We start from the raw sequence: 49,216 nt of genomic DNA, 5'->3' as shown, positions 1-49,216 counted from the left end.
CATGGGACGAAGGATGTGCAGGCTCCCGAGCCGACGCTGGGCTCCTACGCCCCGGCCGACCGGTTCCAGGCCGCGGTGCAGGAAGCCAAGATCGGTCCCGACAACGACATCGCCCACGTATCTTCTTCGGTGATCGTCAAGTACGTCACCGACTTGCAACTGCTCGGAATGCTCTAGGCGGTCGCTCGTAACGGCTGTGCAGAAGGGGCACCGATGATCACGCACCTTTCCGATTCGCCCATGGGGCAGCAGACGATGACGAAGGTCACCCGCCGCCTGATCCCGTTCCTGATCCTCCTGTACTTCATCAACTACCTCGACCGCGTGAACATCAGCTTCGCCGGGCCGAACGGTATGAACGAAGATCTCGCGATGAGCGCCAAGATGTTCGGCTTCGCGTCGGGCATCTTCTTCATCGGATACTTCCTGCTGGAGGTGCCGAGCAACATTGCGCTCCACAAGTTCGGCGGTCGACGCTGGCTCGCACGGATCATGCTGACGTGGGGCATCATCAGCACTGCGATCGCCTTCGTGCCCAATGCGGAAACGCTGATCGTCCTGCGCTTCCTGCTCGGCGTGGCGGAGGCCGGCTTCTTTCCGGGAGTGATTCTCTACCTGACCTTCTGGTTCCCCGAAAAGCAACGCTCGAAGGCGATCTCGCTGTTCATGGTGGCGGTACCGGTGTCCACCGCGATCGGGTCCACTCTGTCGTCACTGATCATCGATTGGGGTCACGGCTTCTTCGGGCTCGAAGGCTGGCGTGTCATGTTCCTCATCGAGGGCCTGCCCGCGGTCGCCCTGGCGTTTGTCTGCTGGTTCTACCTGACAGATCGTCCAGCCCAGGCGTCCTGGCTCAAAGACGACGAAAAGGACTGGCTGGAAACGGTATTGGATTATGAGCGGTCGATGGCCGAGACGGGCCGGCACTGGCCGCTCAAGAAGGCCCTGAGCCACCCGAGGATTCTGCTGCTCGCATTCATCTACTTCGGAATCACCTACGGCCTGTACGCGGTCGGTTTCTTTCTTCCGACCATCGTCGCCGGATTCCAGGAGCAGTACGGCACGCATCTGAGCATCATCGAGCGCGGCCTCGTCACATCGGTTCCCTACGCCGTTGCCGCAATCGTGATGGTGCCGTGGGCGCGCCATTCCGACCGAACCGGCGAACGGGTATGGCACGTCGCGATCCCCGCGATCGTCGGGGGTGTGTCTATCCCGATCGCGCTCTACATGACCAATCCCTATCTGGCGATGGTCGCGGTCACCCTGTCCACCTGCTCGGTCATGTGTGCCATGCCCGTTTTCTGGTCGCTGCCTTCGACATTCCTCACCGGACTGGCCGCGGCCGGCGGCATCGCCTTGATCAACTCGATCGGAAATCTCAGCGGATTCAGCGGCCCCTACATCACCGGATGGCTGACCGGTCTGACCGGCGACGCCAAGCTGGCGCTGTGGGTGGTCGGAGCGCTGTCCCTGGCCGCCGCCGCCGTGGTGGTCTACTTGGGCGCCAATCCCAGACCGGATCAGGATGCACCGCTGGAGAAACAGCAGGGCTAATGATCCTCGCTGTGCATTAGCATCACTAATGTGCAGATCGACGGTCAACAGTTAGCGGCATTCGCGGCGGTGATCGAACACGGGTCCTTCGATGCTGCCGCGGCCCGGCTCCATGTCACTCCCTCTGCGATCAGCCAGCGCATCAAAGCGCTCGAGCAGCGGGTCGGGCAGGTGGTCGTGGTGCGGGAGAAACCGTGCACCGCCACGGCGGCAGGCATCCCGCTGTTGCGGTTGGCGGCGCAGACGGCGCTGTTGGAGGCCGAGGCGCTTTCAGAGATGGCAGGCGGTGACGGGTCCTCACCGCGTATTGCGATGGCTGTCAACGCCGATTCGATGGCGACGTGGTTCACCGGTGTATTCGGCGCGCTGGACGGCGTCTCGTTCGACATCCGGATCGAGGACCAGGACCACTCGGCGCGACTGCTGCGCGAGGGTGTGGTGATGGGGGTGGTGACGACCGAACGCGCACCGGTAGGAGGGTGCCGGGTTCGGCCGCTGGGGGTGATGAGGTACGTGCCGGTGGCCGGCCCGTCCTACTTCGAGCGGTATCTGTCCGAAGGCTTCACGGCGCATGCGGTGGCCACCGCGCCGTCGTTGGCGTGGAATCGCGATGACGCGCTACAGGACATGTTGGTGCGCAAGGTGTTCCGTCGTGACATCGCGAGGCCGCAACACTTCGTACCGACAGCTGAAGGCTTCGCCTGCGCGGTGCGTGCGGGCCTGGGGTGGGGCATGTTCCCCGAGACCTCGGCGGGCCCTGCGCTGGCGGACGGCTCGTTCGTTCGCGTGTCCGACGCACACCTCGACGTGCCGTTGTTCTGGCAGTGCTGGAGGCTCGACAGTCCGTTGGTCGAGGCCATCACCGATGCGGTGCAGTCGGCCGCCACCGAACTGCGTCAGCTGGTGCGTTGAGCCTTCAGAGGCGAAACAGCCGCTGCGCGTTGCGATAAGCGATCTTGCCCCGGTCGGCGGGGCTGATCGGCGCCTCGGCCAGAAACCGTGAATGGACCATCGGATCGCCGAAGGGATAGTCGCTGGCGAACATGAGGCGGTCGGCGCCGAACACCGCGATGGCGCACAGCAGCGGCGGAGTCGTGGTGTAGCCGCTGATGGTGATGTGCACGTGGCCGCGGATGACGTCTGCCACCGACGGCGCGGCCGGGTCGGCCTGACTGAGCACCGAGTTCGCCCGCATGAGCGAGAACGGCAGATTCTCGCCCATGTGGCCGACGACGATCTGCAGTTCGGGATGCCGGGTGAAGACACCCGCTGCCGCGAGCCGCAGCACATGCAGGCCCGTTTCGGCGTGCCAACCCCATGCCGCGGTGGCCAGGGCCCGGCCCGTCGGCCCCGGTAAGCCGCCGAAGTACACCTCGGCGACCTGCTGCGGGGGATAGGTGGGATGCAAATAGATGGGAACGTCGAGTTCCTCTATGGCGCTGAGAAATTCATCGAAATCAGGCGCATCAAGGAACCTCCCGTCGGTGTGACCGTTGATCACGACACCGCAGAATCCCAGCTCGCTGATCGCCCGCTTGGCCTCGAGGATCGCCGCGTTCGGGTCCTGGGTGGGCAGCGTGGCCAAGGCGTTGAACCGATCGGGATGCGCTGCGATTGTCTCGGCACAGCGATCGTTGAGGGCTCTGCTCAGCTCGACGGCAGCTTCCGCGGGCACCTGCTGCGATCCCGGTGCGGTGACCGAGAGCACCTGCATGTCGATACCGGCGTCGTCCATCGCCGGCAGGCGATGCTCCTCTACGTCAACCAATTTCGCAGTCAGCGCTTCGCGCGCCAACGGTGCAGGCAACACCTGCTCGACGAGTTCGGCGGGGAGAATATGTTCCTCGAGGGCGATCAGTTTCACGGTGTGACCCCCATTTCGCAGAGAATTCGCCGCAACGTGCGGAGTGCGTAGTGCAGCCTCGACTTGACGGTGCCGTCGGCGATTCCGAGGTCGGCCGCGATTTCTCCAGTCGTCCAACCCAGGACGTACGAACGCGCAACGACCGCGCGGTGATCGGGGGTCAGCTGGGCAAGGGCCTCGTTGATCAGCATCCGGTCCAGTGCGGCATTCACGTCGTCCGGCCCGGCAGGCTCAGGCACGCCGGAACCGTCCGGTGCGCTCACTTCGCGGCGGAAACGCAGTGAGCGGCTCTCGTCGATGATCATGTGCCGGGCGACCGTGAAGAGCCACGACCGTGCCGACCGCTCGCGGTCATTGGCGACCTCGGGATGCTGCCATGCGCGCAGCAGCGTCTCCTGCACGACGTCCTGAGCGCGCGACGGATCGCCGGTCAACCGCCAGGCGTAATGCCACAAGGCGGTCGCATGCTCGTCGTAGAGTCCCTCGACCCCAGCGGAATCCACTGACGTGACTTCCATTTCGGTTATCGCCATGTCCCTGCTCATTCTGAAGTTCCCTACATCGACAATGTCACTGACACGGAGGGAAAGGCAGGTAGCTCCGCAACTAGTAGTGGCAGTACCACTGGCGATGTCCGAGGTCCCTGGCGAGGATTGCAGGTAGCGGGGTAGTCAGAATGGACGACAGCGGGGTCGTCAAGTTTGCGCCGGCGAGCCATTGTGGTTACAGGGACGGGAATCGATCGTTGGAGCGAGCGGACACTCGCTCCACCAAAACCGGTGAGGCGCAACAGTGAAGCACAACGCCGCGGTGATGGGCCAATTCCTAAGGGCGCGCAGGAGTCACCTCGTGCGCGCCGATCTCGGTGTGCCGCCCATCACTGGACGGACGGCGTGCGGGCTGCGCCGTGAGGAAGTGGCCTACCTGGCCGGCGTCAGCATCACTTGGTACACCTGGCTGGAGCAGGGACGCGATGTCACCCCGTCCCGCCAGGTCCTCGATTCGCTCGCAAGAACACTGAGGCTGTCGCACACCGAACACGTGTATCTGCTGGCGTTGGCCGGATACGGCGCGCCTCATCCCAGCGAGGATCCCAATCCCGGCACCGTCCCCGCCGGAATGCGGAGACTGCTCGACGCCCTCGAGAACTACCCGGCGTTGGCGATCGCACCCAACTGGACCGTATTGGCGTGGAACGAGGCCTATGCGGCGGTGTATCCGAACATGGCGACAGTCGAGGTCGCCGACCGCAACTTCCTGTGGCTGCTTTTCACCGATCCCTACCTGCGCGCGCTCATGCCGGACTGGGAACTCACCGGTGTCTACAACGTCGCGTCGTTCCGGGCGGAGGCCGGAACCCGGCTCGACGATCCGCCCTTCGCCGATCTCGTCAGCCGGCTTCAGGAGACCAGCGAAGCGTTCCGGTCCGCCTGGGAAAGCTTCGGCATCGAAACATTGCGCTCCCGCGTGCGACGTTTCCGCCATCCCGCCGTCGGCGACCTGCACATGGAACAACACATACTGGCACCGTCTGACCATCCGCAACTGCGCCTGGTGACCTTCATCCCGGTGCCCGCCAGCGGCACCGCCGCGCGGTTGCGCCGGCTTCTCGAGACGAAGGCCGCAGCAGGATAGGTCCTGTGTGACGTCGACCACTCCCGATGAACAGAACCTGTCTGCGGATCGTATTCACGGTGTAGCCGGTGTCTACGCCGGATCGAACGGGAGGCTACAGATGAACGCACTCCGGATACTCGTCGTCGGCGCCGGTGCGGGCGGGATTTCCATCGCCAGGGGACTACTGCGCGACGGACATGATGTCACCGTCTTCGAACAGCGGCCGGATATGCGGCCTGGCGGTGGCGCGGTGACCATCTGGCCGAACGGAGCAACGGTGCTGAGACAGCTGGGGGTCGACATGGAGGGAGCTGGTCAGTTGTTGTCGACGATGCGGATCGCGACGTCAACTGGTCGCCCGCTGGTCAGCATCGCTGTGAAGACGATCGCGGAGAAGCTGGGCGGCTATGTCCGGATGGTTCCGCGCCGCGTGTTGCTCGACCGCCTGCTGGAGGGCCTCGCTGCCGACCGCATCAAGTGCAATTCCCGTGTGGTCGCAGCGTTCAACACACCCGACGGGGTGCGGATCGAGTTCGAAGACGGCAGCTTTGCGGACGGGGACTTGCTGATCGGCGCGGACGGTCTGCACTCAAAGGTCCGGCTTCTCGCTGGGGCGAAACCGGCGAAGCCGACCGGCTGGTGTAGCTGGCAGGGTCTGATCACCGCGCCGCACATCGCGGAGACCGATGTCGCAGAACAGATCATCGGCCAGCATGGAAGCCTGGGCCTTTGGCCCGCCGGTGGCTGCGACCTCCAGTGGTGGTTCGACTTGAGGTGGTCGCCGGACTTCGTCAGACCCGAACGACCCATCGAGGTGATCCGGTCCAGCTTCGCCGGCTGGTCGGAAAGGGTCGATCAAGTACTCGCGACGTTGACCGATGATGATCTGGCGGCCTCGCCTTTCCCGCATTATCGGCATCCGATTCCCCGCGCGCCGCGACTGGCCGCGGTGACATTGCTCGGCGATGCTGCACACACGATGCCGCCCGTCCTCGCGCAGGGGACCAATCAGGCACTCCTCGACACAATGGTGTTGTGCAAGGCACTTATAGACTTACGCAAGAGATCCGACCGCGGCAAAGGGGACATCCCCAGCGCGCTGCGATGGTATGAGAAGACCCGCAGACGCAGGCTGGCGGCCGTGTCATGGCTGGCGTCGCGGCCGATGTCGCAGACAGAGTCGGTGCTGAGACCCGCGATGGTTTCAGACTCATTCGCCACGCATGCGATGACGGCGTTTCTCTACTCGACAAGCCATCGGCGGATATCCGTGGACGTCGAGCGGGACCTGATCGATAGAGACGCAGTTGGTGCGACACCCCGTGAGGCGAAGCCAGAATCGCTTGAGTTCAGTGCTTTTCGCCGTCGTGCTTCTTGCCGAAAGGCAGCACGTGCATGATCGCCACCACGATGGCCCCGACCACCAATCCGATGACGGCGGACGCCGCGGTGTTCACCAGCCAGGCCAATATGCCGCCGATACCCTCGGCGACCGCACGGTGCACCAGGTCTTCGAAGTGGTGCACGAAACCGTAGGGCGCATGCCAGCCCAGCGTGTCCGTCCCGAGCAGAAGGATGTGGCCGCCGACCCAGAGCATCGCGACGGTACCGATGGTCGACAGCGCCGACAGGAGTTTGGGCATCGCGGCGACCAGGCCGCGGCCGACCTTTTGCGCGAACTTCGACGAGCGCTGCGCGAGGTTCAGTCCGATGTCGTCCATCTTCACGATCAGCCCGACGACGCCGTACACGGCGATGGTGATGACGATCGCCACCACCACGAGAATGATGAACCGCGACCAGAAGGTCTCGCGCGCAACCTCGTTGAGCGCGATCACCATGATCTCGGCGGAGAGGATGAAGTCGGTGCGGATCGCTCCGGACGTCATCTGTTTCTCCGCGTCCTCGCCCGCGGTTGCGGTCGGTGCGGCGTGAGCTTCGTGCCCCGATATCCAGCCCCAGACCTTTTCGGCGCCCTCGTAGCAGAGGTAGGTGGCGCCAAGCATCAGGATCGGTGTCACCAGCCACGGCACGAACTGACTGAGCAACAGGATCGCGGGCAGGATGAAGATCAGCTTGTTGCGCAGCGAGCCGATCGCGATCCGCTTGATCATCGGTAGTTCGCGGTCGGCCGTGATGCCGTGCACGTATTGGGGTGTCACCGCGGTGTCGTCGATGACGACGCCTGCCGCCTTGGCGGTCGCCCGCCCGGTGGCGGCGCCGATGTCGTCGACCGATGCGGCAGCCAGCCGGGCCAGCGCGGCAATGTCGTCGAGTAGTCCGAACAGGCCCGCGCTCATCGCGTGTCCCTCATGGTGTGGAGGTTACCCTGAGCGAATGACCAGTGCTGATGGGGAGTTTCGCTTGGCACGGGTGCTTGCGGGTGCGCTGGAGGCGTTCGCAGGGCAGGTCTATTTCGCTCCCGAGGCCCACGCTGGGTACCGCACGCTCGGGTTCTCCGACAGCCCCGGACGCGTCAGGGGTGTCGCGATGCCCGACGGGCCCGCGTACTTCTGCAGCCGTGGTTCGCTGCTGGGTCAGGTGCCCGGTGAGGTCGTCTCGGCGGCGTTCGCCGTCTTCAATCCCGCGGTGGTCGTGCCCGCCGTCGAACATGGTTGGTCACTGACCGCAGCGGAGACGATCTGCCGCGCGAGGGACGAGGCGGCCACCGGTCAGCTTCGGCGGATTCTCGGGGACAATCCGGACGGCGCCTCGGCGCTCGCGAATCTCCTGGGACCTGTCAGCGGCTCGCTCGCGGTGGCGGGGCGCCCACTTTATGCGGGTCTGCTGAAGGCCGACGTGCCCGACGACCCGTTGGGCGCTGCGTGGCGCTACGCCGACCGGCTGCGCGAATTCCGGGGAGACGCACACACCGCGGCGTGGACCTCGGCGGGCTACAGCGCCGTCGAGATCGGGTTGCTGACCGAGTCGTACTGGGGACTGCGGCTGAAGACCTATGTCAGGTCCAGGGGCTGGTCGGACGCCGAACTCGACGCGGGAATCTCCGAACTGGAACGCCGCGGGCTCATCGCGGACGGCACGCTGACCGAACAAGGCAGGCGGGAACGCGAGGCGCTGGAGGTCAACACCGACAGGCTGTGTGCACCGGTCCTCGACGGTCTCGGCGACGGCGTGGGTGAGGCGGTCACTCTGCTTCGGCGGTACTCGGATGCCGTACGCGAGGAACACGGTTATCCCGCCGCGGGCCCGCACGATCTCGGTGGGTCACATTCCGAGAAGTGACTCGATCCAACCGCGTGCGAAGTAGACCAGGAAACCCGCGGCGACTACCCACATCAGCGGGCTGATCTCGCGGGCCTTTCCTGCAGCCGAGCGTGTCACCACCCACACGATGAAGCCCACACCGATGCCATTGGCGATCGAGTAGGAGAACGGCATGGTGGCGACGGTGAGCACGACCGGCAGCGCCACAGAGAAGTCGGAGATGTCGATGTGCCGCAGGTGAGCGGCCATCATCACGCCGACGACCACCAGCGCCGCCGCGGCCACCTCGGTCGGCACGATCGACGCCAGCGGCGTGATGAACATGGCCGCCAGAAAGAGCACTCCCGTAACGAGGTTCGCGAGACCGGTGCGCGCGCCCTCGGTGATACCCGCCCCGGACTCGACGAACACGGTGTTGGACGACGCCGACACCGCCCCGCCGACCACCGCGCCCGCGCCCTCGACGATCAGCGCCGAACGCACGCGCGGGAAGGTGCCCTGATCGTCGGCGAGGCCGGATTCACGTGCCAGCCCGGTGAAGCTGCCCATCGCGTCGAAGAAGTTCGCGAAGACCAGTGTGAAGACGAACATGACGACCGCGATCGTGCCGATGCGGCCGAGGCTGCCGAACAGGCTGAAGTCGCCGGCCAGCGACAGATCCGGCAGTGCGAACGGTGACCCCGAAAGCGCAGGCACCGACAGGCTCCACCCGCCGGGCTTATCGACCGCCGAGCCGAGGTGCCAGATCGCCTCGATGACGATAGCGACGACTGTTCCCGCGATGAGTCCGATGAGGATGGCGCCGCGAACCCCGCGCACGATGAGGATGCCCGTCACCAGAAGCGTGAACACGAACACGACGGTGGGGATCGTGCTGATGTCGCCGGAGCCGCCGAGGCCAAGGCCCACCGGTGGCGACGCCTCTCCCGTCGATCCGACGAAGCCGGCATCGATGAGCCCGATGAACAGGATGAACAGTCCGATACCGGCGGTGATCGCGATTTTCAGCTGCATCGGCACGGCGTCGAACACGAGTTTGCGCAGGCCGGTCGCCGCCAGCGTGACGATGACGAGCCCGTTGATGACCACCAGCCCCATCGCCTCCGGCCAGCTCAGCGAGCCGACCAGCGTGGTGGCGACGAACGAATTGAGGCCGAGGCCCGCGGCGAAGGCGAACGGCAACCGGCACATCACGCCGAACAGGATGGTCATGACACCCGCGGCCAGGGACGTGACGGCCGAGACCTGGTGGAATCCCAGCTCGTTGCCTGTGACGTCCTTGATGCCCGACAGAATGATCGGATTCAGCACGATGATGTAGGCCATCGCGATGAACGTGACGACGCCGCCACGAATCTCGTTGGTGACCGTCGATCCTCGCGCCGTGATCTCGAAGTAGCGATCGAGCCGATTCACTCTTCGACCTTAGGGTTATCGCGGATGCGCGTCATTTCCTGCAGTGCGCGCAGGAACCCCCGGCGTTCGTCAGCCGAAAGGACCGAAAGCCAACGTTCCTCGCCGCGCTGGATGCCCGCCTGTACCCGGTCCTTCACCTCTCGCCCCGAATCGGTGATGGCCAACAGGCGCACCCGCCGGTCGTCGGGGTCGGCGCGCCGCTCGATGTGCCCCTTCGACTGCAGTTCGTCGAGCGTCGGGATGATGCGTGTCTTGTCGGCGCCGATCGCCTCGGCGAGCGCGGCCTGGGTACGCACGGGCGACTCGTCGAGCGCCAGGAGCACGGCGTAGCCCCACATCGACAGGTCGTGCATCTCGAGTACCGGAAGTTCCGCGGCGATCAATCCACGAAGCAGGGGAGCCAGCATCGCCGCGAGGTCGGGACGCTTCGCCTTGGACGGCATGGACGAATATTAGACATTGACCGATTATCTACTTGCGCATATCGTAAGCATATGCCTACTAATGATGATCTTCGCAAGGTTCACCACCGCGCCGTCTGCGCCTCGGTCGATGTCGTCGCATCGGTGACGGTCGGCGACCTGGATCGCCCGACTCCGTGTGCCGGCTGGAACCTCGCCGACCTGCTGGCGCATATGACCGTGCAGCACAATGGATTTGCCGCATCCGCCCGCGGGCACGGTGCCGATCTCGCCGTCTGGCAGCCGGCCCGCGTAGCCGATGCGGTGGCCGCCGACCCCGTGGGCGTCTACACGGCCGCCGCCGACGATGTGCTCGAGGCGTTCAGTGCGGAGGGTGTGCTCGACGCGGCGTTCGCGCTGCCCGAATTCGGCCCCGACGCGGTGGTGCCGGGTGCGACGGCGATCGGGTTTCATTTCGTCGACTATGTCGTCCACGGCTGGGATGTCGCTCGCAGCATCGACATGCCCTTCTCGCTGCCTGCCGACGTGGTGAGCGCCGTGCTGCCCATCGCCCTCGGCGTGCCCGACGGCGATTTCCGGGCAGCCGAGGGCTCCCCGTTCGCCGTCGCCCTTCCTCCCGCGGACGGGGCGAGCGACCTCGATCGCGTACTTCGCCATCTCGGTCGCTCGCCCGCCTGGATTGCTGCTACGAAGCCTGCCCCGTCGGCATGATCGTGAGCTGTTGGATGTTGACGCGCGGCGGCTGCGCCGCCAGGAAATTGATCGCTTCGGCGACGTCCTCGGACGCCAGCACGTCGAACTGGCCCTTGGCGTCGGCGATCCATTCGGTTGCCCCGGCGTCGGTGACGTGGTTCGCCAGCTCGGTTTCGACGATGCCGGGCTCGATCGCCGAGACGCGGACTCCCTTGGCTCCGAGTTCCACGCGCAGGGTGCGCGACATGTGCGTCACGTAGGCCTTCGTACCCGCGTAAACCGCGAAGTGCGGGAAGATGTTCTGCGCCCCGATCGACGAGGTGTTGATGAGGTCGGCCACGCCTTTGTCGGCGGCCGACGCAATGAGCTGCGGAACGAACGCCCCGATGGCGTGCATCAACCCGCTGATGTTCAGGTCGATCTGTTGTTGCCACTGATCGAACGGCAGTTCTTCGACCGGGGCCGGGAGCATCACGCCTGCGTTGTTGAAGAGCAGGTCGACGGTGCCCAATTCGCTCGCCACCCGCTCGGCCGCCGCGCGCACGGCCACGGCGTCGGTGACATCGACCGCGCTGGCCAGCGCCGTTCCGCCGGCTTCCTCGATTTCGGCGACGAGCTTGTCCAGACGGTCGGCACGGCGCGCCAGCACAGCGACCTTGGCGCCGGATGCGGCCAGCCTCTTGGCCGTCGCCGCACCGATGCCCGAGGATGCGCCGGTGACGACAGCGACGCGTCCGGTGAGAGTGGTGTTGGAGTTTGTGTGAGTTGAATTGCCGGTTGAGTTGGTCATGCCCTCATCAACATCGCGACAGCGCGATGCTTACCGCGTCGTCGAGCCCTGCCCTGCCTAGGTCCAGCAGACCTATGTTGGCGTGGCTGCGGGTGCACACCGGCCTCACACTGGAGTCATGGACCACAACGCCGAGCTGCGGGACTTCCTGCGCACCCGCCGCGCGCGCCTGAGCGTCGACGACGTCGAGATCGGTGGCACGGGACGGGTGCGCCGGGTGCCCGGCTTGCGCCGCGAAGAGGTCGCCCAGCTCGCGGGCGTGAGCGTGGACTACTACAGCCGCTTGGAGCAGGGCCGCCATCTCAACGTCTCCGACGAGGTCCTCGATGCCGTCGCCCGTGCCCTTCAGCTCGATGACACCGAGCGGACATACCTCTTCCGGATCGCCAAGACGAATCCCCGCCGAGTTCGGAGGCGCGCACCCGCACCCCTTCAGCGGGTTCGGCCCGGCATACGCCGCATCCTCGAGATGCTCGACGACGTCGCGCCGGCATTCGTCTTCGGGCGGCGGATGGATGTGCTGGCCGCCAACAGACTCGCCCGTGCGTTGATGACGGATTTCGAGACGCTGCCACCGCGGGAGCGAAACCTGTTGCGGTACACCTTTCTTGACGAGTCGACCCGTGAACTCTTCGCGGACTGGGACGAGGTTGCGCGCGACAACGTCGCAACCCTGCGCCTCGACGCCGGGCGTCACCCCGACGATCCCCAGCTCGTCGAGCTGGTGGGAGAACTCTCGGTGAAGAGTCCGGAGTTCCGTCGCTGGTGGGCCGACCACAACGTGCGCGAACGCACCCACGGCACCAAGCGATACCACCATCCGCTGGTGGGCGATCTGACCATCGAATACGAAGGCGTCGCGGTTCTCGGTGATCCCGACCAGACATTGTGCATCTATACCGCCGCGGCGGGTTCGCCGTCGGAGTCGGCATTGAAGCTGCTGGCCAACTGGACCGGAGGGGACGTCAGGGCGGATCGATGAGCGTCCGGAGCCGCTGCGCCGGGTAGACCGACGCGCCTGCGGCGCGGACACGCTCGGACAGCGTGCGATCCGAGGTCGCAACCTGGATCTCGTCTGGGTCTTCGGCGGCCAGCACCAACGCGACGATCTCATCGTCGGCGGAGTTCGCCGCCGCCTTCGGCGCATGCGCGATGGTGATGACCGACGATTCGACCGGCGGCGACAACGGCTGTTCGAAGACCACGGTCACGTCTGCGCCCGCCGTGGAGGCCCAGCGCTCGAGGCGCTCGATCAAATCGGACATCGCGAGTCGGCGGTTACGCCACCAACCGTCGGGGCGGGACCCGATGACGTTCATGCCGTCAACGATCCAGCGCATACCCCTATTGTGCGGCGATGGCGCGGCGCGTGGTGCGAGTCGGATGCCTGCGGCCGAGCAGGAATGCGAGCCAGCGAATGTCGAGAAGCATGTGACGTCCTTCCTGCTAGGCGATCTGCTGAGTCATCAGCGGGAACATGTGACGACGTTCGTCGATGCTGTCCGCGAAGTGGTGGAGTGCGTCGGGTACCGAGTCGGCGACGGGAAAGTTCAGCCCGGAAGCCTCGTGGATCACCGGTCCGCTGGCGATCAGCGACCACTCCACATCGTTGCAGAAGCAGCGCTCGTCGACCGCGGACAGCAGCGAAAGTCCGTGTGCTGAAAAGGAATCCACACCGCTGAGGTCGAGCACGAAGGGCTTCTCCGCGATGATGAACCGCAGCGCCAGAGCGGTGACCTTCTCGATGTTGGAGTCGTCGACCTCGCCCTGGACCGTCACCACGGTGGCCAACTGACGGCACACCGTACGGAGCTGTGCACCACCACATTCGAATGCTGGATTGCCGTACATGTGTGCCTCCTCTCGATCACTTGTCCCTCAAGGTAGTGAGCCAAAGTAAGGCAACCGGGTGCCTACGCTAATACTTTCGTAAGAACATATTCCGATCGGAAAAGCAATACCGCTCAGCTGCCGCGCATCCATTGCGGTCCCGAGTAGTTCTCCCACGGGTTGTAATCGGCGAGTAACGGCTCCTGTGGGGGGCGTTGTTCCTCGGGGACATGCTGCAGGTTGATCCGGATGCGGTACCAGATCGAACTGGGGCCACGCATCCCGTCCACCAGAACATCTGGCGCTTCGAGCTTTTCAGCTACCGACGGGTAACGTCCGCGCCACGTGTCGAGCGCTGCCATCGCTTCGTCTTTGGTTTTGGTGCGCGCTATCTCGATCAACGGCATCACCGATTCACGCCGACCCGTCCCCTGCTTTGGTCCGATGTCGCCGCCGGGGCGGCTCCGTGCGCCGCGCGGCGCCCTCTCCGGCGGCCCGAGCTCCTCGGCGAGGCCGAGCAGGGCATCGAGCGTGCCCGCCGAGTCGTCGATTCCCTCCCATGGGTCGCCCCGATCCTCGAACCGGTCGCCGACCGTGGCGATGGTGAATTCCTCAGGACGGCAGTCGGCCACCTCGTCCCACAACAACGGCGTCGACACCCGCGCGTCGGGAGTGGCGCGCACCGAGTACGCCGACGCCACGGTGCGGTCGAAAGCGTTCTGGTTGAAGTCGACGAACACGCCTTCGCGCTCTTCCTTCCACCAGCGGCTGGTGGCAAGGTCGGGCGCCCGGCGTTCGACCTCGCGGGCGATCGTCTGAGCGGCCAGCCGCACCTGCTTGAACGGCCAGTGCCGTTCGATGCGCGCATAGATGTGAAAGCCGCGCGATCCAGACGTCTTCGGCCACGCCGTCAGCCCGTAGTCCTCGAGCACGCCGCGCGCGACCAGCGCCACCTCCACGATCTGGCGCCAATCCACGCCCGGCATGGGGTCGAGGTCGACACGCAACTCGTCGGGATGGGCCAGGTCGTCGGCGCGCACCGGGTGCGGATTGAGATCGACGCAGCCCAGGTTGACCGCCCAGACCAGACCGCCGGCGTCGCGGATCACCGCCTCTTTCGCCGACGTCCCCGATGCGTACTTCAGCTCGGCGACCTCGACGAAGTCGGGACGTTTCGCGGGGGCACGTTTCTGGAACACGGCCTCTTCGGTGATTCCCTTGACGAACCTCTTGAGGATCATCGGCCGGTCCGCCACCCCGCGCAGCGCTCCGTCGGCGACGCGCAGGTAGTAGCGCATCAGGTCCATCTTGGTGACACCCCCGTTGCCCTGGAAAGCGGGAAACACCACCTTGTCCGGGTTGGTGATGGGCACCTGCTGGCCGTCGACCTCCAAGTGGAGTGGGGCGGGCATAAGTCCATGTTAGGTTCCGAGCCGCCCTGCGACGCTCGTCACATATTGTGGGTTCATGCCCAAGCTAACTGATCTTCCGTTGCAGGCAGCGGCCAAAATTCAGCAGTATGCCGAGCGTGGGTCGGCCGAGCTGCACTACGCCCGCAAGATGTTCGAAGCCGGCGCGCTGAAGCTGGAGGCGCCGCAGAACATCGCGGCGTTCCTCGCCGACATCCGGCGCTGGGGTGAGTTCGGCATGATTCCCGCGCTGAATGCACGCCGTACCCCCGATCGCGTGGCCGTCGTGGATGACGACGGCGAGTTCACGTTCAAAGAGCTCGACGACGCGGCGCACGCCGTCGCCAACGGGCTGCGGGCGATGGGGGTGAAGGGCGGCGACGGGGTCGCGATCCTCGCGCGCAACCACCGGTGGTTCCTCGTATCGGTGTACGGGGCGGCCCGCGTCGGCGCCCGCATCATCCTGCTCAACAGCGAGTTCTCGGGGCCGCAGATCAAGGAGGTGTCCGAGCGCGAGGGCGCGAAGGTCATCATCTACGACGACGAGTACACCGAGGCCGTCTCACAAGCCGACCCCGACTTCGGCAAGCTGCGGGCCCTTGCGACCAACCCGGACTCCGACGAGCCGTCCGGCAGTACCGATGAGACCATCGCCGACCTGATTGCGCGCAGCAGCTCGGAGCTGGCGCCCAAGGCGACCAGGCATTCGTCGATCATCATCCTGACCAGCGGGACCACCGGCACACCCAAGGGCGCCAACCGCAGCACCCCGCCGTCGCTCGCGCCGATCGGCGGCGTGCTGTCGCACGTGCCGTTCAAGGCGGGCGAGGTGACCTCGCTTCCGGCGCCGATGTTCCACGCGCTGGGCTTCCTGCACGCCACGATCGCGATGATGCTGGGCTCCACGCTCGTGCTGCGCCGGCGCTTCAAGCCCGCGACCGTCCTTGCGGATATCGAGAAGAACCGGGCCACCGCGATCGTGGTCGTGCCGGTGATGCTGTCGCGCCTGCTCGACGAGCTCGAGAAGACTCAACCGAAACCCGACCTGTCCTCGCTGCGCATCGCTTTCGTATCGGGGTCACAGCTGGGCGCTGAACTGGCGTCACGGGCCCTCAAGGATCTCGGCCCCGTCATCTACAACCTCTACGGCTCGACGGAGATCGCGTTCGCGACCATCGCGCGGCCGAAGGATCTGTCGATCAACCCCGGCACGGTCGGTCCCGTCGTCAAGGGCGTCAAGGTCAAGATCCTCGACGACAACGGCAACGAGCTTCCCCAGGGCGAGGTGGGCCGCATCTTCGTGGGCAACACCTTCCCCTTCGAGGGTTACACCGGCGGCGGGCACAAGCAGATCATCGACGGGCTGATGTCCTCCGGCGACGTCGGCTACTTCGATGAGCACGATCTGCTGTACGTCAGCGGCCGTGACGACGAGATGATCGTGTCCGGCGGCGAGAACGTGTTCCCTGCCGAGATCGAAGATCTGGTGAGCGGCCATCCCGAGGTCGTCGAGGCCACCGCGCTAGGTGTCGAGGACAAGGAATGGGGACACCGGTTGCGCTGCTTCGTCGTCAAGGTCGACGGTGCCTCGATCGACGAGGACGCGATCAAGACGTACGTGCGCGAGAACCTGGCCCGCTACAAGGTGCCGCGTGAGGTCGTTTTCCTCGATGAGCTGCCACGAAATCCCACCGGCAAGATCCTCAAGCGCGAACTGCGCGAAATGGACGTCGACTAGGGGTTGTTGACGTACCAGGAGAGGCATCCCGGAATGCCGCGGCACGCGATGATCGCGTTGGCATCGGGCGCAGAACCGCGGATCTTGTGTTGTGGGCCGGGAATCGTGCAACTGCGACCGTAGGGGTTCGGGAACGTCGTGCCCATGTAGCAGGGCAGAGCGACAGATTGTGAATCGTCGGTGTCCTGCGCCGCCGTAAACACGGACGGTGTGACGAGGAATGCCAGTGCGGCGGCTCCGGAGAACACGAACGGAACCACTCGACTCTTGAGAACGCGCATACATACCACCAACTCGAATAGGCAGACGCCTATTTCGATAGTAGACCCCGAATTAGGGGTTTCCTACGGATCGCGGGGCAGCCCGAGTAGCCGCTCGGCGATGATGTTGAGCTGAACCTCCGACGTGCCGCCGTAGATCGTCGTTGCCCGGCTGGCCAACAGGAACTCGGCCCACTTGCCCTGCGGCGTCTCCGGATTGCCCACGACGCCGTCGGTGCCGAACGACGAAACCGCGAACTCGGCATACTTCTGACCGGTGCGCATCGACAGCAGTTTGGAGATGGCCGCCGCCGGCATCGGATCTCCGCCTGCCAACGTCAGCAGCGTCGACCGCATGTTGAGCACCTTCGCGGCGTGTCCTTCCGCGATCAGATGTCCGGCCTGGTGCTGCCCGACCTGATCGAACTGGCCATCGCGCATGTAGTTGACGAAGCCGTCGAGGGTGGGCAGGAATGGCGGCTCAGTGCTGCCGATCGACACGCGCTCAGCCGTCAGGGTGGTGCGGCTGACCTCCCAGCCACGGTCCACCTCACCGAGCACCATGTCGTCGGGGACGAAGACGTCGTCGATGAACACGGTGTTGAACATCGCGTTGCCGGTCAACTCACGTAGCGGCTTCACCTCGACGCCGTCACTGCTCATATCGAGCAGGAAGTAGGTGATGCCGTTGTGCTTCGGCGCGCTCGGATTCGTGCGCGCCAGCAGCATGCCCCACTGGGAGTACTGCGCCCCGGTGGTCCAGATCTTCTGGCCGGTGATTCGCCAGCCGCCGTCGACCTTGGTGGCCTTGGTGGTCAGGCTGGCGAGATCGGATCCGGCGCCGGGCTCGGAAAACAGCTGGCACCAGATCATCTCGCCGCGCAGTGTCGGTGGCAGGAAGCGCTGCTGCTGCTCCTCGGTCCCGAACGCCACCACCGAGGGGATCAGCCATGCCGCGATGCCCATGGCGGGACGACGGACCCGGCCGGTGCTGAACTCCTGGGCGATGATGATCTGTTCGATGGGATTGGCGGCGCGGCCCCATGGCTTGGGCAGGTGGGGGACCACCCACCCGCCCTCGGCGATCGCGGTGGTGCGCTCCTCGGCCGGAATCGCCTTGAGCCCTGCGACTTCCGCGCGAATCTCGTCGCGCAGCTTCTCCGTATCGGGGTCAAGATCGATATTGAGCTTGCGCGGTCCGGTGCTCGTCGCGATGTCGACGACATGCTGCGGGTAGTCACCCGTGCGGCCGAAACACGCGGCCAGCAGGAGCGCGCGGCGGTAGTACACGTTGGTGTCGTGCTCCCAGGTGAAGCCGATACCGCCGTGCACCTGAATGCAGTCCTGGGTGGTGTGCAGCACGGCTGCGGGTGCCAATGTCGCGGCGACGGCCGCGGCGAACTCGAAAGCCGTTTCATCCGTTGGGTTCTGGCTGTGCTCGTCGATGGCCCGCGCCGCGTCCCACACCGCGGCGGTCGCCCGCTCGGTGTCGGCGATCATCTGGGCGCACTTGTGCTTGATGGCCTGGAACTGGCCGATCGGGCGACCGAACTGCTCGCGAATCTTGGCGTACGCCGTTGCGGTGTCGGTCGCCCACCGCGCGACGCCGACGCACTCCGCGGAAAGCAGCGTCGAAATGACGGCCCGCGCGTGGTCACGGCTCAGGTTGCTCAGCACGCGGTCGTCGCCGACCTCGACGGCGTTGGCGCGCACATCGGCCACGGGGCGAAGGGGGTCCACGCTTGCGACGGCTTCGATCTCCAGCGCCTCGGCGTCGAGCACCACCCATTCCACTCCGCTGTCGATCGCCACGGGCAGCACCAGCATCGTCGCCTGGCCGGCCGCGGGCACGGCTCGCACCTCGCCGCGAATGACCAGGTCCTCGCCCTGTCTGGTGGCCGTCAGGCCGGAGTCGATCGCGTAGGTCGCGATCACCTCGCCGGACGCCAGGTCGTTGAGCACCTTGGCGTCGGGGTCGTTGGCGGCGATCAGGGCGCTGGCGATCGCAGAGGGCACGAAGGGCCCTGGTACCGCGCCGTAACCGAACTCCGCGAGCACGATCGCCAGCTCGAGCACGCCGAAGCCTTGTCCGCCAACGGATTCCGCCAGGTGCACACCCTGCAGGCCCTGTTCGGCGGCGGCCTTCCAATACGGCGGCGGGTTGGGAACCGGTGTCTCCAGAGCCTCGTGCAGCACCTCCGACGGCGCTACCCGCGCTACCAGGGACCGAACCGAATCGGCCAGGTCGTTGTGCTCAGTGGTGATAGCGATGGGCATAGCTGTTGCACCTCATTGTGGCGGCGGTGTTTCCCTATTAACCGGTCGGTTGGGAACCACGATACCGTTCACCACATTGGCGAGGTCCCGGCCGTCCCGGATGCGGCGGCAGTTGTCGACGGCCTCGGCCAGGTATCGCTGCATCGTGTCCCGGGTGTACCAACTCACGTGCGGTGTCAGCACTACGTTGGGCAGCGTGAGCAGCGCATTACCCGCCGGAATCGGTTCGGTGGCGAAGACGTCAAGACCCGCTGCCGCCACACCGCCCCCGCGCAGCGCGGCCACGAGAGCGTCCTCATCGACCACCGCGCCGCGTGAGGTGTTGACCAGCACTGCGTCGGGCTTCATCGAAGCCAGCGCGGCGCTGTCGAGCAAGCCCGCGGTCGCGTCGGTCAGCGGGATGTGCAACGAGACGATGTCGCTGGCGGGCAGCAGCTCGGACAGTGGTCGCCAGCCCGGGTGGCCGTCGTCGCGGGTGCTGGTGTGCAATACCCGGGAAGCGGGAGTGCCCATCGCCGTCACGATGGTTTCCACCCGTTTGGCGATGTTGCCGTAGCCCACCAGACCGACCGTGCACCCGCCGATGTCACGCACCGTCTCGCCCAGGCTCGGATCCGACGGCCAGCCCGCGCCTTCGCGGGTGGCGCGGTCGAGCTCGGTCAGTCGTCGCAGCGCCGCAAGCATCAGCAGCACGGTGCCTTCGGCGACAGAGGGAGCGTTGGCGCCGGGCATGTTCGCCACGGCGATGCCCAGCCGGGTCGCCGTCTCGACGTCGATGGTGTTCACGCCCGCGCCCAGCTTGTGTACGAGCATGCAACGCGGAGCCTTCGCGAGATCGTCCGCGGAGATCGGCCGCAGCACGTGCCAGATCACTTCGGCTTCGGTCAGCTCGCGGTAGAACGTGTCGTCGTCGTCCTCGGCGCAATAGCGGATGTCGAGCCAATCCGCTTCTGGCGCAACGAACTGCGTGACCTTGTCGCCGGGAACGTAGTGCGCCAGGACTCTTAGCGCCACCGCTTCGCGATCCACTTGGCGATGGTATCGGCCTTCTCGCTTCGCGCGCCCGGAGACATGAAGTAGTGGTCGGTGTCGACCGAGTACTGCGACTTGTCCTCGCTCGCGAGTGCGTCGTAGATGCGTTGCGCGTCGGATGGATATACGCCGGTGTCCTGCTCGGCGTTGATGACCAGCGCGGGACACGTCAGACGCGCCAGGTGCGGTTCGGCGCGGGTCTGGGCGTGCCGCAGGCTCCACATACCGATCCAGCTGCGTAGCGTGCAGGCCGCCGCTATGCCGTGTGCTGACCGGTTGGCCTTGACCGGGACCCCCGCGTAACACATGTTGGCAGGCCGCTTGGTGGGTTCCAGACTGGGATCGACCATGCGCGGATCGGCCCACGTCCGCATCACCGTGAACGGACGGTCGGAGAATCCGGCGGCGTGGACGCGCTTGAGTTCGGCCTCGGCCCAGTCGGTGATGGCGTTGTTGCGTTCGGTCTGCGCCGCCCGATAGCGCTCGACGAATTCAGCGGAGAACGGTGGTCCGTTCTGCGATCTGAACAGATCGAGATCGGGATCGCTGGTGAGAGCATCGTTTTCGTCGACGACGGAGGCGTCCATCCACGCGGTGAGCACTTCGGGCCGACCGGGATGGGCGGCGCTCGCGATGTAGGCATCCGCAGGCAGCAGGTCGTTGAGGCCCGCCGCGGGCCGCATGCCCTCCAGCGGTGTCACGTGCGGATCGACGGCTTGGGCCTGATAGGCGGCCATGAGTGAGCCGCCGCCTGAATTACCAAGCAGCACCACTGTTTCCACACCCTGAACCTCACGCAGCCACCGCACGCCTTCGCCGATGTCCACCAGGGCGTGATCGAGCAGGAAACTGCTCTCGAAGCCGCGATAGCGGGTGTTCCAGCCGAGGAACCCGATGCCACGGGTCGCCATGTAGTCGGCGAGATAGTGTTCGGAGAAGTCGATCTGATAGTGCGTGGCGATCATCGCCACCTTCGGCTTACGTCCCACGCCGCGGTAATAGAGCCCCTGACAAGGGTTTCCGCCCGCACCGGCCCGGCGTGCGGTCGGCGACTGCACTCCGACGAATTCACGGGTCACGCCCGGAGTTGCGCCGCTCGCCGGTGCCTTCGTCATACCGCCCCCTTGTGATAGATCGCCCGGTAGAAGACGTTCGCCAGAGCGGTGATGCATCCTTCGTCGTCGACGGATCCGGCCCTGTCTCCGGAAAGCTGTGTGTAGCAGAACTGGTTGAGCATCGACACGAGCGCCACCGCCATCAGATGAGGGTCGTCGCCGACACAGAAGCCATCTTGCTGAGCGTGTTTCACCATCCGAGTGATCAGGGCGATGGGCAGTGAGCAGATGTCGTTCCAGTACTCGGCGAAATCGTCGTTGACCATCGCCAGCTGCGACACGCTGATGATCTCGGCGAGCTGGTGGCGATAGGTGTGCCAGTGCGCGGCCACCGCCTCGTACGAACGCTCCCAGTCCGAAAGTCCCGGTTCGGCCGCCGCGCGGGATCGCTCCCTGGCCTCGTCGCGGAAGCGCAGGGCCCACTCGCGGACCATCGCTTCCTTGGAGTCGTAATAGTTGTAGAACGATGCTGTCGACTTGCCTGCCTCCGCGGCGATGTCCGAAATCGTGGTCGCGAGAATGCCTTTACGGGCAATGACCGAGCGGGCCGCCGCGTCGATCGCCGCCTGCGTCTGACGGCCGCGCAGCGTTGGCAGCTGCTCGCGTGGGCTAGCGGTCACGGCCTCTCCATTGATCGAAACTGAACCTGATGTTAGATTCAGAATTCGAGCTTGACTAGAGGAGCAGCCAGAGATGATCAAGCCGAATAATTCAAATTCCGAGTTCGAGCTCGGCGGTATCAACCATGTCGCACTGGTGTGTGCGGATATGGCGAGGACCGTCGACTTCTACAGCAATGTGCTTGGTATGCCGCTGATCAAGTCGCTCGACCTGCCGGGCGGCATGGGGCAACACTTCTTCTTCGATGCGGGCAACGGCGATTGCGTGGCGTTCTTCTGGTTCGCCGACGCCCCGGACCGCGTTCCGGGTATTTCGTCGCCCGAGGCGATCCCGGGCATCGGTGACATCGTCAGCGCGGTGAGCACCATGAATCACCTGGCGTTCCACGTACCTGCGGAGAAGTTCGACGAGTACCGTCAGCGCCTGAAGGACAAGGGTGTGCGCGTCGGCCCGGTCCTCAACCACGACGAGAGCAAGCAGCAGGTCTCTGCGACGGTGCACCCCGGTGTCTATGTGCGGTCGTTCTACTTCCTGGATCCGGACGGCATCACGCTCGAGTTTGCGTGCTGGACAAAGGAATTCACCGAGAGCGACAACAACACCGCGCCCAAGACCGCGGCTGATCGCCGGCCGAGGGTGACCGTCTAGGTTCGTGGCGGCATCGCTGCGAGCTGATCGATCATCGCGGCCAGCGCGTCGACCAGTTCGTCGTGGCCGAGGCTGATATCGCCTGCCAGCCACGCACTGATCGTCTGCCCGACCCCGCCCACCGCGAAATGCGATGCGGCCCTGACGTGATCGTTCTCCAGCGCCCCGTGCGCGCCGGCGTGCGCAAACAGCAGCGCGGCGAACAACGCCGACGACTCGGCGCGTTTGCGCACGATCACCGTGTTGGACAGCTCGACGTTGAACAGAAGACGACCCACCCGGGTATCGGCGGAGACGGTGCGCACGATGTTGGCCATCGCAGCGCGGGCCTGCTCTTCGGGTGGTGCTGACGCAACGGCGGCCTGGGTGGTCGCGGCGATCTCGGCGATGACCGAATCGAAAACCGCCCCGACGAAGTGGTCCTTGTCGGTGAAGCTCTCGTAGAAGTACCGCAAACCCAAGGTGGCCTGCCCGCAGATGGCCCGCACCGTCAGTTCGGCGGGGTCTTTACCCGCGGCGCCGAGCAGTTCCAGTCCGGCGTCCAGCAGCGTTCGCCGCCGACCGGCGACACGTTCACCCGCGTCGACGCCGCGATACGGGCGCACCTGTGCCATGAATGCCATCTTGACACCCGTCAGCTCCGCGGGCAAGATCAGGAAACACACGTTATCACATTTGCCGATAGGGGCCGACCAATGAAGGTCAGAGAGCCGATCGACCACGTCGGGCGTCCACTCAACGATCCGGTGCTCGCTGGCGGTAGGCGGCCGCCACGGTGGATGTACAGGTCCGACGATGCTGCGTTCATCGGATTGTTGTCCGGCGGCGCCAACGTGATCATGGAGCTCGCTCGGCCCGGCGTCGGCTACGGCGTCAAGGACAGCCGCGTCGAAACCGGTCGGGCAGACCGGCACCCCATCAAGCGCGCCAGGACCACGTTCACCTATCTCGCGGTCGCCCTGTCGGGCAGTGACGAGCAAAAGAAGACCTACCGCCGCGCCGTGAACAAGTCTCACGCCGAGGTGTACTCGAAGCCCGACAGCCCCGTGCAGTACAACGCCTTCGACAAGGACCTGCAGATGTGGGTGGCGGCGTGCCTCTACAAGGGGTTCGTCGATGTCCACCGCATCTTCGTCGGCGAGATGGACGACGACGCCGCGGACCGCCACTATCGCGAAGGTATGACGCTCGGCACGACATTGCAGGTTCCTCCGGAGATGTGGCCGGCAGACCGCAAGGCGTTCGACGAGTACTGGCAGCAGTCGCTGGATCAGATCCACATCGACGATGCGGTGTACGAGTACCTGTGGCCGATCGCTGCCGGCCGCCTCGGTAACGCCACGCTGCCCCGCCCGCTGCAGAAGCGAGTCGACGCGGTCAACCTCTTCATGACCACAGGCTTTCTGCCGCAACGTTTCCGCGACGAGATGCGACTCCCGTGGAATGCGGCCAAGCAGCGCAGGTTCAATCGCGTGATGGCGGTGGTCGGAAGGATCAACAACCTGATGCCGCGGTTCGTCCGGCGGTTCCCCTTCAACTGGATGCTGAGGGATCTCGACTGGCGGATGCGGACCGGTCGCCCGCTGACTTAGGGCGCCTTGACGCGGTAGACGTCGATCTCCTCGGGTAGGCCTTTCAACCGTTGGGGGCCAAGGCTTTCGAAGTTCAATTCCGAGCCCGCGGACAGGTCGCGCACCGTCCGGCTGGCCAGCACCTCGCCCTCGCCGGCCATTGCGCCGATGCGCGCACCGGTATGTACGGCGATCCCGCTCCATTGGTCACCGCGCCGCTCGCACTCGCCGGTGTGGATGCCGATCCGGATCGGGATACCGCGTCCGGCAAGGGCGGGTAACAGGTCGAGCGCGCACCGTGCGGCCCGGGTGGGCGCATCGAATATCGCGAGTATGCCGTCGCCGGTGTGGTTCGCGCGGTGACCGCCGAACGTCGAGACGATGTGATCGACGAGGTCGTCGTGGCTGTCGAGCTGGTGGCGCCAGCGCGAATCACCTTGTGCGCTCAACCGTTCCGTGGAGCCGACGATGTCGGTAAACATCACCGTCCTGAGGAGTCGTTCGTCCGCAGGCTGGCTGGGGCTCTTGCCGATGAACTGCAACACGGCGTCACAGAGCTCGTCGAGTATGTCGAAGCTGCTGTGTGAACCGGCGGGCAACGACTCGAATCGTGCATTCGGAATGCCTGCAGCCAATGCCTGGGCCGCTTCTACGGGGACGAACCGGTCGCCGGGCCTGGCGAGCACCAGGGTCGGCGTGTGCACCGAGGCGAGCACACCCCGCACATCGACGTCCATGAAGGTGCGCCATCGCAGCTTGGCCATGGCCGGACTGGTGATCGACCGTTGCAGCTTGCCGAACATTTCGCGCACGCCTGGGGTATCGGCGGCCTGTCCGTAGAACAATTCCGCGAGCGCGCCCTCACCCCAGTCGCGATCGATCTCGTCGATCTGCGCTTCGATCTCGGATGTGGTGAAGCCCCAGGGAAAGTCGGGCAGATCCTGGGAGAACCGCGCCGCCGTCGCGTACAGAGCGAGGAGGCTGAGCCGCTCGGGGTAGCGGGCGGCGAGGAGGAGGCAGATCGACCCGCCTTCGCTCGATCCCACGAGAACGGGGCGCTCGGCGCCGACCGCGTCGATGACGGCGCGCAGGTCGTCGACTCTGTCGTCGAAGGTGAGAACATCGCCGGCTGGGTCGGAAAGACCTGTACCGCGTCGATCCCACACCACGAATTGGACCGATTCGGAGATCAAGTCGATGAACCGCTTGTACGGACTGTGGGGTTCGTCGACGGTGTCGACGTTGCTCACGACCCAGCCGGCGGACCAGACCACGACCGGTCCTGAATCGCCGAAGATCCGGTACGCGAGGCGTACATCCCCGTTGCGCGCGTAGTGCACCCGCCCGTCGCCCACGTCAATATGGTGTCACCTGGCGCGTCAGCTAGTTGTCAGATTGCGCGCGTAGAAACGGGCACATGCGTACCGAACATGACACCTGGGACATCACGACGAGCGTTGGTTCGACGGCATTGTTCGTCGCCGCAGCACGGGCACTGGAGGCACAGAAGCAGACCCCCGTCGCCGTCGATCCCTTCGCCGAGATCTTCTGCCGCACGGTGGGCGGCCCATGGGCCGACCTCCTCGACGGCACGGCGCCCGACCACGCGCTGAAATCGGCATTCGGTAGCGATTTCGTGAATTTCCAGGGCGTTCGGACCAAGTATTTCGACACGTACTTCGTCAAGGCCGCCGCGGCGGGCGTCCGGCAGATCGTCTTGCTCGCCGCCGGTCTGGACTCACGTGCGTACCGGCTCGACTGGCCTGCGGAGACCGTCGTCTACGAACTGGATCAGCCCCAGGTCCTGAAATTCAAGCGGGACGCGCTGGCCGGGTGCCGGGCAGGCGCACAACGCCGCGAAGTCGCCGTCGACCTGCGAGACGACTGGCCGCGCGCACTTCTGGCGCACGGGTTCGATCCGTCCTTGCCGTCCGCCTGGATCGTCGAGGGACTGCTGATCTATCTGCCTGCCACAGCGCAGATTCAACTCTTCACCGGCATCGACGCGATGTCGGCCCCGGGGAGCCGCGCCGCGCTCGAGGAGGCGGTCCCGATGGACGCCGCGGTATTTGCCGCCAAGCAAGCCGAAGAGCGTGCGGGCGGGACCACCGCGCACGGCGGCCCGTTCTTCCAGCTCGTCTACAACGAGCAACCTGAACCAGCAGCTCAGTGGTTCGGTGCCCGGGGTTGGCGGGCGGATGTCACGCCGCTGCCCGACTATCTGCGCGCACACGGCCGTCCGGTGCCCTCGCCCGACTCCGACGCCGGTTCGATGACCGCGACGATCAGTCTGATCAGCGCTATCAAGGGGTGAGTCGACTCACCGCGTAGCCACGGACGTGACTCTCGACAGTTAAGTTATGCAATGCTAACTTCGCCAAGGTTAGCCTGTCATAACAAGGGGAGAAACGGCGCGTGCCGCTACAAACGGATTTTGCTGCGACGTCGCGCGTCGACAACGACGTCGTGAGCCGGTTTGCCACATGTTGCCGCGCACTGGGTCTGTCGGTCCACGATCGGCGCCGACCGCCGGACCTCCCCGCGGCGCGGTCGGGATTCACCGAGCTGACCCGGATCGCTCGCGAGCAGTGCGACGCGTGGACGGGCCTGGCCGCCGCGGGCGATACGAGTGCGCGCGTCATCGAAGGTGTGTGGCAGACGGTCAAGACCGCCGGTGCGCTGCAGCGGCAGGTCGATCTGGCCGACGGCGACCTGACCTTCACCTACGACAGCGGGCTGTACCTGCGGTTCGCGGCGTCGACGCCGGACGACTTCCAGCTGGCGTACGCCGTCACCCTCTGCGACTCCGGCGACTACGCGGCCGCCGACAAGCTCGTCGATCCGCTCATCACTCGGCGACCACGCTGGCTCGAGGCGCGGTGGGCGCGGGTGGCCATGTACTACCGGACCGAGCGTTGGTCGGACGTCGTGCGACTGCTCACCCCGGTCGTCAACGACTCGAAACTGGATGCGGCGTATGCCCATGCCGTGCGCATCGCGTTGGGCACCGCGCTGGCGCGGTTGGGCATGTTCGCCCCCGCGCTGTCCTACCTGGAGGAACCGGCCGGACCCGTGGACGTCGCCACCGTCGACGGCACTCTGGTGAAGGCGTTGTCGCTTCGGGCGCAGGGTGAAGACCTCGACGCCGCCGACGTGCTCGCCGAGCTCTACGCCGCCAACCCCGAGAACGACGAGGTCGAAACCGCGATCTCGGATACGTCGTTCGGCATCGTGCCGACGACCGCCGCGCGGATCGAAGCGCGTTCGGACATATGGGATCCCGCGACCGAGCCGACCGAAACCGATTTCGTCGACCCCGGCGCCAAGGAGCGCAAGGCCCACCTACTGATCGAAGCCGAGGCCGAGCTCGCCGAGTTCATCGGCCTCGAAGAGGTCAAGTACCAGGTGGCCCGGCTCAAGAGTTCGGTCGCCATGGCGATCCGTCGCCAGGACCGCGGCCTGACCGTGGCCAACCGCGCCAACCACCTGGTGTTCGCAGGCCCGCCCGGTACCGGTAAGACGACGATCGCGCGTGTGGTCGCCAAGATCTATTGCGGCCTGGGGATTCTCAAGAAGGAAACGGTGCGCGAGGTGCACCGCGCGGACCTGATCGGCCAGCACATCGGTGAGACCGAAGCCAAGACCAACGGCATCATCGACAGCGCGCTGGACGGCGTCCTGTTCCTCGACGAGGCCTACGCACTGGTGTCGACCGGTGCGAAGAACGACTTCGGCCTCGTCGCCATCGACACCCTGCTGGCTCGGATGGAGAACGACCGTGAGCGGCTGGTCGTGATCGTCGCGGGCTACCGCAAGGACCTCGACGCGTTCCTCGACACCAACGAGGGTCTGCGCTCGCGCTTCACCCGCAGCATCGACTTCCCGTCCTACTCGCCGCACGAACTGGTCGAGATCGCCATGCGCATGGCCGAGAAGCGGGACAGCATCTTCGAGCCGGCGGCACTGAAACACATGGAGGCGCTGTTCGGTCAGCTCGCGGCCGCAACCACGCCCGACGCCAACGGGGTCGAGAGACGAAACCTCGACATCGCCGGTAACGGCCGGTTCGTCCGCAACCTCGTGGAGCGCTCCGAAGAGGAGCGCGAGTTCCGTCTCGACCATTCCGACACCGACGACTTCACCGATGACGAGCTGATGACAATCACAGACGAGGACGTCACGAGGTCCGCCATCCCGTTGCTTCGTGGCCTCGGCCTGACGGTGCCCGAATGAGCGGTGACAATCAGGACCGCCGCGAGTTCACCTCGAGGACCCCGGTCAACGACAACCCCGACCGCGTCGCCTACCGCCGCGGATTCGTCACCCGCCACCAGGTGTCGGGGTGGCGATTCATCTTGCGACGCATCGCATCCGGCGTGGCACTGCACGACACCCGCATGCTCGTCGACCCACTGCGCAGCCAGTCGCGGGCAGTGCTCGTCGGCGCTTTGGTGCTCATCACCGGGCTCGCCGGCTGCTTCGTCTTCTCGCTCATCAGGCCGGGCGGGGTGGCGGGCAACGACGCGATCCTCGCGGACCGCACCTCGTCCGCGCTCTACGTCCGCCTCGGCGAACAGTTGCACCCGGTGCTTAACCTGACCTCGGCCCGCCTCATCGCGGGACGGCCCGACAACCCGACCACCGTGAAGACCAGCGAGATCGACCAGTTCCCGCGCGGTAACCTCATCGGTATCCCCGGGGCACCAGAACGCATGGTGCAGAACACGACTCGCGATGCCGACTGGACGGTGTGCGACGGAGTGTCGGGACCGGCGGCGGGCGTGACGTTGATCGCCGCACCGCTGTCTGACGGCGGCGAACGGGCGGCGGCGCTGCCCGGCAACGAGGCCATCCTGGTCGCCAACGAGACCGGAGCAAACGCGGGCACGTGGCTGCTGTGGAACGGCCGCCGCAGCATCATCGACCTCAACGACCGCGCCGTCACCTCCGCACTGGGCTTCGACACGGACGCAGCGGCCGGCCGCCCCATCGCGCCGGGACTGTTCAATGCGGTGCCCGAGGGTCCGGCACTAATCGCGCCGGCCATCCCCGGTGCGGGTGAGCCCACGAGCTACGCCCTACCGGTGCCCGCACCGGTCGGTGCGGTCGTGACATCGTTCGGCGCCGACAACTCCCTGCATCACTACGCGGTGCTTCGCGAAGGACTGCAACCGGTTTCACCGGTGGTCGCGGCGATACTGCGCAATACGAACTCGTTCGGCCTCAACCAGCCGCCTCGCCTCGGTGCCGACGACATCGCACGGTTGCCGGAGGCAAGCGCCATCGACGACGGCGCCTACCCGAGCGAGCCGGTCGCGATTGTCGACGCGGCCGCTGCGCCGTTGACGTGCGCTCAGTGGACGCGGCCTGCGGATGCGACCGCGGGATCTCTTCAACTGCGTTCCGGCGTAACGCTTCCGGTGTCCGAACAATTGCGGACGGTCGACCTGGTCGGAGCGGGGTCGGGCACCACAGCCGACCGCGTGGTGCTGACGCCGGGTCGCGGATACCTCGTGCAGACCGTGGGTCAGGATGGCGGAGGGGCGTCGACATCGCCGGTCGGCGCGGCGAACTTCTGGCTCAGCGACACCGGTGTGCGGTACGGCCTGGACACCGAGGAAGACCAGAAGACGATTGCGGCGCTGGGTCTTACGCCACCACCACTACCCATCCCGTGGTCGATGCTGAGCCAATTCGCCCAGGGTCCGACGCTGTCACGTGCAGACGCCCTGCTGGCCCACGACGGGCTCGCAGCCGACCCCCGACCCGCCGTCGTGAGAGAGACCCCATCGTGAGCCGCCTCATCTTCGAAGCGCGTCGCCGGATTGCGCCGCCGACCACCCGCAAGGGCACCATCACCATCGAACCGCCGCCGGAACTGCCGCGGCTGGTGCCGCCGTCGTTGTTGCGGCGGGTGTTGCCCTACCTGATCGTCATCCTCATCATCGGCATGATCGTGGCGCTGGTCGCCACGGGTATGCGGCTGATCTCACCGACAACGCTGTTCTTCCCGTTCGTCCTGTTACTGGCGGCCACCGCGCTCTACCGCGGCACCGACAACAAGATGCGCACAGAGGAAGTGGACGCCGAACGCGCCGACTATCTGCGCTACCTGTCGGTGGTCCGGGACAACGTCCGCGCCCACGCTGTCGAACAGCGTGCCGCGCTCGAGTGGTCACATCCGGATCCCACCCGGCTCGTCGACGTGCCCGGGACCCGGCGACAGTGGGAACGCGATCCTCATGACAGCGACTTCCTTGTGGTGCGAACAGGTCTGCACGATGCGCCCCTGAACGCGATGCTGCGGGTCAAGGACAGCGCCGACGAGGTGGACCTCGAACCCGTATCGCATACGACGTTGCGCGGCCTGCTCGATGTGCAACGCACTGTGCGCGCGGTTCCTTCGGGTATCGACCTGGCCAAGGTGTCGCGGATCACGGTGCTCGGCGAACCGGACGACGTCCGCGGTGCCCTGCGGGCGTGGATCACGCAAGCCGTCACGTGGCACGACCCCGCCGTCCTCGGTGTCGCACTGGTGTCACAGGACTTCGAAAGCGACGACTGGTCGTGGTTGAAATGGTTGCCGCATAACGACATACCCGGCTCCGTCGACGGTGCCGGGCCCGCCCGCTACCTCGCGTCCGATGTTGCGCATCTGCGGTCGGTGCTCGATCCGGCGCTCGACGACCGTGCGCCGTTCGGCGCGGGCGACGATTCGGGTGTCAGGCATCTGCTGGTCGTCCTCGACGACCCTGATTCGAGCACAGCCGACCTGAATGCGCTGGTGCCTCGCGCGGGACTGGCCGGCGTCACGGTGGTGCACCGCATCGCCGAGCCGCCGCACCGCGAGCAGTACGCCGACCCCGAGCGGCCCATCCTGCACGTCGTCGACGGAAAGCTCGAACGCTGGCAGACCGGCGGCTTTGGTCCGTACGTCGACACGGCGGATCACCTCGACGTCGCCACGGCCCGCCACATCGCGCGCCGGCTGTCCCGGTGGGACTCGAACCCCAACCACGCCCGCTCGAGCAATGCCGGCGTGTCGACCTTCTCGACACTGCTCGGCATTCCGGACGCCGCGGCACTGGACGTGGCGAGTCTGTGGGCGCCGCGTGCGCGCACCGACGAGCTGCGGGTGCCCATCGGTGTGACGTCCACCGGCGAACCGCTGATCTTCGACCTCAAGGATGAGGCCGAGGGCGGTATGGGTCCCCACGGCCTGATGATCGGTATGACCGGTTCGGGCAAGTCGCAGACGTTGATGTCGATGCTGTTGTCGCTGTTGACCACGCACTCGGCGGACCGGCTCATCGTGATCTACGCCGACTTCAAGGGTGAGGCAGGCGCGGACATCTTCCGCGACTTCCCGCAGGTCGTCGCGGTCATCTCCAATATGGCCGAGAAGCGTTCGCTCGCCGATCGTTTCGCCGACACGCTGCGCGGTGAAGTGGCGCGCCGCGAACAGCTGCTGATGGAAGCCGGCCGTCGGATACAGGGCAGCGCCTTCAGCTCGGTACTCGAATACGAGGCGGCGATCGCGGCGGGCCACGATCTGGCGCCGATACCGACGCTGCTGGTCGTCGCCGACGAGTTCTCCCTGATGCTTTCCGATCACCCCGAGTACGCCGACCTCTTCGATTACGTGGCGCGCAAGGGCCGTTCGTTCCGCATCCACATCCTGTTCGCGTCGCAGACGCTGGATGTTGGGCGGATCAAGGACATCGACAAGAACACGTCGTACCGGATCGGGCTGAAGGTGGCGAGTCCCGCCGTCAGTCGCCAGATCATCGGCGTCGAGGATGCATTCCACATCGAGGCAGGCCCGGAGCACAAGGGCGAGGGCTTTCTGGTGCCGACGCCCGGAGCCATGCCGGTGAAGTTCCGCAGCACCTATGTCGACGGCATATACGACCCGCCGAGAGTCGAGAAGTCGGTTGTCGTGCAATCGGTTCCGGTGCCACAGCTGTTCACTGCCGGGCATGTCGACGCGCCTGCAGACACGATCGCGGCTGTCGAGCCGGCGGCGCATGAGGACCGTCCGCCACGCAAACTGGTCGCCACGATCGGTGATCAACTCGAGCACTACGGTCCGAAGGCGCCGCGATTGTGGCTGCCTCCGCTCGACGAATCGGTACCGCTCGACGAACTGCTGACGCGCGCCGATGTATCCGAGCGCCAGTGGCAGTGGCCGCTCGGTGAGATCGACCGCCCCTTCGCAATGCGGCGTGACCCGCTGATCTTCGACGCGACCTCCGCCGCGGCCAACGTGCTGATCCACGGCGGGCCGAAGTCGGGGAAGACCACTGCGCTGCAGACGTTCATCCTGTCGGCCGCCGCGCTGCATTCTCCGCGCGACGTCACCTTCTACTGCCTCGACTACGGCGGCGGTCAACTGCGCGCCCTTGCGGATCTCGCGCACGTGGGCAGCGTCGCCTCACCGCTGGAGCCGGAACGCATCAGGCGCACGTTCGGTGAGCTCGAACAGCTGCTTGCCGCCCGGCAAGCACGCGGACACGCTGGCAACGGCGGCGGTGAACGCGACGAGTACGGCGAGGTGTTCCTCGTCATCGACAACCTGTACGCGTTCAGCCGCGACAACACGGACACGTTCAACACGCGCAATCCGTTGCTTGCCAAGGTCACCGAGCTGGTCAATATCGGCATGTCGTACGGCATACACGTGATCATCACGACGCCGAACTGGCTCGAGGTGCCGCTGGCTATGCGCGACGGGCTCGGGCTGCGCCTCGAACTCAAACTCGCTGACGCGCGGGACAGCAACGTGCGGATCACGGGAGCGCTGCGCCGGCCCGCTGAGGCGGTGCCCGCCGATCAGCCGGGTCGCGGCCTGACGATGGCTGCCGAGCACTTCCTGTTCGCGGAGCCGTCGTTGCACGACATCGCAGTCATCAACGGGCGCTACCCCGGCGCCGCGGCACCACCGGTCCGGCTGCTGCCGCTCCAACTGGCCCCCAGCCTCCTTGCTCCGCTGTATCCGGCGCCTGAGCAGGTGGTCGTCGGCCAGCGCGAAGAGGATCTTGCCGCGGTGTCGTTGGCCTTCGGCGACAACCCGCTGCTGATGGTGTTCGGCGACTCCAAATCCGGTAAGTCGACACTGCTGCGCCACGTGATTCGGACGATTCGCGAGAACTCGGTACCGGACCGTGTGGCGTTCACGGTGATCGACCGTCGCCTGCACCTCGTCGACGAACCGCTGTTCCCTGACAACGAGTACACGCCGAACATCGACCGGATCACACCGGCGATGCTGGGGTTGTCGGCGCTACTGGAGAAGCGGCGCCCGCCGGCAGGCCTGTCGCCGCAGGAGCTGAGTGGGTGGAGCTACCGGTCGGATGGAAACGGCCACACGCACTATCTGATCATCGACGACGTGGATCAGATCCCCGACGCCCCCGCAGTCAGCGGACCGTTCGTCGGGCAACGCCCGTGGACCGGCATCATCGGGTTGCTCTCGCAGGCAAGCGAGCTCGGGTTGCGCGTCATTGTCACGGCGCGCGCGACCGGATCGGCGCACGCCTTGATGACCGCGCCTTTGCTTCGCCGCCTGAACGAGCTCCAGGCGGCGATCCTCATGCTGTCCGGCAACCCGCAGGACAGCGGCAAGATCAGAGGGCACCGATTCCGCAGGTTGCCCGCTGGTCGTGCGATGTTGCTCGACGACGGCGACGCCCCGACGTTCCTGCAACTCGTCAATCCGTTCACCGACGCGGTCGCCGGCGGCACCGGCAGCACCGGAAACAGAGGAAGGGAGTTCAACTGATGACTCTGCGCGTAGTTCCCGAGGGCCTCGTAGCGGCAAGCGCCGCCGTCGAGGCGCTGACCACCCGACTGGCCGCCTCCCATGCCGCGGCCGCACCACTTGTCACCGCCGTCGTGCCGCCCGCCGCCGACGCGGTGTCGCTACAGACGGCCGCGACCATGAGCGCGCATGGCGCGCAGCACAATACGATGGCTGCCCTCGGTGTAGAGGAACTCGGTCGTTCCGGCGTTGGGGTTGGCGAATCCGGTACGAGCTATGTCACAGGGGATGCGATGGCCGCGTCGTCCTACCTGATCGCCGGCAGCTGATCATGACCACCCCCATCTGGATGGCCCTCCCCCCGGAGGTGCATTCGGCGATGCTCAGCAGCGGTCCCGGACCGGGACCGATGTTGGCCGCGGCGGGGGCGTGGCAGGCGTTGGCCGCCGAATACTCTTCGGCCGCCGCCGAATTGACCGGTGTGCTCGGTGCGGTGCAGGGCGGCTCCTGGGAGGGGCCGAGCGCGGAGCAGTACGTGGCTGCGCACACCCCGTATCTGGCATGGCTGGCGCAGGCGAGTGCGAACAGCGCGGTGGCCGCTGCGCAACACACCACCGCTGCGACGGCGTATACGACGGCGCTGGCGTTGATGCCTACGCTGCCTCAGCTGGCGCTCAATCACACGCTGCATGCCGTGCTGACGGGTACGAACTTCTTTGGTATGAACACCATTCCGATCGCGCTGAACGAAGCCGACTATGTGCGGATGTGGATTCAGGCCGCGACCGCGATGACGACGTATCAGGCGGTGGCTGGCGCTGCGATGGCGGCGACGCCGACGACGACGCCTGCGCCGTTTCTGCTTGTGCCCGGTGTCGGCGAGGCGGGTTCAGCGGCGGCTGACGCTCATCAGTCGGCCGCGCTGCTCAGTGCCGCCGATGCCAATGCGGCACAGAATCTCGCCGACTCCCTCTCGGACTTCCTGCAGCAGATCGCCAGGTTCTTCGAAGACTTTCTCAATTCGATCCTCGACTTCGCGCGGACCTTCCTCAACAACGTCTTCCAGCTGCTCAGCGACCTCATGAACAACCTCTTCGGCTGGCTCTTCAACCCGGCGTCGGGACTCCTGCTGTTCCTGATCGTCTACGAGGCGATCACCATCCCCGTCGGATGGACCACGTGGTCGATGATCTTCGCGGCCCCGATATTCATCCCGCTGATGATCGCCGCCCTGCTCCCGAAAACGGAAGTGCCCGTGGCGGAGCCGGCACCGGCACCCGAGCCTGTCCCAGCGCCCGCCCCCGTCCGGCCCGCGCCGGTTGCGCGGGCCGAGAGTCTGCCGCCCATGACGTCGGTGGCGCCGACGGTGCCCACTGGAACCGCTGCGCCGTCACCATCGGTCAGCGCCGGGTCCGCCCCGGCCGGTGCCGCGCCGGCACCGGGCGTCGGTGCGGCGGTGCCCTACGCGATCCCCGGCGCCGGCCCCGACGGCGGCGTTTCTCCGACGTTCCGTGAGGGCATCAGCGCCAAGGCGCCGGCTTCCGACGTCGCGGCATCTGCCGCGGCCGCGGCTGCGGCATCGTCGCTGGCCAAACGCAAGGCCCGCCGCAGACGTGCGCAGCCGATCCACCAACGCCAGTACGCCGACGCCTTCATGGATTACGAACCCGATCCCGAAGATGGCGCGCCCGAGGAGCCGCGATCGCGCATGCGCGCGTCCGAACGAGGCGCTGGGACAATCGGTTTCGCCGGTGCCGCGACCACATCTGAGACAGCACAGGCCACCGGACTCACCGAGCTCTCGGGCGACTCGTTCGGTGGCGGACCCAAGGAGCCCATGTTGCCCGGCGACTGGGACCAAGAGGGGGGAACACGCGACTGAACAGACTACTTGAGCCAAACCATCCACGTCAGACCCAAGATCGAAAGGAAATGTCATGAGCATGCTGGACGCTCACATCCCGCAGCTGGTCGCCTCGGAGGCAGCGTTCTCCGCCAAGGCCGCCCTGATGCGCAGCACGATGGCACAGGCCGAGCAGGCGGCGCAGTCGGCACAGGCCTTCCACATGGGTGAGTCCTCCGCCGCTTTCCAAGCAGCGCACGCCCGCTTCATCGAGGTCTCCGCCAAGGTCAACTCGCTCCTCGACATCGCGCAGGTCAACCTCGGCGACGCCGCAGGCACCTACGTCGCCGAGGACGCCGCCGCGGCCAGCACCTATACCGGAATTTGAGCTCTGAACTTCCCAAACTGACGAGAGGAGAATCTGATGTCGCAGATCATGTACAACTACCCGGCGATGCTGGGGCACGCCGGCGAGATGGCCGGCTACGCAGGGGCGATGCACGGCGTCGGTGCGGACATCGCCAGTGAGCAGGCCGCGTTGGCGAGCGCATGGCAGGGCGATACCGGCATGAGCTACCAGGCGTGGCAGGCGCAGTGGAACACCAGCCTCGAGGAGCTCGTGCGGGCGTATCGCGCGATGGCCGCAACTCATGAGACGAACACGATGTCGATGAGCGCTCGCGATGCTGCCGAAGGCGCCAAGTGGGGTGGCTGAATCTCGGTGGCAGCTAACGCAGTTGAGCTGACCGCGGAGCAGGCCTGGTTCGTCGCTGACGTGCTGGGTGCCGGAAGCTTCCCGTGGGTGCTCGCCATCACGCCGCCGTACAGCGATCCCGCGCAGGGTGCGGTGGTCGCGGCCCGGTTGTCCGAGGAGCTGGTGGAGATCGGGGTGATGACCGAGGACGGAGCCATCGATCCCGCTGTTCGCCAATGGGTTACGGCTACTTGCCGGCCACGGCGCTGGCTCGAGCTCAGATTCGTCCGCGGTTCGGGCAACATGCTACGTGGTCAGGTCGCAAGGCGCGCTTCACACACCGACGACCACACCGTCGCGCTGCGCAGCGGTGGACTGGTCACGTTGACGGCGTTGAACATCGGCGACCCGCAGGCGCTGGTGCCCATCCTGACCGCGGGGTTGTCGGGACGGCCGCCCGCGAGGTTCGAGGAGTTCACCATTCCGACAAGGACCGGAGCGCGCGCCGACGAGCAGTTGCGCGGCGGCGCGGCGCTGGACGACGTCATCGAGTTCCTCGGCGTCCCCGCGACATCGCGCGCCGTTGTGGCGGCGGCGTACGCCACCGACCGCAGTTACGTGGAGATCGTCGCGGGCGATCACCGCGACGGTCACCGCGTCAGCACCAACGTCGGCGTCAGTGTCGTCGACACCGGAGAAGGACGAGTGCTCGTATCCCCGTCGAAAGCCTTCGACGAGGAATGGGTTTCGACCTTCACCGCAGGTACACCCCTTGCGATCGCCACCGCGATCGAGCGGCTCACCGCCACGTTGCCCGACGGGCCGTGGTTTCCCCATCAGCAGTTGACCCGAGACTTCGGCTCGGACCAGAGAACGGAACACCAGCAATGGCGTCAGACAGTCAGTTGAACGGCTCCACATCCTTGGCGGCGCCGCCATCGCCGCCATCGATGCCGATCGTTCGGGTCGCGGTGCTCACCGCCGGTGACGCGGGCGGTCGAGTTACGGACATGGCGTTGCCGACCGAGCTTCCGCTGCGTGAGATCCTGCCCGCGGTGCGACGGATGGCGACGGCGACCGATGACGATGACACCGCGCCGGCACCCCTTTCGCTCGCGCCCGTCGGCGGTGCGCCGTTCAGCCTCGATGCCACGCTGAACACTGTCGGTGTCGTCGACGGTGACCTGTTGGCACTGCAACCCGTTCCGGCCGGACCTCCAGCGCCGCGGATCGTGGAGGACATCGGCGATGCCGCGGTGATCTTCTCGGCGGCCAGGGAAACACCCTGGGGCACAGGCCATATCCAGCGTGGTGCGTCGATCTCCGTCATCGGCTTGATCCTGACGGCCACAGTGTTCGCCACTGTGCACCGCATCGCGACCGGTGACGTCGCCGGGCTAATGGCGACTGCCGGCGTCGCACTGCTGGCCGTGCTGGCGACGATGATTGCGTGGGGACGCACGCCGAAGCTGGCGACGGCACTGTCGGTCACCGCGCTGGTGCCGATCGCCGCGGCACTCGGCCTGGCCGTGCCCGGCGGGTCCGCGTCGTCGCAGGTATTGCTCGCCGCGTCCGGGGTGACCGCGTGGGCGATCGTGAGCATCACCGTCGCCGAACGTGCGATCGCGGTCTTCACGGCCGTTGTCGTTGTCGGAATCGGCATCCTCATCACGGCGGGCGCAGCCGCGATCTGGCAGGTGGACACCGTCGTCATCGCCTCGATCCTGATCGTGGTGGCCCTCGTGGTCACCGTGCAGGCTGCGCAACTGTCCGCGTCGTGGTCGCGGCTACCGGTGCCGGTGATTCCCGCCCCCGGCGATCCGACGCCGCCGCCACCGTCGCTGAAGGTGCTCGAAGACCTCCCGCGGCGTGTGCGGCTCAGCGATTCGCACCAGACCGGCTTCATCGCGGGCGGCGTGGCGCTGTCCACCGCAGGTGCCCTGATACTTGCGGGGCCCCAGGGTGTTTCGTATTGGGCGTGGTATGTCGTCGGCGCCATCGCGCTGGGATCGGCATTGCGAGCGAGGGTCTGGGACTCCGCGCCCTGCAAGGCGTGGCTGCTCGGTCAGCCGTACCTGATGGCGGTCGCGTTCCTGGCGGCGTTCGCCGCCGAGGGCCGCTACACCGCGGCCTGGTGGGCGCTGGCGGTTCTCGCAGTCCTGACGGCCGTATTCGTGTTCGCGGCGCTGGTTCCGCGCATCGCATCGCCGGATACGTATTCGCTGCCGGTGCGACGCCTCGTCGGCTTCCTGGCCTCGGGTGTCGACGCATCGCTGATTCCGGTGCTTGCGTACCTGGTCGGGCTGTTCGCGTGGGTCTTGAACCGATGAGGCGTCGGTGATGCAGGCGAAGCTGCGGACCCTGCTCGCGGCTGTGACGGTGTCGCTGGCGGTGGCGACGATGAGTTGTCCTGCGGCAGGGGCGATCACGCCACCCGAGGTCGATGCCAAAACGGTGCCGCCTCCGGGTGCCGCTGGTCCAGTGCAGCCGATGGCGCAGCGCAGCCCGTGCGTCGCGACCGGCGTGCTACCCGGCAATGCCCCCGGCGGGCTGAGCCCGAATCAGTCGATGCTCAACCTCGCAGGCGCCGCCAAGTACAGCCGCGGCGACGGGCAACTGGTGGCGGTGATCGACACGGGCGTGCGGCCGGGACCTCGACTCCCGAACGTCGATCCCGGCGGCGACTTCGTCGAGGCGACGGACGGCCTTTCCGACTGCGATGGCCACGGCACCCTGGTGGCGGGCCTGATCGCGGGGCAACCCGGCGCCGACGACTTCTCCGGCGTCGCGCCGGGCGCGCGGATACTGTCGATCCGCTCGACGTCGGCGAGGTTCGCGCCACGCAACACGGGTGAGGATGCGGCGACCGCACGAGTGGTGCTCGATGTCGCAACGCTCGCAAGGGCGGTCGTGCGTGCGGCGGATCTGGGCGCCCGCATCATCAACATCTCTGCCGTGACCTGCCTGCCCGCCAACAAGACCATCGACCAGACCGAACTCGGAGCGGCCATGCGCTACGCCGCCGTCGAGAAGGACGCGGTCATCGTCGCGGCGGCAGGCAACAATAAGGCCGGTTTGAACCCGGGCTCGGCATGCCCGTCGAATCCGTTGTCGGACCCCGGTCTTCCCGAGGACCCGCGGAACTGGGCAGGCGTCACGGAGGTTTCGATTCCGTCGTCGTGGCAGCAGTACGTGCTGTCCGTCGGCTCACTGAACTCCTTCGGTGGTCCGTCCGACTTCACCATGGCCGGTCCCTGGGTGGGGATCGCGGCCCCCGGCGAGAACATCACCTCGATCGGCAACGCCGACGGTGGCGGCCTAGCGAACGCGCTGCCGAGCGATCGTGGGGAGCTCTACCCGCTCAACGGCGCCGGCTTCGCCGCCGCGTATGTGTCCGGGGTTGCGGCGTTGGTGCGCAGCCGGTTTCCGGAGCTGACCGCAGCACAGGTGGTGGAGCGGCTGACGGCAGGCGCACAAGGGGCGGCCCGAGCGCCGTCGAACCTGACGGGCGCCGGGCTCGTCGATCCCGTCGCATCACTGACGTGGGACGTGAGCGCCGCGAGCGAAGGCGCCGGTGAGCCCGAACCCAAGCCGATCGCGGCGCCGCCGCAGCCCGCACCAACGGACACCACGCCGCGCACGGTCGCGTTCGTCGGCACCGGCGTGCTGGCATTGATCGCCGCCGTCACGGCGGCAATCGCCACCAACAGACGAAAGACGGAGGCATCGTGACCATCCGATTGGCATTTGCATTCGTAGCAGTCGTGCTCGCCACGATGGCGTATCCCTGGCAGCGGGACACCGACTACTGGATCCTCGGCATCGCGATCGCCGTCGTCCTGGTCGTATTCGCCTGGTGGCGTGGGCTGTTCGTGACGACCATGGTCGGCCGACGGTTGGCGGTGTTGCGCCGCAACCACTTCAGGCCCAAGCAGCGGGCAACGGACGGCGTCACCGTGGTGCTGCGCGTCGAGGACCCGGCCGAAGTGGGCCTGTCACTACCGTTGGTGGCCGGATACGTGGAGCGCTTCGGCGTCCGCTGTGAAAAGGTGCGGGTGACCAACCGCGACGACGGCGGTGCCCGTACGACGTGGATCAGCATGACGATTGGCGCGATCGACAACCTGGCCGCTCTTCGGGCACGCTCTGCCGAACTCCCTCTGTTCGACACCGCCGAGATCGTCGGCCGCCGGCTTGCCGATCGCCTCCGCGAGACAGGCCTGTCGGCCGTCATCGTCGACGATGCCCCGGCACCACTCACCGAAGGGGGCCGCGAGCGTTGGCGCGGGGTTCGAGGCGACGACGGCGTCGTATCGGCGTACGCGATTCGGGTCGACGAAGGACTCGCCGAGCGGCTTGCCGAGGTGTGGTCACAGCCGACGGAAACCTGGACCGCACTCGAATTTGCGGGCACTTCAGCACATCCCACGGTCAGTGCGCTGTGCGCGTTGCGGACCGCGGAGGCGGTGCGTGCTGCGCCGGTAGCGGGCCTTGTGCTTCAACCGGGCGTTCAGCGGCCATTGCTCACTGCGCTGGCACCGACGTCGACGGCCCGTTTGGACATCCCGGACGCTCCGCTGCCGACGGAGCTCATGGAGCCGGCCGGGTGGCCGGTGGGTGGGCGCTCGCTAGTCGAACATGAAGTCACGCATGAAGCGAGTCATTCTGCGTAGGTAGTCGGGCTGGCTGACATGCAGGATGTGGTTACCCGGGAACCAGTGGAACGCACAGCGATCCCAGTGCTCCCATAGCATTTCGGCCTGCTCCGGCGGAGCCAGCCGATCGCCGAGGCCGGTGATGATGAGCCGTCGGTCCTTGGGAACGAGCGGCGGGTAATTCAGCGGTGAGGAGTACTGCGTCGCGGCCCTGGTGAGCTCCGAATCGGTGTTGGACAGCAGACTGCGCAGTTGCACCATTTTGTTGGCGGGGAACCAGTCCTCGACGGTCTGATCCGGTGTGACGACCGGAACGTTGGGGATGACGGCCTGGATCCGGTCGTCCACGCTGGCGATGACTGCGGAGGTGTAGCCGCCGAGCGACATGCCGGTGAGGCCGATGCGGTCGACCCCGGTGTACTCCAGGTAGTCGATGATCGACCGGAAATCGTGCACCGCTTGCGCCATCGCCTCGGCGAAACCCGAGAAGCCGTTCGCGAAGAATCCGTAACCGCTGAACGGCGAACCCTTTTCGGCGCGGCTGCCGTGGAACGGCATGGTGTACAGCAGCACGTCGTAGCCGGATCGATAGAACCACGGCAGCGAGAAGAACAGGCCGTTGAACAGATACGGCGACCCCATGAAGCCGTGGATCACGCAGAGCGTCGGATGCGGGCCGTCGTCGTGACGCCAGTGCTGGGCGTGCACCACGTTGTTGCGTGTGAATCCTCGGCACTGGTCACGCAGCGCCGGGTTGACGGCTTCGAAGCTGCTGTCGAACCGAATGTTGTGCACGTTGCCCTTGGCGATCCATTCGGCGATCGGGCTGGCCGGGCGGGACGCGACCCGCGGCACCGCAGTGGGGGCCGGGAAGGACAACGTGGGATCTTTCGCGGCGGCCAGCCCGGCGTAGAACTCCAGCTGGTCGTGTTCTGCGCGCGACCGGCTGCCGCGCAGCCCGCCCACCAGCGTCGGAAGCATCGTTGCCGCGAGCAGCGAGGCAATCGCGGTGCGCAGGGCGATGTCGGCAACCGCCGAAGAGTCCACGATGAGCCGCTGGCGCAGCGTCAGGTCGATGCGTCGGGGCAGTCCACGAACCGACGCGTCGGCGCCTGCAACGTCGGGAACGGGGATGGGCGGATCCAACGGGGTGGTGTCCGAAGTGGTCACGTTCCGCATGGTATCCCGAGTGGAAGACTGTCCTCATGTGGAATCCCGACGTCTATCTGACCTTCGCCGACCACCGGGGGAGGCCGTTCTACGATCTGATGACGCGGGTCGCCGCCGAATCGCCGCGGCGCGTGGTCGACCTTGGCTGCGGTCCGGGCAATCTCACTGTCAGCCTTGCGCAGCGCTGGCCAGAGGCCACCATCGAGGCATGGGACAGCTCACCGGAAATGGTCGAGGCTGCGCGCGAGCGCGGTGTCGATGCCCATGTCGGTGATGTGCGGACCTGGGCGCCTGCCCCTGATACCGACGTCGTGGTGACCAATGCCGTGCTTCAGTGGGTGCCCGAACACGCCGAGTTGCTGGTTCGCTGGGCAGGTCAGCTGTCCACCGGATCGTGGATCGCGATGCAGGTCCCGGGAAACTTCGACGCGCCGTCACATGAGGCCGTTCGCAGGCTCGCGCGACGCGATCGATGGTCAGAGCCGTTGCGGGACTTTCCGTTCCGCCAAGGTCAGGTCGATGGACCGACGGGGTACGCCGAGCTGCTCACAGACGCAGGTTGCACCGTCGATGCGTGGGAGACCACCTACATCCAGGGACTCACCGGCGAGAACCCGGTGCTCGAATGGATCACCGGCACCGCGCTCACCCCGGTGAAGAGCCGGCTCGACGACGACCAGTGGCAGCAGTTCCGCGAGGAACTGATCCCGATGCTCGACCAGGCGTACCCCAAGCGCGCGGACGGTACGACGTTCTTCCCGTTCCGGCGGATATTCGTTGTCGCCCAGGTGAACTAGATCCTGCGTTTGCGGTTCAGCAGCTCGACGACCTGCTCGACCAGTCCGTCGATGTCGGCGCCCGTGGTGTCCAGTACGAGGTCCGGGTCCTCAGGCGGCTCGTACGGGGCGTCGAAACCGGTGAGTCCCTTCAGTTCACCGGCGCGTGCCTTGGCATAAAGGCCCTTGGGATCGCGCTTCGCACACTCCTCGACGGGTGTGGACACGTAGACCTCGATGAACGGCAGCTTGGCAGCGTCGTTGAGCGCGCGGGCGATATCGCGATCCGACTTCAACGGAGATACCAGCGACGCCAACGCCACCGCGCCCGCATCGGCAAACAGCCTGGTCAGGTGGCCGACGCGGCGGATGTTCTCGGCACGATCGCCCGGCGAGAATCCGAGATCGTCTGACAGGCCGTGCCGGATGTTGTCGCCGTCGAGCAGATATGCCACATCGCCCGATTCGACCAGCGCCCGCTCCACGGCGACGGCGATCGTCGACTTACCCGACGCCGGAAGGCCGGTGAACCAGATGGTGGCGCCCCGCTGCCCGGTGGCCTTCCACCGGTGGCTGCGGTCCAGAGACGAGGGATGCCAACGGACGTCGTTGCGTGTCTGTACACCCGGCTTGACTTCGCGCGGTTCGATGATCGTTCCTGCGCCGACGGTGTCGTTCGTGCTCTCGTCAATGAGGATGAACGCACCGCTGTCACGGTTGTCGGCGTAGGAGTCGGCGACGACGACCGAACTCGTCCGCAGTGTCACCTCGCCGATGTCGTTGAGCACCAACTCGACTGGGTTGTCGATCTCGTCGAGCGTCTCGGGGTCGAGCCTCGAATGAAGCGCCTGGATGGTGGCGCGAACTGTTCGGGTGCCCTGCTTGAGCGCGACCCGGTCACCGGCGCGCAAGGGGCTGTCGAGGAACCAGCACACCGTGGCGTCCAGTTCGCGCGCGAGCACAGGGAGCGACGCGTCGTCGGTGCCACTGACGAATACGTCGCCGCGGCCGACATCGATGTCGTCGGCGAGCTCGACTGATATCGAAAGCGGGGCAACGGCGGTCGTGCGCTCGTCGTCGAGTGTGTCAACCAGAGTCACCGTCGAACGGGTTCCGGACGGAAGGCTGACGACGGAGTCACCGACCTTCAGCGTCCCGGCGGAAAGCCGGCCGGTGTAGCGCCTGCGTTGTTCCGGGGTCGGACGCGACACCCATTGCACCGGCAACCGCAGCTTCTCTGTCTCCGGGTGTGGCGCCGACAGTTCGATGCCCTCCAGGTATTCCAGCAGGGTCGGACCGTCGTACCAGGGCGTGCGCTCTGAGCGGTTGACGACGTTGTCTCCGTGCTTGGCCGCGATGGGGATGACCGTGATGTCGATTCCGCCGAGACGTTCCGCGGACTGCCGAATCTCGCCGACGACGTCGTCGAACCGGCTCTGGTCGAAGTCGACCAAGTCGATCTTGTTGACCGCCGCCACGAAATGCTTGATACCCAACAGTTTTGCGATCCGCGCGTGCCGGTTGGTCTGTCGCAGCACTCCGGCGCGGGCGTCCACTAGCAGGATCGCCGCGTGTGCATTCGATGCGCCGGTGAACATGTTGCGGGTGTACCGCTCGTGGCCGGGGGTGTCGGCGAGGATGTAGCTGCGGGCGTCGGTGGAGAAGAAGCGATACGCCACGTCGATCGTGATGCCCTGTTCGCGTTCGGCGCGCAGGCCGTCGGACAGTGCCGCCAGGTCGGCGACGCCCTCCTCGTCGGTCACCGCTTCCAGGTGGTCGAGCGGGAGGCTGTCGGTGTCGTGCAGGAGCCGACCGATCAGCGTGCTCTTCCCGTCGTCGACGGATCCGGCGGTGGTGATCCTCAGAAGTTGGCGCGTCATCAGAAATATCCCTCGCGCTTCCGGTCCTCCATCGCGGCCGCCGACGTGCGGTCGTCGGCGCGTGTCTCGCCACGCTCAGAGACGGTGGCCGCGGAGATCTCGGCGATGACCCGCTCGATGTCGGTCGCTTCTGAGCGCACGGCGCCCGTGATGGTCAGGTCCCCGACGGTGCGGTAGCGCACCCATTCTTTGGACGCGGTCTCGCCGTCGGCGGGTTCGGCGTATTCCGACACCGCGAGCAGGATGCCGTCGCGCTCGAATACCTCTCGCTCATGGGCGAAGTAGATCGACGGCAGCTCGAGTGATTCCAGCTCGATATAACGCCATACGTCGAGTTCGGTCCAGTTACTGAGGGGGAACACGCGCACCTGCTCGCCCCTCTTGATCCGGCCGTTGTAGAGCGACCAGGGCTCGGGTCGTTGCGCGCGCGGATCCCATTGTCCGAACTCGTCGCGGAAGCTCAGGATCCGCTCCTTCGCGCGGGCGCGCTCCTCGTCGCGACGCGCACCCCCGAATGCGGCATCGAATCCGCCTGCGTCCAGGGCATCGAGCAGCGTCCTGGTCTGCTGCCGGTTCCGCGACGCGCCGGGGCCCGGATCGGGAACTCGGCCACTGTCGATCGACTCCTGCACCGACGCGACGATCAGCTTGTGGCCCTCACCGGTGACGCGGCGATCGCGGAACTCGATGACCTCGTCGAAGTTGTGGCCGGTGTCCACGTGCATGACGGGGAAGGGAAGCTGGCTTGGCCGAAATGCCTTCTCCGCCAGCCGGAGTAGCACGATGGAGTCCTTGCCAGCGGAGAAGAGCAGCACCGGGCGCTCCAGTTCGGCCACCACCTCGCGGATGATGTGTACCGCCTCGGCCTCCAGTACGCGCAGTTCGTCGACATGCAGCGTGTCCTCTGTCATGTCGGCAGGCCCTCCCGTTCCGCATCCGCGCGGTACCGGTCCACCCATTCGTCGGAGCGCTGATCGGCCTGGCGCTCCAATACGGGCGCGGGGGCAAGCCGCCGGTCCTGTCCGACCGCCTCGAGGACGTCGCCGACAATCTGAGTGAGGTTGCGCCACAACACCGGATAGGAGACCTCGATCCGGTCGACCTTCTCCTCTTCGAACCAGGTGCGCCAGCCCTCCTCCTGCGCACGCAGCATGGTGATCACGTGAGCGATGGCGCCGGCGTGGTATTCGGCGCGGGAGTCCCGCGTCGGGTCCGGCCGGCCGCGCCAGACGCGGGTCTGCACCGCACGCCAGAACGAAACCGCTTGGGAGACAACATCGGGCCGGTATACGTGGACCAGGACGGGGTCGCTGCCGATGACGTCGCGAAGCGCCGCGAGCAGGCCTGTACCCGATCGCTCGGGCAGTCCCGCCGCCCGGTCCAGCAGCAACGGCGTCTGATTCCACATCAGCTTGCCGCCCCAGACTCCGTTGGGAGTGCGTCCGACGGTCTGGATGTAATCGCGCCAGATCTCCGGCGGTGCGAGATCCGGCTTTCCCTCGTCCAGCGGATCGAGCAACCGGAGGATCGACTCGTCGTCCACACCGTCGAACCACTGCCGCGGCTGTGGCGACTGGCTGGTGGTCGGGAGGTACTGAAAGAACTCCTGCGGCTCACCGGCCACACCAGTCGCCCGCAGCGATTCGACCAGCAGCGTGCTGCCGCTGCGTTGCGACGCCAACACGAGGTAGGCCGTCGGATGGGCTGACATTCGCGTGAGCCTAATCGCATTCAAATCGACTGGCACATCAGGGGTTAACAATCACCATGACCAAAACTATTGTCCGGAAACCTCTTCTTCCCCGATGCCGCGTTCGGACGCGATGGCCGACCGGCTGGTCAGCGACTGTCCATGAATACTCAAGTAAGTCTCGGTATAGCGCTCCGCAATTCGGGTACCCGCGAAGTCGGAAGGAATGACGTCGTTGGTCTTCTGTCGCCACTCGTTGAGCAGCAGCGCGAGGTCGTTGGCGATGGCCTCTGCCTTGTCGGACGCATCGGGCCCGAGAAGGTTCTTCGATTCGGTGGGGTCCTCGCCGAGGTCGTAGAGTTCGCGGGCGGGACGTGGCGCCTGCACCAGCGGTGCGACAGTCTGACCGGGCGCGCTTTCGGCGATGTCCCACGGCAGATCGAGGAGCGGGCGCTCCGCGTAGTTCTCGATGTAGCTGTATTCCTTGGTGCGGATCGCCCGGATCGGGTCGAACGAATCGTGGTAGGTCTTCGTGGTGTACACCTCGGTGCGAGCCGGCACCGAGTGCGCGTGACGCAGGTTGTCGCCGTGTGAGATGCCTTCGATGTCCGCGGGGACGTCGACTCCGAGTAGATCGAGCAGCGTCGGCACCAGGTCGACGCCGCTGAACAGTTCGTTGTAGACCCTTGGCGCGATCGCGGCGTCCCGAGGGGGCCGGACGATCATCGCAATACCGGTGCCCGCGTCGTACAGAGTGGACTTGGCGCGGGGGAGCGCAGGACCGTGATCGGTCATGAACACCACCCATGTGGTGCGGTCGAGTCCGGTCTGCTCGAGTGTGTCCAGTAGTCGGCCCACAGCGGCGTCGGCCACCGAGATGGATCCGTAGAACTCGGCGAGGTCCTGTCTGACGTCAGGGGTGTCGGGCAGGTAGTCGGGAACGGCCACGCCGGAGGCGTCGGCGGGTTCATAGCGCTCGCGGGGATACGGCCGGTGCGTCTCGAAGAATCCGGCGGTGAGTAGGAACGGATGTGAGGGCGGGTCGGTGAGCCACCGGGCGGCCTGTTCGACGACGTACTCGCAGTATGAGTTCGAGACGTCGAATTCGTCGAAGCCCAGCCGCGGTGGATGTGACGTTTCGTGCTGCATGCCGAATAGCGCGGTGTACCAACCGGATTCGGAGAGTAGGTGGGGGAGCGTGCGGATGCCGGTCCGGTACTCCCAGCCGTGGTGGGCCAGCCCGACCAAGCCGTTGCTCTGTGGGTATCGGCCCGTGAAGAGGGAACCGCGCGACGGGGAGCACAAGGGTGCGGTGGCGTGTGCGTGGGTGAGCAGTATTCCCTCGGAGGCCAATCCACAGGCTGGTGTTGAGCTGGTGGTTTCGTGTCGGCACCGTGCGTAGTGTCGAAAGTATGTTCGATCAACTTGTCGAGGCGGCCACCGGGAGCCGTGTCCCGGCTGCGGTGGGGGCGTGGGCGCGGGTGGAGAACGCCGCCTGTGCGCGCCGGTTGTTGGCGATGGCCGACGAATTGGAGCGCATGCTGGCGGAGGACGGCTCCGACGAACGCACGCAGTGGTGTCTTGACAACTGGGATGCCGTGGCGGCCTCGGTCGCCGCCGCCCAGAACATCTCGTTGGGGGTGGCCGCGCATCAACTGTTGATCGCTGATGCCCTGCGCCACCGCCTCCCCCGGGTGGCGGAGGTGTTCACCGCCGGTGCGGTCTCCTACCGGTTGATCGCAGCGGTGGTGTCGCGCACGCGATTGATCAAGGACCGTGATGCGTTGGCCAAAGTCGACACCGAGATCGCCGCCCACCTCAGTTCCTGGGGTTCGCTGTCCGTGGACAAGACGCACCACGAGATTGATTACTGGGTCGATCGATATGACCCCGCGGCGGTGCGGCGCAGCGAAGATCACGCCCGCGGCCGCTACGCCGATATCCGTAGGCCTAAGGACGGCGCCGGCACCGCCGACGTGGAAGCCCGGTTGTTGGCCACTGACACCGAGGCGCTGGACCAACGCCTCGATGCGATGGCCCGCATGGTCTGCGACAAGGACCCCCGCACGATGGACCAGCGTCGCTCAGATGCTCTCGGCGCGATCGGGCACGGCGGCGATCGCCTCACCTGCGCATGCGATAACCCCGACTGCGCGGCGGCCCGAACCCAGCCAAGTGCGGTCATCGTCCACGTCGTGGCCGAAGAGAAGTCGCTAAGCGATGACACCCCCGCCCAGCTGGACGGCGAAGAAGCACCCGTTCCGACATGGGCTGAGCTTCGGGACATGACGTTCACCGAAGCACTCACAGACCCCCGCCCGCCACCGGCCGGACCCGCGGCGACCCCACCGGCGGTGCTGTTGGGCGGCGGGATGCTGCCCGCCCCGCTGTTGGCCGCCAAAGTCGCGGGCACCGCGAAGATCGTGCCGATCGTGCACCCCGGCACCAAGGGTCCAGAGCCCCGCTACATTGCCTCGACTGCGTTGGCCTGGTTCGTGCGGTGCCGCGATATGACGTGCCGGTTCCCGGGCTGCGATCAACCCGCCGACCACTGCGACATCGACCACACCATCGCCTACCCGACCGGCCCGACGCAGGCATCCAACCTCAAATGTCTATGCCGAAAACACCACCTGCTCAAGACATTCTGGGGCTGGCACGAC

General features: G+C 66.2%; 44 protein-coding genes and 1 pseudogene. 24 read left to right on the top strand and 21 right to left on the bottom strand.

Annotation, left to right across the window (positions count from 1 at the left end; genetic code table 11):
* Positions 1-213 precede the first annotated feature (213 nt).
* Complete coding sequence (locus tag AB4Z42_RS28240; protein WP_442012551.1) at positions 214-1,557, top strand: MFS transporter; 1,344 nt, start codon at positions 214-216, stop codon at positions 1,555-1,557.
* A gap of 30 nt (positions 1,558-1,587) precedes the next feature.
* Complete coding sequence (locus AB4Z42_RS28235) at positions 1,588-2,469, top strand: LysR family transcriptional regulator ArgP (protein WP_442012550.1); 882 nt, start codon at positions 1,588-1,590, stop codon at positions 2,467-2,469.
* 4 nt (positions 2,470-2,473) lie between these two features.
* Here the strand turns inward: AB4Z42_RS28235 and AB4Z42_RS28230 are convergent, their stop codons facing one another.
* Positions 2,474-3,421 carry an amidohydrolase family protein gene (locus AB4Z42_RS28230; RefSeq protein ID WP_442012549.1) on the bottom strand — a complete coding sequence of 316 codons (948 nt, stop codon included), beginning with the start codon at positions 3,419-3,421 and terminating at the stop codon, positions 2,474-2,476.
* The gene (locus tag AB4Z42_RS28225; RefSeq protein ID WP_442012553.1) at positions 3,418-3,939 is read right to left on the bottom strand and encodes a sigma-70 family RNA polymerase sigma factor; all 522 of its coding nucleotides are present in this window, start codon (positions 3,937-3,939) and stop codon (positions 3,418-3,420) included. The genes AB4Z42_RS28230 and AB4Z42_RS28225 overlap by 4 nt, the downstream gene beginning before the upstream one ends.
* A gap of 274 nt (positions 3,940-4,213) precedes the next feature.
* On the opposite strand from AB4Z42_RS28225, the gene AB4Z42_RS28220 reads away from it, so the two are divergent.
* Together AB4Z42_RS28220 and AB4Z42_RS28215 are read left to right on the top strand one after the other, a co-directional pair.
* The gene (locus AB4Z42_RS28220) at positions 4,214-5,056 is read left to right on the top strand and encodes a helix-turn-helix transcriptional regulator (protein ID WP_442012548.1); all 843 of its coding nucleotides are present in this window, start codon (positions 4,214-4,216) and stop codon (positions 5,054-5,056) included.
* Positions 5,057-5,156: 100 nt separating this feature from the next.
* Complete coding sequence (locus AB4Z42_RS28215; protein WP_442012547.1) at positions 5,157-6,437, top strand: FAD-dependent oxidoreductase; 1,281 nt, start codon at positions 5,157-5,159, stop codon at positions 6,435-6,437.
* Here AB4Z42_RS28215 and AB4Z42_RS28210 read toward each other — a convergent pair.
* Complete coding sequence (locus tag AB4Z42_RS28210) at positions 6,388-7,338, bottom strand: DUF808 domain-containing protein (RefSeq protein ID WP_442012546.1); 951 nt, start codon at positions 7,336-7,338, stop codon at positions 6,388-6,390. The genes AB4Z42_RS28215 and AB4Z42_RS28210 overlap by 50 nt on opposite strands.
* A 37-nt stretch (positions 7,339-7,375) precedes the next feature.
* On the opposite strand from AB4Z42_RS28210, the gene AB4Z42_RS28205 reads away from it, so the two are divergent.
* Complete coding sequence (locus AB4Z42_RS28205; protein WP_442012545.1) at positions 7,376-8,281, top strand: SCO6745 family protein; 906 nt, start codon at positions 7,376-7,378, stop codon at positions 8,279-8,281.
* Here the strand turns inward: AB4Z42_RS28205 and AB4Z42_RS28200 are convergent.
* The gene (locus AB4Z42_RS28200; protein WP_442012544.1) at positions 8,264-9,679 is read right to left on the bottom strand and encodes an NCS2 family permease; all 1,416 of its coding nucleotides are present in this window, start codon (positions 9,677-9,679) and stop codon (positions 8,264-8,266) included. The two genes, AB4Z42_RS28205 and AB4Z42_RS28200, sit on opposite strands and share 18 nt — an antisense overlap.
* Positions 9,676-10,122 (bottom strand): MarR family winged helix-turn-helix transcriptional regulator, encoded by a 447-nt coding sequence (locus AB4Z42_RS28195; protein ID WP_442012543.1) that lies wholly within the window; start codon positions 10,120-10,122, stop codon positions 9,676-9,678. Before AB4Z42_RS28195 ends, AB4Z42_RS28200 begins: the two co-directional genes overlap by 4 nt.
* Positions 10,123-10,173: 51 nt before the next feature.
* Here AB4Z42_RS28195 and AB4Z42_RS28190 point away from each other — a divergent pair, with 51 nt between their 5' ends.
* A complete protein-coding gene (locus tag AB4Z42_RS28190; protein WP_442012542.1) occupies positions 10,174-10,812 on the top strand; it encodes a TIGR03086 family metal-binding protein in 639 nt (212 codons plus the stop codon).
* Here AB4Z42_RS28190 and AB4Z42_RS28185 read toward each other — a convergent pair.
* Positions 10,787-11,584 carry an SDR family oxidoreductase gene (locus tag AB4Z42_RS28185; protein WP_442012541.1) on the bottom strand — a complete coding sequence of 266 codons (798 nt, stop codon included), beginning with the start codon at positions 11,582-11,584 and terminating at the stop codon, positions 10,787-10,789. The genes AB4Z42_RS28190 and AB4Z42_RS28185 overlap by 26 nt on opposite strands.
* A gap of 118 nt (positions 11,585-11,702) precedes the next feature.
* On the opposite strand from AB4Z42_RS28185, the gene AB4Z42_RS28180 reads away from it, so the two are divergent.
* Positions 11,703-12,566, top strand: coding sequence for a helix-turn-helix transcriptional regulator (locus AB4Z42_RS28180; protein WP_442012540.1), 864 nt, complete (start codon positions 11,703-11,705; stop codon positions 12,564-12,566).
* On the opposite strand, the gene AB4Z42_RS28175 is transcribed toward AB4Z42_RS28180, so the two are convergent.
* The 3 genes from AB4Z42_RS28175 to AB4Z42_RS28165 form a co-directional block, all read right to left on the bottom strand.
* A complete protein-coding gene (locus AB4Z42_RS28175; RefSeq protein WP_442012539.1) occupies positions 12,550-12,924 on the bottom strand; it encodes an NYN domain-containing protein in 375 nt (124 codons plus the stop codon). The genes AB4Z42_RS28180 and AB4Z42_RS28175 overlap by 17 nt on opposite strands.
* Positions 12,925-13,030: 106 nt before the next feature.
* Positions 13,031-13,435: an STAS domain-containing protein gene (locus AB4Z42_RS28170; protein ID WP_442012538.1), complete on the bottom strand. Its 405-nt coding sequence runs from the start codon at positions 13,433-13,435 to the stop codon at positions 13,031-13,033.
* A 113-nt stretch (positions 13,436-13,548) separates the two neighbouring features.
* Positions 13,549-14,826 carry a DNA polymerase domain-containing protein gene (locus tag AB4Z42_RS28165; protein ID WP_442012537.1) on the bottom strand — a complete coding sequence of 426 codons (1,278 nt, stop codon included), beginning with the start codon at positions 14,824-14,826 and terminating at the stop codon, positions 13,549-13,551.
* A gap of 55 nt (positions 14,827-14,881) precedes the next feature.
* On the opposite strand from AB4Z42_RS28165, the gene fadD2 reads away from it, so the two are divergent.
* Positions 14,882-16,561, top strand: coding sequence for a long-chain-fatty-acid--CoA ligase FadD2 (gene fadD2, locus AB4Z42_RS28160; RefSeq protein ID WP_442012536.1), 1,680 nt, complete (start codon positions 14,882-14,884; stop codon positions 16,559-16,561).
* On the opposite strand, the gene AB4Z42_RS28155 is transcribed toward fadD2, so the two are convergent.
* The 5 genes from AB4Z42_RS28155 to AB4Z42_RS28135 form a co-directional block, all read right to left on the bottom strand.
* On the bottom strand, positions 16,558-16,842 hold the full coding sequence (locus AB4Z42_RS28155) for a hypothetical protein (RefSeq protein ID WP_442012535.1): 285 nt from the start codon (positions 16,840-16,842) through the stop codon (positions 16,558-16,560). The two genes, fadD2 and AB4Z42_RS28155, sit on opposite strands and share 4 nt — an antisense overlap.
* Positions 16,843-16,905: 63 nt before the next feature.
* Positions 16,906-19,098: an acyl-CoA dehydrogenase gene (locus AB4Z42_RS28150; RefSeq protein ID WP_442012534.1), complete on the bottom strand. Its 2,193-nt coding sequence runs from the start codon at positions 19,096-19,098 to the stop codon at positions 16,906-16,908.
* 12 nt (positions 19,099-19,110) lie between these two features.
* Positions 19,111-20,127, bottom strand: coding sequence for a 2-hydroxyacid dehydrogenase (locus AB4Z42_RS28145; protein WP_442012533.1), 1,017 nt, complete (start codon positions 20,125-20,127; stop codon positions 19,111-19,113).
* Complete coding sequence (locus AB4Z42_RS28140; protein WP_442012532.1) at positions 20,103-21,245, bottom strand: alpha/beta hydrolase; 1,143 nt, start codon at positions 21,243-21,245, stop codon at positions 20,103-20,105. Before AB4Z42_RS28140 ends, AB4Z42_RS28145 begins: the two co-directional genes overlap by 25 nt.
* The gene (locus AB4Z42_RS28135; RefSeq protein WP_442012531.1) at positions 21,242-21,865 is read right to left on the bottom strand and encodes a TetR/AcrR family transcriptional regulator; all 624 of its coding nucleotides are present in this window, start codon (positions 21,863-21,865) and stop codon (positions 21,242-21,244) included. The genes AB4Z42_RS28140 and AB4Z42_RS28135 overlap by 4 nt, the downstream gene beginning before the upstream one ends.
* Before the next feature lie 73 nt (positions 21,866-21,938).
* On the opposite strand from AB4Z42_RS28135, the gene AB4Z42_RS28130 reads away from it, so the two are divergent.
* Positions 21,939-22,514 (top strand): VOC family protein, encoded by a 576-nt coding sequence (locus AB4Z42_RS28130; RefSeq protein ID WP_442012530.1) that lies wholly within the window; start codon positions 21,939-21,941, stop codon positions 22,512-22,514.
* On the opposite strand, the gene AB4Z42_RS28125 is transcribed toward AB4Z42_RS28130, so the two are convergent.
* Positions 22,511-23,137 (bottom strand): TetR/AcrR family transcriptional regulator, encoded by a 627-nt coding sequence (locus tag AB4Z42_RS28125; RefSeq protein WP_442012552.1) that lies wholly within the window; start codon positions 23,135-23,137, stop codon positions 22,511-22,513. The genes AB4Z42_RS28130 and AB4Z42_RS28125 overlap by 4 nt on opposite strands.
* 72 nt (positions 23,138-23,209) lie before the next feature.
* On the opposite strand from AB4Z42_RS28125, the gene AB4Z42_RS28120 reads away from it, so the two are divergent.
* On the top strand, positions 23,210-24,106 hold the full coding sequence (locus tag AB4Z42_RS28120) for an oxygenase MpaB family protein (protein WP_442012529.1): 897 nt from the start codon (positions 23,210-23,212) through the stop codon (positions 24,104-24,106).
* Here the strand turns inward: AB4Z42_RS28120 and AB4Z42_RS28115 are convergent.
* Positions 24,103-25,440, bottom strand: a complete 1,338-nt coding sequence (locus tag AB4Z42_RS28115) for an adenylate/guanylate cyclase domain-containing protein (protein ID WP_442012528.1) — start codon at positions 25,438-25,440, stop codon at positions 24,103-24,105. The genes AB4Z42_RS28120 and AB4Z42_RS28115 overlap by 4 nt on opposite strands.
* A gap of 62 nt (positions 25,441-25,502) precedes the next feature.
* Between AB4Z42_RS28115 and AB4Z42_RS28110 the strand changes: the two genes are divergently transcribed.
* The 12 genes from AB4Z42_RS28110 (at position 25,503) to eccE (ending at position 41,055) form a co-directional block, all read left to right on the top strand.
* Complete coding sequence (locus AB4Z42_RS28110; RefSeq protein ID WP_442012527.1) at positions 25,503-26,399, top strand: class I SAM-dependent methyltransferase; 897 nt, start codon at positions 25,503-25,505, stop codon at positions 26,397-26,399.
* Between the two features lie 101 nt (positions 26,400-26,500).
* Entirely contained in the window at positions 26,501-28,318 is a 1,818-nt protein-coding gene (gene eccA, locus AB4Z42_RS28105; RefSeq protein ID WP_442012526.1) for a type VII secretion AAA-ATPase EccA, read from the top strand.
* The gene (eccB, locus tag AB4Z42_RS28100; RefSeq protein WP_442012525.1) at positions 28,315-29,880 is read left to right on the top strand and encodes a type VII secretion protein EccB; all 1,566 of its coding nucleotides are present in this window, start codon (positions 28,315-28,317) and stop codon (positions 29,878-29,880) included. Before eccA ends, eccB begins: the two co-directional genes overlap by 4 nt.
* The gene (eccCa, locus tag AB4Z42_RS28095; protein WP_442012524.1) at positions 29,877-33,866 is read left to right on the top strand and encodes a type VII secretion protein EccCa; all 3,990 of its coding nucleotides are present in this window, start codon (positions 29,877-29,879) and stop codon (positions 33,864-33,866) included. Before eccB ends, eccCa begins: the two co-directional genes overlap by 4 nt.
* Positions 33,866-34,174, top strand: coding sequence for a PE family protein (locus AB4Z42_RS28090; RefSeq protein ID WP_442012523.1), 309 nt, complete (start codon positions 33,866-33,868; stop codon positions 34,172-34,174). The genes eccCa and AB4Z42_RS28090 overlap by 1 nt, the downstream gene beginning before the upstream one ends.
* A gap of 2 nt (positions 34,175-34,176) precedes the next feature.
* Positions 34,177-35,727, top strand: coding sequence for a PPE family protein (locus AB4Z42_RS28085; RefSeq protein ID WP_442012522.1), 1,551 nt, complete (start codon positions 34,177-34,179; stop codon positions 35,725-35,727).
* Positions 35,728-35,782: 55 nt separating this feature from the next.
* Entirely contained in the window at positions 35,783-36,076 is a 294-nt protein-coding gene (locus AB4Z42_RS28080; RefSeq protein WP_442012521.1) for a type VII secretion protein EsxS, read from the top strand.
* Positions 36,077-36,112: 36 nt separating this feature from the next.
* Positions 36,113-36,403: a WXG100 family type VII secretion target gene (locus AB4Z42_RS28075; RefSeq protein WP_083152665.1), complete on the top strand. Its 291-nt coding sequence runs from the start codon at positions 36,113-36,115 to the stop codon at positions 36,401-36,403.
* Positions 36,404-36,409: 6 nt separating this feature from the next.
* Positions 36,410-37,291, top strand: a complete 882-nt coding sequence (locus tag AB4Z42_RS28070; protein ID WP_442012520.1) for an ESX secretion-associated protein EspG — start codon at positions 36,410-36,412, stop codon at positions 37,289-37,291.
* Positions 37,270-38,712: a type VII secretion integral membrane protein EccD gene (eccD, locus tag AB4Z42_RS28065; RefSeq protein ID WP_442012519.1), complete on the top strand. Its 1,443-nt coding sequence runs from the start codon at positions 37,270-37,272 to the stop codon at positions 38,710-38,712. The genes AB4Z42_RS28070 and eccD overlap by 22 nt, the downstream gene beginning before the upstream one ends.
* A 10-nt stretch (positions 38,713-38,722) precedes the next feature.
* Entirely contained in the window at positions 38,723-40,114 is a 1,392-nt protein-coding gene (gene mycP / locus AB4Z42_RS28060; RefSeq protein WP_442012518.1) for a type VII secretion-associated serine protease mycosin, read from the top strand.
* On the top strand, positions 40,111-41,055 hold the full coding sequence (gene eccE / locus AB4Z42_RS28055; RefSeq protein ID WP_442012517.1) for a type VII secretion protein EccE: 945 nt from the start codon (positions 40,111-40,113) through the stop codon (positions 41,053-41,055). Before mycP ends, eccE begins: the two co-directional genes overlap by 4 nt.
* Here eccE and AB4Z42_RS28050 read toward each other — a convergent pair.
* On the bottom strand, positions 41,011-42,216 hold the full coding sequence (locus AB4Z42_RS28050) for an alpha/beta hydrolase family protein (RefSeq protein ID WP_442012516.1): 1,206 nt from the start codon (positions 42,214-42,216) through the stop codon (positions 41,011-41,013). The two genes, eccE and AB4Z42_RS28050, sit on opposite strands and share 45 nt — an antisense overlap.
* Before the next feature lie 26 nt (positions 42,217-42,242).
* On the opposite strand from AB4Z42_RS28050, the gene AB4Z42_RS28045 reads away from it, so the two are divergent.
* On the top strand, positions 42,243-43,004 hold the full coding sequence (locus tag AB4Z42_RS28045; protein WP_442012515.1) for a trans-aconitate 2-methyltransferase: 762 nt from the start codon (positions 42,243-42,245) through the stop codon (positions 43,002-43,004).
* On the opposite strand, the gene cysC is transcribed toward AB4Z42_RS28045, so the two are convergent.
* The 4 genes and pseudogenes from cysC to AB4Z42_RS28025 all read right to left on the bottom strand — a co-directional run.
* Complete coding sequence (gene cysC / locus AB4Z42_RS28040; protein WP_442012514.1) at positions 43,001-44,863, bottom strand: adenylyl-sulfate kinase; 1,863 nt, start codon at positions 44,861-44,863, stop codon at positions 43,001-43,003. The two genes, AB4Z42_RS28045 and cysC, sit on opposite strands and share 4 nt — an antisense overlap.
* Positions 44,863-45,774, bottom strand: a complete 912-nt coding sequence (gene cysD, locus AB4Z42_RS28035; RefSeq protein ID WP_442012513.1) for a sulfate adenylyltransferase subunit CysD — start codon at positions 45,772-45,774, stop codon at positions 44,863-44,865. Before cysD ends, cysC begins: the two co-directional genes overlap by 1 nt.
* Positions 45,771-46,574 carry a trehalose 2-sulfotransferase gene (stf0, locus tag AB4Z42_RS28030; protein WP_442012512.1) on the bottom strand — a complete coding sequence of 268 codons (804 nt, stop codon included), beginning with the start codon at positions 46,572-46,574 and terminating at the stop codon, positions 45,771-45,773. Before stf0 ends, cysD begins: the two co-directional genes overlap by 4 nt.
* A 66-nt stretch (positions 46,575-46,640) precedes the next feature.
* Positions 46,641-47,906, bottom strand: a pseudogene (locus AB4Z42_RS28025) (sulfatase family protein); the annotation flags it as partial.
* 59 nt (positions 47,907-47,965) lie between these two features.
* On the opposite strand from AB4Z42_RS28025, the gene AB4Z42_RS28020 reads away from it, so the two are divergent.
* Positions 47,966-49,216: DUF222 domain-containing protein (locus AB4Z42_RS28020; RefSeq protein ID WP_442012511.1), on the top strand; the 1,251-nt coding region annotated here is incomplete at its 3' end.

The sequence above is a fragment of the Mycobacterium sp. 2YAF39 genome (genome assembly GCF_052114565.1).
GTDB lineage: Bacteria > Actinomycetota > Actinomycetes > Mycobacteriales > Mycobacteriaceae > Mycobacterium.
Note: the sequence above shows the minus strand (reverse complement) of the source record. Positions and strands in the feature narration are given on the sequence as shown.

Coding starts and splice junctions, on each gene's coding strand:
- AB4Z42_RS28240 (WP_442012551.1), top strand. CDS start 214: ATGATCACGCACCTTTCCGATTCGCCCATGGGGCAGCAGACGATGACG.
- AB4Z42_RS28225 (WP_442012553.1), bottom strand. CDS start 3,939: ATGGAAGTCACGTCAGTGGATTCCGCTGGGGTCGAGGGACTCTACGAC.
- AB4Z42_RS28215 (WP_442012547.1), top strand. CDS start 5,157: ATGAACGCACTCCGGATACTCGTCGTCGGCGCCGGTGCGGGCGGGATT.
- AB4Z42_RS28210 (WP_442012546.1), bottom strand. CDS start 7,338: ATGAGCGCGGGCCTGTTCGGACTACTCGACGACATTGCCGCGCTGGCC.
- AB4Z42_RS28205 (WP_442012545.1), top strand. CDS start 7,376: ATGACCAGTGCTGATGGGGAGTTTCGCTTGGCACGGGTGCTTGCGGGT.
- AB4Z42_RS28195 (WP_442012543.1), bottom strand. CDS start 10,122: ATGCCGTCCAAGGCGAAGCGTCCCGACCTCGCGGCGATGCTGGCTCCC.
- AB4Z42_RS28190 (WP_442012542.1), top strand. CDS start 10,174: ATGCCTACTAATGATGATCTTCGCAAGGTTCACCACCGCGCCGTCTGC.
- AB4Z42_RS28185 (WP_442012541.1), bottom strand. CDS start 11,584: ATGACCAACTCAACCGGCAATTCAACTCACACAAACTCCAACACCACT.
- AB4Z42_RS28180 (WP_442012540.1), top strand. CDS start 11,703: ATGGACCACAACGCCGAGCTGCGGGACTTCCTGCGCACCCGCCGCGCG.
- AB4Z42_RS28175 (WP_442012539.1), bottom strand. CDS start 12,924: ATGCGCTGGATCGTTGACGGCATGAACGTCATCGGGTCCCGCCCCGAC.
- AB4Z42_RS28170 (WP_442012538.1), bottom strand. CDS start 13,435: ATGTACGGCAATCCAGCATTCGAATGTGGTGGTGCACAGCTCCGTACG.
- AB4Z42_RS28165 (WP_442012537.1), bottom strand. CDS start 14,826: ATGCCCGCCCCACTCCACTTGGAGGTCGACGGCCAGCAGGTGCCCATC.
- fadD2 (WP_442012536.1), top strand. CDS start 14,882: ATGCCCAAGCTAACTGATCTTCCGTTGCAGGCAGCGGCCAAAATTCAG.
- AB4Z42_RS28155 (WP_442012535.1), bottom strand. CDS start 16,842: ATGCGCGTTCTCAAGAGTCGAGTGGTTCCGTTCGTGTTCTCCGGAGCC.
- AB4Z42_RS28150 (WP_442012534.1), bottom strand. CDS start 19,098: ATGCCCATCGCTATCACCACTGAGCACAACGACCTGGCCGATTCGGTT.
- AB4Z42_RS28140 (WP_442012532.1), bottom strand. CDS start 21,245: ATGACGAAGGCACCGGCGAGCGGCGCAACTCCGGGCGTGACCCGTGAA.
- AB4Z42_RS28130 (WP_442012530.1), top strand. CDS start 21,939: ATGATCAAGCCGAATAATTCAAATTCCGAGTTCGAGCTCGGCGGTATC.
- AB4Z42_RS28125 (WP_442012552.1), bottom strand. CDS start 23,137: ATGGCATTCATGGCACAGGTGCGCCCGTATCGCGGCGTCGACGCGGGT.
- AB4Z42_RS28120 (WP_442012529.1), top strand. CDS start 23,210: ATGAAGGTCAGAGAGCCGATCGACCACGTCGGGCGTCCACTCAACGAT.
- AB4Z42_RS28110 (WP_442012527.1), top strand. CDS start 25,503: ATGCGTACCGAACATGACACCTGGGACATCACGACGAGCGTTGGTTCG.
- eccB (WP_442012525.1), top strand. CDS start 28,315: ATGAGCGGTGACAATCAGGACCGCCGCGAGTTCACCTCGAGGACCCCG.
- AB4Z42_RS28090 (WP_442012523.1), top strand. CDS start 33,866: ATGACTCTGCGCGTAGTTCCCGAGGGCCTCGTAGCGGCAAGCGCCGCC.
- AB4Z42_RS28085 (WP_442012522.1), top strand. CDS start 34,177: ATGACCACCCCCATCTGGATGGCCCTCCCCCCGGAGGTGCATTCGGCG.
- AB4Z42_RS28080 (WP_442012521.1), top strand. CDS start 35,783: ATGAGCATGCTGGACGCTCACATCCCGCAGCTGGTCGCCTCGGAGGCA.
- AB4Z42_RS28075 (WP_083152665.1), top strand. CDS start 36,113: ATGTCGCAGATCATGTACAACTACCCGGCGATGCTGGGGCACGCCGGC.
- eccD (WP_442012519.1), top strand. CDS start 37,270: ATGGCGTCAGACAGTCAGTTGAACGGCTCCACATCCTTGGCGGCGCCG.
- mycP (WP_442012518.1), top strand. CDS start 38,723: ATGCAGGCGAAGCTGCGGACCCTGCTCGCGGCTGTGACGGTGTCGCTG.
- AB4Z42_RS28050 (WP_442012516.1), bottom strand. CDS start 42,216: ATGCGGAACGTGACCACTTCGGACACCACCCCGTTGGATCCGCCCATC.
- AB4Z42_RS28045 (WP_442012515.1), top strand. CDS start 42,243: ATGTGGAATCCCGACGTCTATCTGACCTTCGCCGACCACCGGGGGAGG.
- cysC (WP_442012514.1), bottom strand. CDS start 44,863: ATGACGCGCCAACTTCTGAGGATCACCACCGCCGGATCCGTCGACGAC.
- cysD (WP_442012513.1), bottom strand. CDS start 45,774: ATGACAGAGGACACGCTGCATGTCGACGAACTGCGCGTACTGGAGGCC.
- stf0 (WP_442012512.1), bottom strand. CDS start 46,574: ATGTCAGCCCATCCGACGGCCTACCTCGTGTTGGCGTCGCAACGCAGC.